General features: G+C 43.2%; 52 protein-coding genes and 1 other annotated feature. Of the genes, 8 read left to right on the top strand and 44 right to left on the bottom strand.

Annotated elements, in window-relative coordinates; genetic code table 11:
- Window positions 1-529 precede the first annotated feature (529 nt).
- The 6 genes from AC2YHV_RS00260 to AC2YHV_RS00235 form a co-directional block, all read right to left on the bottom strand.
- A complete protein-coding gene (locus AC2YHV_RS00260; RefSeq protein WP_487372371.1) occupies window positions 530-1,330 on the bottom strand; it encodes a general stress protein in 801 nt (266 codons plus the stop codon).
- A gap of 163 nt (window positions 1,331-1,493) precedes the next feature.
- The gene (locus tag AC2YHV_RS00255; RefSeq protein ID WP_063575521.1) at window positions 1,494-2,423 is read right to left on the bottom strand and encodes a YsnF/AvaK domain-containing protein; all 930 of its coding nucleotides are present in this window, start codon (window positions 2,421-2,423) and stop codon (window positions 1,494-1,496) included.
- A gap of 254 nt (window positions 2,424-2,677) precedes the next feature.
- Window positions 2,678-4,003, bottom strand: a complete 1,326-nt coding sequence (locus AC2YHV_RS00250) for a (Fe-S)-binding protein (protein ID WP_063575520.1) — start codon at window positions 4,001-4,003, stop codon at window positions 2,678-2,680.
- Window positions 4,000-5,412 carry a glycolate oxidase subunit GlcD gene (gene glcD, locus AC2YHV_RS00245; protein WP_487372370.1) on the bottom strand — a complete coding sequence of 471 codons (1,413 nt, stop codon included), beginning with the start codon at window positions 5,410-5,412 and terminating at the stop codon, window positions 4,000-4,002. Before glcD ends, AC2YHV_RS00250 begins: the two co-directional genes overlap by 4 nt.
- A 118-nt stretch (window positions 5,413-5,530) precedes the next feature.
- Window positions 5,531-6,643 (bottom strand): PucR family transcriptional regulator, encoded by a 1,113-nt coding sequence (locus AC2YHV_RS00240; protein WP_487372369.1) that lies wholly within the window; start codon window positions 6,641-6,643, stop codon window positions 5,531-5,533.
- Between the two features lie 73 nt (window positions 6,644-6,716).
- Entirely contained in the window at window positions 6,717-8,405 is a 1,689-nt protein-coding gene (locus AC2YHV_RS00235) for an L-lactate permease (RefSeq protein ID WP_487372368.1), read from the bottom strand.
- A gap of 255 nt (window positions 8,406-8,660) precedes the next feature.
- On the opposite strand from AC2YHV_RS00235, the gene AC2YHV_RS00230 reads away from it, so the two are divergent.
- From AC2YHV_RS00230 to AC2YHV_RS00215, 4 genes are all read left to right on the top strand, one after another.
- Entirely contained in the window at window positions 8,661-9,392 is a 732-nt protein-coding gene (locus AC2YHV_RS00230) for a FadR/GntR family transcriptional regulator (protein WP_057276686.1), read from the top strand.
- Between the two features lie 181 nt (window positions 9,393-9,573).
- Window positions 9,574-10,290 (top strand): (Fe-S)-binding protein, encoded by a 717-nt coding sequence (locus AC2YHV_RS00225; RefSeq protein WP_057276687.1) that lies wholly within the window; start codon window positions 9,574-9,576, stop codon window positions 10,288-10,290.
- 23 nt (window positions 10,291-10,313) lie between these two features.
- Window positions 10,314-11,744, top strand: a complete 1,431-nt coding sequence (locus tag AC2YHV_RS00220) for a LutB/LldF family L-lactate oxidation iron-sulfur protein (RefSeq protein WP_095390756.1) — start codon at window positions 10,314-10,316, stop codon at window positions 11,742-11,744.
- Window positions 11,738-12,442 carry a LutC/YkgG family protein gene (locus AC2YHV_RS00215; protein ID WP_487372500.1) on the top strand — a complete coding sequence of 235 codons (705 nt, stop codon included), beginning with the start codon at window positions 11,738-11,740 and terminating at the stop codon, window positions 12,440-12,442. The genes AC2YHV_RS00220 and AC2YHV_RS00215 overlap by 7 nt, the downstream gene beginning before the upstream one ends.
- 61 nt (window positions 12,443-12,503) lie before the next feature.
- Here AC2YHV_RS00215 and AC2YHV_RS00210 read toward each other — a convergent pair whose 3' ends face one another.
- Complete coding sequence (locus AC2YHV_RS00210) at window positions 12,504-13,589, bottom strand: M42 family metallopeptidase (protein WP_134783682.1); 1,086 nt, start codon at window positions 13,587-13,589, stop codon at window positions 12,504-12,506.
- Window positions 13,590-13,653: 64 nt separating this feature from the next.
- Window positions 13,654-14,142 (bottom strand): dUTP diphosphatase, encoded by a 489-nt coding sequence (locus tag AC2YHV_RS00205; protein WP_098184823.1) that lies wholly within the window; start codon window positions 14,140-14,142, stop codon window positions 13,654-13,656.
- A 110-nt stretch (window positions 14,143-14,252) separates the two neighbouring features.
- On the opposite strand from AC2YHV_RS00205, the gene AC2YHV_RS00200 reads away from it, so the two are divergent.
- Window positions 14,253-14,633, top strand: a complete 381-nt coding sequence (locus AC2YHV_RS00200) for a hypothetical protein (RefSeq protein ID WP_048681192.1) — start codon at window positions 14,253-14,255, stop codon at window positions 14,631-14,633.
- A 52-nt stretch (window positions 14,634-14,685) separates the two neighbouring features.
- Here the strand turns inward: AC2YHV_RS00200 and AC2YHV_RS00195 are convergent, their stop codons facing one another.
- The 26 genes from AC2YHV_RS00195 to AC2YHV_RS00070 form a co-directional block, all read right to left on the bottom strand.
- Entirely contained in the window at window positions 14,686-15,255 is a 570-nt protein-coding gene (locus AC2YHV_RS00195) for a TVP38/TMEM64 family protein (protein ID WP_057276691.1), read from the bottom strand.
- Window positions 15,256-15,315: 60 nt separating this feature from the next.
- Entirely contained in the window at window positions 15,316-15,591 is a 276-nt protein-coding gene (locus AC2YHV_RS00190; RefSeq protein WP_057276692.1) for a DUF1294 domain-containing protein, read from the bottom strand.
- A gap of 68 nt (window positions 15,592-15,659) precedes the next feature.
- Window positions 15,660-16,019, bottom strand: a complete 360-nt coding sequence (rplT, locus tag AC2YHV_RS00185; protein WP_034309067.1) for a 50S ribosomal protein L20 — start codon at window positions 16,017-16,019, stop codon at window positions 15,660-15,662.
- 35 nt (window positions 16,020-16,054) lie between these two features.
- Window positions 16,055-16,255 (bottom strand): 50S ribosomal protein L35, encoded by a 201-nt coding sequence (gene rpmI, locus AC2YHV_RS00180; RefSeq protein WP_034309070.1) that lies wholly within the window; start codon window positions 16,253-16,255, stop codon window positions 16,055-16,057.
- A 34-nt stretch (window positions 16,256-16,289) separates the two neighbouring features.
- Window positions 16,290-16,790, bottom strand: a complete 501-nt coding sequence (gene infC, locus AC2YHV_RS00175) for a translation initiation factor IF-3 (RefSeq protein WP_034309072.1) — start codon at window positions 16,788-16,790, stop codon at window positions 16,290-16,292.
- 98 nt (window positions 16,791-16,888) lie between these two features.
- Window positions 16,889-17,026 (bottom strand) — a sequence feature (ribosomal protein L20 leader region).
- Window positions 17,027-17,153: 127 nt separating this feature from the next.
- Complete coding sequence (locus AC2YHV_RS00170) at window positions 17,154-17,648, bottom strand: N-acetyltransferase family protein (protein ID WP_487372367.1); 495 nt, start codon at window positions 17,646-17,648, stop codon at window positions 17,154-17,156.
- Window positions 17,649-17,701: 53 nt separating this feature from the next.
- The gene (locus tag AC2YHV_RS00165; protein WP_156404335.1) at window positions 17,702-17,872 is read right to left on the bottom strand and encodes a hypothetical protein; all 171 of its coding nucleotides are present in this window, start codon (window positions 17,870-17,872) and stop codon (window positions 17,702-17,704) included.
- 106 nt (window positions 17,873-17,978) lie between these two features.
- Window positions 17,979-19,910 carry a threonine--tRNA ligase gene (gene thrS, locus AC2YHV_RS00160; protein ID WP_048681177.1) on the bottom strand — a complete coding sequence of 644 codons (1,932 nt, stop codon included), beginning with the start codon at window positions 19,908-19,910 and terminating at the stop codon, window positions 17,979-17,981.
- Between the two features lie 390 nt (window positions 19,911-20,300).
- On the bottom strand, window positions 20,301-21,161 hold the full coding sequence (gene ytxC / locus AC2YHV_RS00155) for a sporulation protein YtxC (protein ID WP_063575509.1): 861 nt from the start codon (window positions 21,159-21,161) through the stop codon (window positions 20,301-20,303).
- 121 nt (window positions 21,162-21,282) lie between these two features.
- A complete protein-coding gene (gene dnaI / locus AC2YHV_RS00150; RefSeq protein WP_063575508.1) occupies window positions 21,283-22,221 on the bottom strand; it encodes a primosomal protein DnaI in 939 nt (312 codons plus the stop codon).
- Window positions 22,208-23,620 (bottom strand): replication initiation and membrane attachment family protein, encoded by a 1,413-nt coding sequence (locus AC2YHV_RS00145; RefSeq protein WP_487372366.1) that lies wholly within the window; start codon window positions 23,618-23,620, stop codon window positions 22,208-22,210. The genes dnaI and AC2YHV_RS00145 overlap by 14 nt, the downstream gene beginning before the upstream one ends.
- A gap of 64 nt (window positions 23,621-23,684) precedes the next feature.
- The gene (gene nrdR / locus AC2YHV_RS00140) at window positions 23,685-24,146 is read right to left on the bottom strand and encodes a transcriptional regulator NrdR (RefSeq protein WP_034309080.1); all 462 of its coding nucleotides are present in this window, start codon (window positions 24,144-24,146) and stop codon (window positions 23,685-23,687) included.
- A gap of 269 nt (window positions 24,147-24,415) precedes the next feature.
- A complete protein-coding gene (gene speD / locus AC2YHV_RS00135; RefSeq protein WP_034311443.1) occupies window positions 24,416-24,796 on the bottom strand; it encodes an adenosylmethionine decarboxylase in 381 nt (126 codons plus the stop codon).
- Between the two features lie 354 nt (window positions 24,797-25,150).
- Window positions 25,151-26,188, bottom strand: coding sequence for a glyceraldehyde-3-phosphate dehydrogenase (locus AC2YHV_RS00130; RefSeq protein ID WP_057276696.1), 1,038 nt, complete (start codon window positions 26,186-26,188; stop codon window positions 25,151-25,153).
- 157 nt (window positions 26,189-26,345) lie between these two features.
- The gene (gene coaE / locus AC2YHV_RS00125) at window positions 26,346-26,945 is read right to left on the bottom strand and encodes a dephospho-CoA kinase (protein WP_063575506.1); all 600 of its coding nucleotides are present in this window, start codon (window positions 26,943-26,945) and stop codon (window positions 26,346-26,348) included.
- 22 nt (window positions 26,946-26,967) lie between these two features.
- Window positions 26,968-27,600: a sporulation membrane protein YtaF gene (ytaF, locus tag AC2YHV_RS00120; RefSeq protein WP_034309090.1), complete on the bottom strand. Its 633-nt coding sequence runs from the start codon at window positions 27,598-27,600 to the stop codon at window positions 26,968-26,970.
- A gap of 79 nt (window positions 27,601-27,679) precedes the next feature.
- Entirely contained in the window at window positions 27,680-28,510 is an 831-nt protein-coding gene (gene mutM / locus AC2YHV_RS00115; protein ID WP_063575505.1) for a DNA-formamidopyrimidine glycosylase, read from the bottom strand.
- Between the two features lie 19 nt (window positions 28,511-28,529).
- Entirely contained in the window at window positions 28,530-31,154 is a 2,625-nt protein-coding gene (gene polA / locus AC2YHV_RS00110) for a DNA polymerase I (protein WP_487372365.1), read from the bottom strand.
- A gap of 127 nt (window positions 31,155-31,281) precedes the next feature.
- The gene (gene hflC / locus AC2YHV_RS00105) at window positions 31,282-32,214 is read right to left on the bottom strand and encodes a protease modulator HflC (protein WP_187049854.1); all 933 of its coding nucleotides are present in this window, start codon (window positions 32,212-32,214) and stop codon (window positions 31,282-31,284) included.
- Complete coding sequence (gene hflK, locus AC2YHV_RS00100; RefSeq protein WP_057277068.1) at window positions 32,211-33,245, bottom strand: FtsH protease activity modulator HflK; 1,035 nt, start codon at window positions 33,243-33,245, stop codon at window positions 32,211-32,213. The genes hflC and hflK overlap by 4 nt, the downstream gene beginning before the upstream one ends.
- A 394-nt stretch (window positions 33,246-33,639) precedes the next feature.
- Window positions 33,640-35,418, bottom strand: a complete 1,779-nt coding sequence (pnpS, locus tag AC2YHV_RS00095; protein WP_057276701.1) for a two-component system histidine kinase PnpS — start codon at window positions 35,416-35,418, stop codon at window positions 33,640-33,642.
- Entirely contained in the window at window positions 35,415-36,134 is a 720-nt protein-coding gene (locus AC2YHV_RS00090) for a response regulator transcription factor (RefSeq protein WP_057276702.1), read from the bottom strand. Before AC2YHV_RS00090 ends, pnpS begins: the two co-directional genes overlap by 4 nt.
- A gap of 241 nt (window positions 36,135-36,375) precedes the next feature.
- Complete coding sequence (mdh, locus tag AC2YHV_RS00085) at window positions 36,376-37,311, bottom strand: malate dehydrogenase (RefSeq protein ID WP_278090124.1); 936 nt, start codon at window positions 37,309-37,311, stop codon at window positions 36,376-36,378.
- A gap of 121 nt (window positions 37,312-37,432) precedes the next feature.
- The gene (icd, locus tag AC2YHV_RS00080) at window positions 37,433-38,749 is read right to left on the bottom strand and encodes an NADP-dependent isocitrate dehydrogenase (protein WP_255256669.1); all 1,317 of its coding nucleotides are present in this window, start codon (window positions 38,747-38,749) and stop codon (window positions 37,433-37,435) included.
- 94 nt (window positions 38,750-38,843) lie between these two features.
- Entirely contained in the window at window positions 38,844-39,959 is a 1,116-nt protein-coding gene (citZ, locus tag AC2YHV_RS00075; RefSeq protein WP_063575501.1) for a citrate synthase, read from the bottom strand.
- Between the two features lie 539 nt (window positions 39,960-40,498).
- Entirely contained in the window at window positions 40,499-40,960 is a 462-nt protein-coding gene (locus tag AC2YHV_RS00070) for a DUF441 domain-containing protein (protein WP_034309113.1), read from the bottom strand.
- 193 nt (window positions 40,961-41,153) lie between these two features.
- On the opposite strand from AC2YHV_RS00070, the gene ytvI reads away from it, so the two are divergent.
- Window positions 41,154-42,278, top strand: coding sequence for a sporulation integral membrane protein YtvI (ytvI, locus tag AC2YHV_RS00065; RefSeq protein ID WP_057276705.1), 1,125 nt, complete (start codon window positions 41,154-41,156; stop codon window positions 42,276-42,278).
- An 87-nt stretch (window positions 42,279-42,365) separates the two neighbouring features.
- Here the strand turns inward: ytvI and aceA are convergent, their stop codons facing one another.
- The 10 genes from aceA to dnaE form a co-directional block, all read right to left on the bottom strand.
- The gene (aceA, locus tag AC2YHV_RS00060) at window positions 42,366-43,649 is read right to left on the bottom strand and encodes an isocitrate lyase (protein ID WP_034309118.1); all 1,284 of its coding nucleotides are present in this window, start codon (window positions 43,647-43,649) and stop codon (window positions 42,366-42,368) included.
- Between the two features lie 39 nt (window positions 43,650-43,688).
- Window positions 43,689-45,281: a malate synthase A gene (aceB, locus tag AC2YHV_RS00055; protein ID WP_098184802.1), complete on the bottom strand. Its 1,593-nt coding sequence runs from the start codon at window positions 45,279-45,281 to the stop codon at window positions 43,689-43,691.
- A 352-nt stretch (window positions 45,282-45,633) separates the two neighbouring features.
- On the bottom strand, window positions 45,634-46,026 hold the full coding sequence (locus AC2YHV_RS00050) for an FxsA family protein (RefSeq protein ID WP_034309123.1): 393 nt from the start codon (window positions 46,024-46,026) through the stop codon (window positions 45,634-45,636).
- Between the two features lie 81 nt (window positions 46,027-46,107).
- Complete coding sequence (pyk, locus tag AC2YHV_RS00045) at window positions 46,108-47,868, bottom strand: pyruvate kinase (protein WP_095390774.1); 1,761 nt, start codon at window positions 47,866-47,868, stop codon at window positions 46,108-46,110.
- Window positions 47,869-47,997: 129 nt separating this feature from the next.
- The gene (gene pfkA / locus AC2YHV_RS00040) at window positions 47,998-48,957 is read right to left on the bottom strand and encodes a 6-phosphofructokinase (RefSeq protein WP_034309127.1); all 960 of its coding nucleotides are present in this window, start codon (window positions 48,955-48,957) and stop codon (window positions 47,998-48,000) included.
- Between the two features lie 278 nt (window positions 48,958-49,235).
- Window positions 49,236-50,237: an acetyl-CoA carboxylase carboxyl transferase subunit alpha gene (gene accA, locus AC2YHV_RS00035; RefSeq protein ID WP_034309128.1), complete on the bottom strand. Its 1,002-nt coding sequence runs from the start codon at window positions 50,235-50,237 to the stop codon at window positions 49,236-49,238.
- Window positions 50,234-51,097 carry an acetyl-CoA carboxylase, carboxyltransferase subunit beta gene (gene accD / locus AC2YHV_RS00030; RefSeq protein ID WP_214810024.1) on the bottom strand — a complete coding sequence of 288 codons (864 nt, stop codon included), beginning with the start codon at window positions 51,095-51,097 and terminating at the stop codon, window positions 50,234-50,236. Before accD ends, accA begins: the two co-directional genes overlap by 4 nt.
- 90 nt (window positions 51,098-51,187) lie before the next feature.
- The gene (locus AC2YHV_RS00025; RefSeq protein ID WP_095679822.1) at window positions 51,188-51,817 is read right to left on the bottom strand and encodes a FadR/GntR family transcriptional regulator; all 630 of its coding nucleotides are present in this window, start codon (window positions 51,815-51,817) and stop codon (window positions 51,188-51,190) included.
- Between the two features lie 5 nt (window positions 51,818-51,822).
- Window positions 51,823-53,064, bottom strand: a complete 1,242-nt coding sequence (gene ystJ / locus AC2YHV_RS00020) for an NADP-dependent malic enzyme (protein ID WP_057276709.1) — start codon at window positions 53,062-53,064, stop codon at window positions 51,823-51,825.
- Between the two features lie 124 nt (window positions 53,065-53,188).
- Window positions 53,189-56,548 carry a DNA polymerase III subunit alpha gene (dnaE, locus tag AC2YHV_RS00015; RefSeq protein WP_487372364.1) on the bottom strand — a complete coding sequence of 1,120 codons (3,360 nt, stop codon included), beginning with the start codon at window positions 56,546-56,548 and terminating at the stop codon, window positions 53,189-53,191.
- A gap of 183 nt (window positions 56,549-56,731) precedes the next feature.
- Here dnaE and ytrH point away from each other — a divergent pair, with 183 nt between their 5' ends.
- Together ytrH and ytrI are read left to right on the top strand one after the other, a co-directional pair.
- Window positions 56,732-57,067 carry a sporulation membrane protein YtrH gene (gene ytrH / locus AC2YHV_RS00010; RefSeq protein WP_034309135.1) on the top strand — a complete coding sequence of 112 codons (336 nt, stop codon included), beginning with the start codon at window positions 56,732-56,734 and terminating at the stop codon, window positions 57,065-57,067.
- Window positions 57,064-57,567 (top strand): sporulation membrane protein YtrI, encoded by a 504-nt coding sequence (gene ytrI / locus AC2YHV_RS00005; RefSeq protein ID WP_053535915.1) that lies wholly within the window; start codon window positions 57,064-57,066, stop codon window positions 57,565-57,567. Before ytrH ends, ytrI begins: the two co-directional genes overlap by 4 nt.
- Window positions 57,568-57,671 lie beyond the last annotated feature (104 nt).

Raw genomic sequence — 57,671 nt, 5'->3', positions numbered from 1 at the left:
TTTGTCATTATACCTTGCAGCATTATCAATAAACAAGCAAATAGTCTATGGAGACGAACAAGGGAACCCTCTGCCTAAAGGTTTTTTTAAAAATAACAGCCTGTAGCAAACTCTAAGAAAATCGAGGTTGCTTGCGGTCCTATTAAAAAGGCTGTTTTCACATACTTTGTTGCTATTTACCAGGTAGTGAGTTGTGGTTGATTTCCCCTCCAGATGCTCGCTTTCCTTGGTGCGGGCGGTGAGCCTCCTCGGCGTAAACGCCTGTGGGGTCTCACCTCTCCCGCTGCTTCCGCAGGAGTCTCGCACTTCCGCTCCAATCAACCTTAAATAGTTTCGTATTAAAAACAACAATCTTTACGAAAAGAGCCATTAAAAAAAGTTCCACTCCCTTTCCGTCGACTGTCTCACAAGCCAAAGCAAACGGCTGGGTGTCTCAGCTAGACAGTGATTTCGGCAGGAGTCTCGCAAATTTCTTCAATCTAAGTAAACAAACAAAAACAGCCTTATGCAGGCTGCTCTTGTTGCGGTATTACAAATTGTCGGTATTGATTCGATTTTTGATGTATTCATCTTGTAAGCCTTCCTCTTGCTGTCCGCTGGCTGTCGGTCCCGCGGTCCGATCCAGTGATCCTTGAGCGTCCAGGTTTTTGTCAGCATCGTCTGCAAACGGGTTGCTTGCCAGTGTTCCTTCATGAATCCCTGGTTTTTGCTTCTTGAATTTTTCTGTGGAATTCCCCCAGATTTCCCTTTCTTGAGCTCGCTTCATATCCAGCTCTTCATTTTCATAGATATTGGCGGAATTTCCGTGAAGCTCTTGGCTTCTTCCTGGCTGTGCTTCCATTTCGCTTGTTTGATAGGCATTCGCGGTTGTTTCCGGAAAAAGGTTCGGGTCCGGATTGTTCACCACCCCTGTTTTAAGCGGATTCTCTGCAGGTGCGTCCGTATCCTCGATGCGATTGGAAGTTATGTTCTCACGTGCTGTTACGGTTTCCGATTCATCTAAAAGAATGAGGAATTTTCCAGCCTCCACTTCATTTATATAAGCAGTTGCTTCACTATCGGCAAGCCCTAGCTCACCTAGACGGTTCCTTATATCTTCGGAACCCTCGTTCAGGAAAAAGTGTTTCATTTTATCAATGAAGGATTCCTCGTTAGAGTTAGTAACGACTTCGACATCCGGATCATGCTTTTCATTAACGAAATCCAAATCTTCTTTCTTATCAGCCATTACCGTTATTTCCCCTTCATGAACCCCCTTTTCCTTGAGGGATTGTATAGCCTGGATCATTTCTCTTTCCGTATTAAAAACACCATATAACGTTTTTCCCATGCATATTCCTCCTCCTTTCCGATATTTCTTCTTATGTGTATTTATACCCTGATGGGTGCCAATTAAACAAAAAGGTTTGCCTTCCCTAAGCTCGGACCTTTAATCGGTCTAAAAACCAAAAGGAAACCTGCAGTTTTAAAACTGCAGGCCATTTCCTTCACTCTTAGAAGCGGTCGGTTCTACGTTCAGTTGCCTTTTTCTCATTCACGATCGATTCATCTGTACTATCAAGCTGGATATCTTCCTTTTTAAGAGTATCCTGAACTTGTTCCGTTTCTTGTACAGCATGTTTCTTGATGACAATTTCATCGGTGACAACCGGTTTTTTCGAAACTTCCAGTTTTTCTTCAACAACCGGGATTCGTAATGTTTCCCCATCTTCAATGGTTCCGGTTTCCCGATCCGCTTCACGTCCTGAAACCGATCTATGCTCAACTGTCACTTCTTCGTGTTCAACAGGGACATTGATCGTTTTATGCTGTTCATTGACTTCTTTATTAATGACGACTTCTCCTGTCTGAACTCTTTCTTTGTCAATGTTCAGCTGTTCTTCCCGAAGTGTAAGTGTCCTTTCATCTTCTGGCAATTCACGGCCTTGTCCGTTGACTCCATAAACATCTTCTTTATTTAATGCATCAGTTTTTTCCGTGCCATTATATAATGGGTTGGTGGAGTTAGTATCAAGCCTTGTACCGGCAGTGTCCATTGTTCCGGTCGTGAATTTATCTCTTGCCGTTCCAAGATGGCCTTCACCTTCTTCAACCAGAACCAGGACTTTTCCATTTTCTACATCAAAGACATGTTCAGCCGCATCGCTATTCGAAAGTCCTGCATTAGCCAATCTTGTTGAAAGGTCTGCCGTATCTTCCGGCATAAAGAAACGTGCCACCTTGTCCATAAACGATTCGTCGTTAGGAACATTCGTCATTGTGTGAACATCCGTTTCCCGTTGATGGTTCGTGAAATCCAATGTTTCTTCCTTATCTGCGACGACCGTAATATCGTCCCCTTCAAAACCCTTTGCCTTAAGTGCATTAATTGCTTGGATCACTTCTGCATTTGATTCATATACTCCATATACTGTTTTATTCATTTTACATTCCTCCTTAGGTTTTGTTGTTTCGTTTAGTGGATGCTATATATAAACAATACCCGCCATGTTCCTAAGTAAACGAGGAATCCATATTTCATTTTTGTTATATCATTTACAATTCGTTCTCAGCACAGAACGCATTTTTAATTGAAATCCAAGCTTTACAAGGGTTTCCCCCTTTATAAAAATGTAATGTTTAACCAAATCATGCCATTTCGTTTTTTCAAATAATGCTTGTGATCTTTTTTCTTCTATTATAACGCCACAGCCTTTATTAGCAGGTCCGCAATATGCACCGCTTTTGTGCATTCCCCCAAGTTTTCCCGCTCGATCCCCAATTGCATTTGCAACAGGCAGCCAGGGTTTGCCGTGACAACAATATCGGCCTGTGTCGATTTCGTGTGCTCCATTTTAGAGTCGAGAATGTTCATGGACATCTCTGATTCAACAATATTATATATCCCAGCTGAGCCGCAGCAGCGATCGGCATCCTTCATTTCCCTGAAATCGATTCCTTCTATTGATTGAAGGAGAATTCGCGGAGCCGAGGAGGTGTTCATCACATTCCGTAAGTGACAGGAATCCTGGAAAGTTACGGATTGAGCTGGAAGTTTCAGGCGAACTTTTTCCTGAAAACGCAAATCAACAAGGATCTGGCTGATATCTTTCAACTTATTTTTAAATGAGATTGCACGGTCATGCCATTCCGGTTCATCTTGGAGCAGATGATCATAATCTATGAGAAAAGCGCCGCAGCCACCGGCATTCGTAATGATATAATCAACTTCCTCCGTTTCAAAGGCTTCAATATTACGCTTGGCCAGTTGCTTTGCACCTGCTTTTTCACCACTGTGACCATGCAGCGCACCGCAACAGGCCTGGGATTTCGGTATCACGATTTCACATCCGGCCAGCTGAAGAAGCTTTAGTGTGGCCTTGTTCGTTTCCAAAAACATCGTATCCATCAAGCAGCCGGAAAAGAAAGCCACCTTTTTGAGCGGCGTTCCGATTGCAGGCAGCTCGGTTGGCCTATTTTTCATTTCTGCTTTTTTCGGGACTTTCGGCAGCACTTTTTCCATGGCTGCCAAATTATCCGGTAGCATGTTGAGGACTCCCGTTTTACGGGCCATGTATTGCAGACCTGATTTCTGATAGAAGCCAAGCAAGCTTGTCATGGTCTGCATTCGCTCCTGGTGCGGGAATAGTCCACTAAAAACGGCCTTGCGAATCGTTTTAACAGGGAAGCTGTGTTTTTTATTCTGATGGATGATATCCCTTGCTTCTTCAAGAAGGTGTCCGTATTTCACACCTGAAGGGCACACAGGTTCACAAGCCCTGCAGCCGAGGCAAAGACTCAACGACCGTTCTACATCCCTATCTGGCTCAATCACGCCATCCGCCACCGCTTTCATAAGTGCAATCCGGCCCCTTGGTGAGTGGGATTCCTTCAGCCCCGATTCTATGTATGTCGGGCAATGGGGTAAGCAAAAACCGCAGCGCATACAATTCAACAATTCATCTTCATTCATTTTTTCCGCGAATTGAATGGCAATGGTTTCCCTTTCCTGAACTGTCGTCATGAAGAAACCACCACCCTTTTCCTGGTTTCCTTGGCAAATACTTTGCCGGGATTCATGATGTTATTGGGATCGAAAGCCTGTTTAATCGCCCTCATGGCATCAATCCCTTCTTTCTTCAGTTTCCATTCAAGATACGGGGCCTTCATCGCTCCTACACCATGTTCACCGGTAATCGTCCCGCCAAGGTCGATAGCCGCGGCAAAAATGTCGGCGAAAGCGAGCTCCACCCTCTCCATTTCCTCATGATTACGAGCGTCGGTAATGCATGTCGGATGGAGGTTCCCATCCCCAGCATGACCGAACGTGCAAATGTCCACGTTATGCTTGTCAGCGATCTCATTAATCGCTCTAACCATTTTGGCAATTTCCGAGCGAGGAACGGTGGCATCTTCCAAAATGGTCGTCGGCTTGAGGCGTGCCAATGCGGAAAGTGCTGTCCGTCTTGCCGTTTTCAAGGCGACAGCGTCAGATTCCGTTTCGGCAATTTCCACGGAAACCGCCTTTTCCTCTAGACAGATATCGGCCATCCTTTTCATATCACGTTCCACCACTTCAGGCGGACCATCCTGTTCAATCAGCAGGACGGCTTCCACATTGGTAGGCAAACCGATTTTCGCGAAGTCCTCGACCACGATCAACGTCGGCCGATCCAGAAATTCCAATGTCACAGGAATGATCTTATTTGAAATGATCTTGGCCACTGACTGTGCTGCAGCATCCAGATCTTGATATAAGGCAAGCATCGTCTTAGTCGTTTCCGGCATTGGAATCAGCTTTAAGGTCGCTTCCGTAACGATGCCCAAGGTCCCTTCCGATCCGACAAAAAGTTTCGTTAAATCATATCCGGCTACATCTTTGGCAAGCTTGCCCCCTGTTCGAATGATGTCCCCATTCGGAAGGACCACTTCAAGCCCGATGACATAATCACGGGTGACTCCATACTTTAAGCCTCGCAGTCCACCAGAATTCTCATTAATGTTGCCGCCAATCGTGGAGATTTTCATCGAACTTGGATCCGGCGGATAAAACAACCCCTTCTCTTCAACTGCTGAAATCAATTCCAAAGTGATGAGCCCAGGCTGTACGGTCGCCGTTAAGTTCTCCTCATCTATTTCAAGTAATGAATTCATTCGATTGAATAAAAGGACAAGCCCCCCCTCTGTCGGGCATGTGCCTCCGCTTAAATTCGTCCCAGACCCGCGCGGAACGATCGGAACATTGTATTCGTTGCAAACTTTGACGATGGCTGCGACTTCAGCTGTGCTGCCCGGTTTGATGACAGCATCCGGCAACGCTTGAAATCCAGGCGTTGCATCATATGAATAGACTAGACATTCCACTTTCGAGTCATCGTAATTCTCCTGACCGACGATGGCAAGAAGTAGCTGCTTAACCTGCTTTGTTAACATGTACATCCTCCTCATATAAACATAGGAAATTCTAGATTTTTTATATGATGTAAGTATAAGAAAAAAAACACTCGGCCTTCTATGTATGAACATATAAAGTTTTGAGCTTTTCATAGAATTAATTTGTATGTTTATCCAATACACTTAATGCTAGATACATCATGACTAAATCGGCTGGCTTCCTAGGGTTCAGCCGGGTCAAATCCTCAATGCGCTTGAGCCTGTAATGGAGGGTATTGATCTGGATATGCAGGGCTCTAGCCGTCTCTTTTAAAGATAGATCACATGCAAAATACATGGTAAGGGTTTTAAGCAGCTCCTCATTAGGTAGCAACTCCTGAATCGTCCGGGATAAATATTCCTGTCTTGTTTCAGCGGTAACTTCATCAAGCAGGACCTCAAGTTTCAAGTCCTCGTCAAATATGATACCTGATGAAGAAGACGCGATTTTCAAGGAACGTTCCGCTTTAAAAAACGCTGACCTGAAAGCGGATCCTGATGCACGCGAACTAACTCCTGCACACACTTTATAACCCGAACTCTCTTCCAGCTTTTTTTGCAGTTTACTTAGTTTCATATATTGCTGGTTTTTTGAACCGATGAAATCGGCCATTGAAAGAATGACGAATCGGTTCCTCCCCCAACGTACTGCGATGTCATTGGGATGCTGCTGTCTTATGAATATCTGAAGCGTTCTCCATACATGAGGTTCAATGATTTCCTCAGTCTTGAATTCACCAAGGGTGATGATCCGGTCCGCATGAACATCGACCCCAAGTAACTTGGCCTTCTGAAGGAAGTGCTCATTGAACGTCTGCAGCTGATGCCATTCAAATACAAAGAATTCCATCAGACGTGATTGGGATTCTGCTTGTTCAATATGATAGCTTTCCTGAATGAACATCTCCGTCATCTTTTTTAATAGTTCCGCATAAGGGGAAACATGTTTGGGGTCACCTGTAATTCCAATGACACAAACGGCTTCCTGATTAAAGAAAATAGGCAGGTTTATCCCTGCCTTCACTCCTTTCCAACTTCGTTCATCCTGTTTATTGATGATCAATTTCTCACGATTGTTGAAAGCGTGGATGGCTCCTTCATGAAAAGATCCAATACGGCTGCCATCGGTGCTGGCGATAATCATGCCGGCATGGTCAATAATGATGATCTCCTCATCAATCAGTTTTCGAACCTCATGCACCAATTTCCCTGCAACAGCTGCCAATTGCATGATATGTCCTCCTTTTTTGAATGGACTTGAAAATATTTCGAGGCTCCCCGATGAAAAGGGAGCCTCATTCTACTTATGGAATCATCCAGGAAAGGACGCCATTTTGCAAGAAGGTAATCACACAAACAAGCAGCAATAAAAATAAGCTATGTTTAAGCGTGAATCTCAATAATTCCGATTCCCTGCCCGCCAATCCTACGGCAGCACAAGCTATCGCTATCGATTGGGGGGAAATCATCTTTCCGGTGACCCCTCCAGAAGAGTTCGCCGCCAGTGCCAGAACCGGTTCCATCCCCACTTTAAGCGCAGTCACTTTCTGCAGACTGCCAAATAAGAGGTTGGCTGATGTATCCGATCCGGTAATGAACACACCTAGCCAGCCGAGAACAGGTGCGAAGAACGGAAATAAATCACCCGATTTTGCCAGGGTCATCCCTAATGTTGTCGACATGCCTGAAGCATTCGTCACATAAGCAAAAGCAACCACGGTAGAAATCATCAAGATTGGTTTGGCCAACTCTTTCATCGCTTCAACAAAGGTGCCATAAAAGTCTTTTGAAGACATGTGTGCGATGAACTTCGTTACGATGGCAGCCAGTAAAATGGCCGTCCCGGCTGCTCCGAGCAGTTCTATTTTATAAAAAGCAGCAATCGGCAATCCATTACTTCCGATTATCTCATTATGCAGACCTGGAACTTCGATTTGGAAGGTTAATAGTTTCCCGATTTCATTGATTCCGCCAAGCAGCACATTGTTGCCTTCATAATGTCCGGATAGTGCCGGCTTTATTGGGTTCATCCCCCATATTGTGATGAAAAGCGTTAACAGAAGGAATGGTGACCAAGCATAGAATATCTGCCATTTCGTGTATTTTGTTTCCGCTTCGGCTGTATATAATGGCTCGACAGCAGCTGCCGTTTCCTCTGATGCAAAGCGAAAGATCGTCTTAGGTTTCCAGAATTTAAGGAAAATCGCCAAAGCAAACAGTGACACTAACGCGGATAGGATGTCGGGTAATTCGGGCCCAAGAAAATTCGAACTTAAGTATTGTGTGATGGCAAAGGAAATTCCGGAAACCAAAATTGCCGGCAAAACCTCAAGCGACCTTTTCCACCCAGTCATGATTAAAATGAGATAAAGCGGAATGAAAGCAGAAAGGAATGGCAATTGGCGGCCGACCATTTTGGAAATCTCCATGGCCGCTATGCCAGTAGGGCCTTCCATGGCGATGATCGGTATTCCGACCGCCCCGAACGCTACGGGAGCGGTATTCGCGATCAAACAAATCCCGGCTGCATATAGCGGATTAAAGCCGAGACCGACTAAAAGCGCGGCTGAAATGGCGACCGGCGCTCCAAATCCCGCAGCACCTTCTAAAAAGGCCCCGAAAGAAAATGCCACCAATAATGCCTGGAGGCGCCGGTCTTCCGTAAGCGAAAGCACAGAAGAACGAATGATATTGAATTGCCCGCTTTTAACAGTCATCTTGTACAAAAATACGGAAGTGATGATTATCCATCCAATTGGGAGCAGCCCATATACGCCTCCTTGTGAAGCGGACATCACTGCTTTTCCTGCAGGCATTCCATATATCAATACAGCCACTGCAAGAGCTACAAGCAACGTCGTTATACCTGCCATGTAACCTTTCATGCGTTTGATGGTAAGCGCCCAGAAGAAGTAAAGAATTGGAATGAGTGCGGCAAGAGATGATAAAACTAAATTATCGGTGATAGGTGTAAAGTTTTGTGTCCATGTCATTCATTTCGACTCCTTTTACTATTGACTTTTTTAAAAATTCAGAAATCAAACGCTAATTGAAACCCCTTACATATCCAAATATTCAAAGTCATCAGATGACTTGATGAGTACTCATTTAAATTAAATGATTGAAAATATAAAAGCAAGATTTTTTTTATTTTTTGTTGATTTTTTAACTCTTCTGGAAGTGTCAAAGATCATTTGTGTTATATAATATTAACTAGAGAAACTCATAGAAAATAGAGGTGCTACTACTTGGTATATAAAAAAATAAAGCCGAAAAAAATTTATGAAGAAGTCAGCGATGAACTTTATGAAATGATTCGGTCAGGCAGCCTGAAACCAGGTGAACAATTGGATTCCATTCAGCAGCTTGCGGAAAATTTCCAAGTCGGGCGCCCGGCCATCCGCGAAGCATTAAGTGCATTGAGTTCAATGGGCCTTATTGAAATAAAACAAGGTGAAGGAACATTCGTCAAAACCTTCGACCCCGCCATCATGAACCACCCCTTGTCTGCCGCCCTTTTGATGGATCAAGACAATATCAAGCATTTACTGGAAGTCCGGAAAATCCTTGAGTCCGGTACGGCGGAAGTGGCAGCGAAGAAGAGAACGGAAGAAAACCTTATCGAACTTAAGGACATGCTTTTTAATATGGAAAAGGTCTCGGATGATGAAGAACTTAGTGATAAAGCGGATATCTCCTTCCATGTTGCCGTGGCAAATGCATCACAAAATGAGTTGCTGATTACATTGATGAATCATGTTTCAGAATTAATGACGGAAAAGATGCGTGATATCCGTCGGGCTGCGCTTTATTCCGAAGAGATGACACTCAAGCAGCTTTACCAGCAGCATGTCAGGATATATGATGCAATCGTGGCACAGGATGAGGACGGAGCCCGCAGTGCCATGCTGTTTCATCTTCAAAGCGTCGAGGAATCGCTGGACCGGGTCATCCAAAAAAATCAGCAAAAGAATCATTGACATTCCTTTAAATTTCAAAAATACCCTATACAAAAAAGGATTAAATTGATATATTATTTTGAAAACGATTACTTCATTTAAAAAATCTTGGAAATTGGTATCTTCTCTTAGCCATTTCCTTTTTCCATTTTCTGGTCATCAGATGACCTGTTAACCTATTTTGAAAAAGGAGGAGTTCAGATTGAAAGTTACTCTCTTTGCAACATGTTTAGTGGATTTGTTTCAATCCAATGTCGGCAAAGCGACAGTGGAGCTACTCGAGAGATTAGGCTGTGAGATCGATTTCCCGGAGTCCCAGATATGCTGCGGACAGCCGGCATATAATAGCGGGTATACGAAGGAATCGAAGGAAGCAATGAAAAAGATGATTAAAACGTTCGCGGATGCTGAATACGTCGTAACCCCTTCCGGTTCCTGTGCAGCGATGTTCAAAGAATATCCGGTACTTTTCAAAGGTGATGCCGTATGGGAAAAGAAAGCGGCATCATTAGCGGCTAAAACATATGAATTGTCCCAATTCATCGTGGATGTCTTAAAAGTGACCGACGTCGGGGCTACCCTCAAGGGAAAGGCCACTTATCATACTTCATGCCATATGACACGGCTGCTTAAGGTGAAGGAAGCACCTGCCATTTTATTAAGCCATGTCAGGGGGCTGGAAATGACACCACTTCCGGATGCCCAAAACTGCTGCGGGTTCGGGGGGACCTTTTCGGTTAAGATGGGTGACATTTCCGGACAAATGGTCGAGGAGAAGGTATGCAATATTGAAGAAACCGGTGCCGACTTTTTAATCGGCGGGGATGCAGGATGTTTGATGAATATCGGCGGACGGATCCAAAGGAAGGGGCAACCGGTGAAGGTCCTTCACATTGCGGAAGTCCTGAATAGCATTTAAAGAAAGCGAGGAGGGAAAAACTTATGGCTATGAAAACCAGCTCTGCCAAATTTAAAGACCGGGTGGATGAAGGAATACATAATGACTTTATGCGATTGGCCGTATCCAGTGCCCAAGAACGATTACACGGACGGCGGCTGACTGCCGTTGATGAATTGGGAAGCTGGGAGGATTGGCGTTCCCTTGGGGAAGAAATTCGGCAGCATGTGCTCAGTAACCTTGATTTCTATTTGCACCAGCTTGCCGAAAACGTTTCGAAAAGGGGCGGTCATGTCTTCTTCGCTGAAACCGCTGAACAAGCAAGCGGCTACATTAAGGATGTCATTGTAAAAAAGAATGCCAAAAAGGTCGTTAAATCCAAATCGATGGTTACGGAAGAGATCAATTTGAATGCAACTCTTGAGGCAGTTGGCCTCGATGTCGTTGAAACGGACCTTGGAGAATACATTTTACAAGTGGATGATCATGATCCCCCTTCCCATATCGTAGCACCTGCGCTCCATAAAAATAAAGAACAGATCAGGGATGTTTTTAAAGAAAAGCTTGCCTATACGCAAACCGAAAAACCGGAAGAGCTTACCGCCCATGTGCGGGGCATTCTGCGGAAAGATTTCTTAAGCGCCGATGTGGGCATTACCGGCTGTAATTTTGCGATTGCGGAAACGGGCTCGATCGGATTGGTGACGAATGAAGGAAATGCCGATTTGGTCACTGCCCTCCCAAAAACGCAAATCACCGTGATGGGAATGGAACGGCTTGTACCTACATTCGATGAATTCGAAGTCCTTGTCAGCTTATTGACAAGAAGCGCTGTCGGCCAAAGATTGACCAGTTACATCACCGCACTTACCGGTCCGCGTGATGAAGGTGATGTAGACGGACCCGAGGAGTTTCACCTTGTGATCGTGGATAATGGACGCTCCTCCATCTTAGGAACTGAGTTTCAATCCGTTCTTCAATGCATTCGCTGTGCTGCCTGTATAAATGTCTGCCCGGTCTATCGCCAGGTTGGCGGTCATTCATATGGTTCAATTTACCCCGGACCAATCGGCGCTGTGCTTTCACCCTTACTCGGAGGATATGATGATTTCAAGGAACTGCCGTATGCCTCCACTCTTTGTGCAGCCTGTACAGATGCCTGTCCGGTAAAGATTCCTCTCCACGATTTACTGAGGAAACATCGTGAAGTCATCGTTGAAAAGGAAAAAATGGCGCCGTTTTCAGAAAAGATGGCCATGAAGGCCTTTGGGATTGGTGCGGCATCGCCTATGCTTTATAAATTCGGCTCCAAAATGGCCCCATCAGCGATGTCACCTTTTAAAACGGGGGATATCATCTCGAAAGGCCCGGGACCGCTCAAAACTTGGACAGAAAGCCGCGAGTTCCCTGCTCCAGGGAAAGAGAGCTTTCGGGACTGGTTCAAAAATCGGGAAAAAGGAGGGAAACCATCATGAATGGAACCATCCATAATGAAGGGGAATTTTTAAACAATATAGCCAAAAACCTGGGAAGGGCTCCTATTACGGAAGGCATCTCCGTTCCGGAATGGAAGCATGCCCCCCAAAAAGAAGTTTTGAAACATGCGACACAAAATGATCTTGTCGCGGAATTGAAGGAGCAATGTAAACGGGTGCATACTCAATTTCACCTTACCGACTCCAAGCAAGTGGTGTATTGCTTAACAAAGGTGATCGAGGAACTTGGAAACGGACCCGTGATCATCCCTAAGGACGGTCGATTTTCCGAGTATGGGTTAGAGGGCATCTTAAAGGAAAATGATGTCCATATATGGGATCACCAAGCCGGGAATGAAAATATCGAAAAAGCAGAATGTGCTAACATCGGAATCACATTCAGTGAGATGACACTAGCAGAATCAGCGACCGTCGTCTTGTTCAGCGACAAGGATCACGGCCGTTCCATCAGCTTCCTTCCTTCCTGCCATGTTTCCATCATTCCGAAAAGCACCATCGTTCCGCGAATGACCCAGGCTGCTGCGGCCATCCGTTCAAAAGTTACCCGGGGCGAAGTCGTTCCTTCCTGCATCAATTTCATAACAGGGCCGAGCAATTCGGCTGATATTGAAATGGACCTTGTCGTCGGCGTCCATGGACCCATCAAAGCCGTCTATATAATTGTCGAAGACAAGTAGAAATAAGAAAAAGAAAATGGAGAGGACCTATATTAGGCCTCTCCATTTTTAAATTACTATATTACTCGTAAATGATCCGATCAACCGCTTCGCGATCGAGGCGTTTAATCACTTCGACAATGAGCTTGACTGCATTCTCATAATCATCCCTGTGAAGCATTGCTGCGTGTGAATGAATGTAGCGTGTGGCAATTGTGATCGCCAGGGCGGGAACACCATTTGCCGTTAAATGGATGGAGCCTGCATCCGTCCCGCCGCCAGGAATCGATTCATATTGATAAGGAATATTCATTTCATCAGCCGTGTCGGTGACGAAATCGCGTAATCCCTTATGTGCCACCATCGATGAATCATAGATGACGATTTGCGGGCCTTCCCCCATCTTGCTCATCGCTTCTTTTTCGGAAACCCCCGGTGTATCACCAGCAATGCCGACATCGACGGCAAAACCGATATCCGGCTGAATTTTGAATGTGGATGTTTTGGAGCCACGCAGGCCGACCTCTTCTTGCACTGCGCCAATTCCATAAACTACGTTAGGATGGTCGCTGTCTTTCAGCTGTTTAAGCACATCAATGGCGATTGCACAGCCAATTCGATTGTCCCAGGCTTTGGCGAGCAGCATCTTTTCATTATTCATAACCGTGAATTCAAAATATGGCACAACCATATCCCCCGGCTTGACGCCCCATTCCTTAACCTCTTCTTTGCTGGATGCACCAATATCAATGAACATATCCTTAATATCAATCGGCTTCTTCCGCGCTTCCGCTGACAGGATATGTGGCGGCTTGGAACCGATAATGCCCGTTATATCACCTTTACCCGTAACGATCGTCACGCGCTGGGCCAGCATTACCTGTGACCACCAGCCCCCTACCGGCTGAAAACGCAAAAATCCCTTATCATCAATTTGGGTGATCATGAAACCGACTTCGTCCATATGCCCGGTAACGATGATTTTCGGTCCGTTTTCATCTCCCGTTTTCTTGGCGATCAAACTTCCCAGCCCATCTGTCGATATTTCATCCGCAAATGGTGTTATGTATTCGGTCATCACTTTTCTTACTTCACTTTCATTTCCTGCAATGCCTTTAGCATCCGTTAAGTCAGCAAGCATCTTTAACGTTTCATCCAATTGAGCCATTCCCTTACCTCCTTATAACTTACATTACAAGAATAATTATACAGACAAACGATTTCATAAACAATCAGTAGCCTTGCTTTTGCCTTTCGTAATTGACTTCATTTTTGCTTACATATGCTTTTTCCACATCCGCTGCCGAAAATCCGAGCAACTCCCCTAAATGTAAATACGCAGTAAAAACCTTTTGGTAAGATGAACCTGTCAACTGTGTGCGAAATTCACTGATGTAGCCGTAAATGGCAGTAAATTGAACTGTCAAATCCTCCTGATGCATCTTTAGGGCAGATGGAACTTCCGGTACAAAACCCCGTTCGATGCCGAGTGACAAAATGAAATGAATGCCATCCACATATTCAGCCAAAATCGTTTCTTTATCAGAGGGTCCTTTAAGGCTCCAGAATTTAAAACATCTTGTTTCATTGGCAAGCTCTCCAAGCTCCACTAAAAGAGCAAGTATCTTCCGTTCCACCAAGTCTTCCGCACCCAAATCATGCTTGGATTGTATATGCTCATCCAAAGCCGCCTGCATTTCCATTAATTTACTTATGTTCATTTTCATCACTTCTTTCCTTCGTCTTCCCCTAAATTATATCAAATAAATGAAACTTATTAAAAACCCATACGTAAATGAAAGGGAATCACTCTGTTTAAGGAGGTATCTCCATGGTATTGATCATGCGGTTCATTCTTTTGGCTCTCATCATTTTCTTAATCTATACAGTCATTAAATACCTATTTAATCCGAAAAGAAAATTAGAGCTGGCACATGAACAGAAAAAATTCTTTCTGCTCGACGATACAGCCAATATACGAAAGAATTTTTTATTGACGTACAACGGGGTGATGTTTGAAGGGGAAAAGTATTTAGGGACGACGGAACGCTCCTTCGAGGTCATCTCCATCTTCATTTGGCCTAAAAAAGTGGCAGGACTGAAAGGCTTGAAGCGAAATGATTTCTTGAAAATCGAGGCAGCCATAAAAAAACAATACCCGGATGCCGTTATTGATTGGAAGAGCCCGGTCAAGGAGTTCTTACAAAATTGAAAAAATCACGCATAATGAAGAGCCTTGAGGAAAATGGACTCAAGGCTCTATATTAATCATCTGAACGAAAAAATTCCTTCCAGGGGACGACCGTCTGCTTCTCTCTCAATAAATAGATCAATAAGGTTAAGGATAATAAAATGATGACGATCAGCGTGGGACTGAAATCTGCAATATAGTGGCCAAAAACAGTGTATACGAATGCTACAGGAAGATTGGTCATGAAGGATAGGTAAAAATAATTTTTCAGCCCTTTATTGGATTCCAATAAACAAAGCGACAATAAATAAAAGTGTATGAATGGTATTAGCCTGAGTACTGCAATTTGCCGGCTGTTCAGTTTTCGGTTACCAAACAGCTTATTCTTAAGCCGCAGCAGCCTTTCCTTTGTTTTCGGAAATTTGCCTATCACGAAATAAAAGGCCATGCTGGAAAGCGTCAAACCGATTACCGAATAGATGGTTCCAAAAGCAGCCCCGAATAATACTCCTCCAGACATGCAAACCACAATGACGGGAATGAATAAAAATTGCCTTAATAAATGAAAAGTGATAAAAATCAACGGTGCAAACACGCTTCCAGATTGAACGTAGCTCATCACAAGTGTCAGTTTATCATTCATGCTCTCCCTCCAGCTACTCTTTGCTGCTTCTACAAGCATATACACTATACGGGCTACTTATTACAATTGAATGAATACCTTAATCAATAAGCCTATCTGCAGAATCATCAATATAGGCAGACCCCACTTAAAAGCGGCATGCTTCGTCTTATGGCGGAATTGCTTCATCCCCAAAAAGGACCCAGTCCCTCCTCCTATGACAGCCCAAAACCATAGTGTCTTTTCGCTGATCCGGTACTCCCCATTACGCGCTTTCCTTTTGTCGATTCCCATTAAGGCAAAACCGATGATGTTCGTGATGATCATATAAGCAGCAATGAACCATACTCCTTGCATTCCCATTCCCTCCTTTAAATATGTAAAAAGCCACCCTCTTGAAAAGAGAGTGGCGGTATCAGTCAGACTTATTTGTCTAATTGTTGTTTAGCAGCAGTTGCTAATTGAGCAAAAGCTTGTTCGTCAGCAACAGCAAGATCAGCAAGCATTTTGCGGTTCACTTCGATACCAGCAAGCTTTAGGCCATGCATTAAACGGCTGTAAGAAAGACCGTTGATGCGTGCTGCAGCGTTGATACGAGTGATCCAAAGTTTGCGGAAATCACGTTTCTTTTGACGACGGTCACGGAAAGCATAGTTTCCTGACTTCATTACTTGTTGGTTAGCTACTTTGAAAAGAATATGTTTCGCGCCATAGTAACCTTTAGCTAATTTTATTACCTTTTTACGACGTTTGCGAGTAACAGTACCGCCTTTTACACGTGGCATGTTATTTCCCTCCTATTTAACTCGATAAATCGAACTTATTTAATGTTGTCTAGCATATGACGAATACGTTTGAAGTCACCTTTGCTTACAAGGCTAGCTTTGCGAAGCTTACGCTTTTGCTTAGTAGATTTGTTAGCAAATAAATGGCTTGTGTAAGCGTTAGAACGCTTAAGTTTGCCGGATCCAGTCTTTTTGAAACGTTTAGCAGATCCGCGGTGAGTTTTCATTTTAGGCATAAGGTATTCCTCCTCATTACAAATTACTTTACAATTACTTTTCGTTTTTCGGTGCTAAGATAATGAACATGCTGCGCCCGTCCATTTTTGGGTGTTGCTCGATTGTAGCCACTTCTTTACATGCTTCAGAAAAACGAACGAGTACACGTTGACCAATTTCCTTATGCGTAATGGCACGTCCTTTGAATCGGATAGAAGCTTTTACTTTATCGCCTTTTTCAAGGAATTTAATACCGTTGCGAAGCTTCGTATTGAAATCATGCTCTTCAATCGTCGGGCTCAAACGAACCTCTTTCAGACTGATGACTTTTTGATTTTTACGTGCTTCCTTGTCTTTCTTTTGCTGCTCGAAGCGGTGTTTTCCGTAGTCCATGATCCGGGCTACCGGAGGCTTTGCATTTGCAGCAACTAAAACTAGATCAAGATTTACACGAGCGGCAATTTCCAATGCTTCGAATTTCGTTTTAATTCCAAGTTGTTCTCCGTTTTGGTCAATAAGACGAACTTCACGGGCTCGGATGCCCTCGTTTACCATCGCGTCTTTACTAATAGTTAGCCACCTCCAAAGATATTGGCGAATACGAATATTTGAATAAATTCGGTCACGCTCACAACTCGCTTACAGGATATAATCATAATAAAAAAGTGTGGATGCATGTTGCACCCACACTTGATAGACTCATTCAGAAAGATCCAAATAATCAAATCATGACCTGTTAACTGCATTGTTTGCGTCAACCAGGTGAGAAGCGGGTGCTTCTTCTTTTCATCAAACACGTATTCAATTCACTTTAGAAATATATCATAAACACTGATGACTTGTCAAATGCTAAATTTTATTCGTTTTTCACAACAAAATTAATATTATCAGACATTCAGTTATTTGACAATACGTTTTTTAAAGTAATTTGGACAGAAAATATTCATCATGATACTTTCCATCAAAAAACAGTGATTCCCGCTTTATTCCTTCCTTTTCGAACCCCATCTTATGATACAAGGAAAGCGCAGGGGCGTTGTTTGCAATAACGGACAATTCCAGGCGCCGTATTTCGTTAGTCCGTGCATGCTCCTCCATTTTCTGAAATAGCTTCGTACCGATACCTTTTCCTCTACCCTTTTCATGGATGCCGATGACGATTTTGGCGGAATGCCTCGTTCGGCCCATCTGATTGCCCAATAAGATTAGGTAACCAGTCAACTCATTGCCGCTAGCGGAAACGAGGACAATGGAAAGGGGATTTTTTTCGATTTGCTCCAATTGCTTTTCCATTTGTTTCGCCGTAGCTTTTCTTTCCCCAGGGTTAAACAGCATATACCCGGAATCTTCTACATGATTGAACAGAGCAGCCAATTTACCCGCGTCTTTCCTTAAAGCCCTTCTAATCTCCATTTATCCCCATTCCCCCTTTAGTTACAGTCCATACTGGCCGAAGCCATCACATGTTAAGAGTCTTCTTTCGCCTTTTTCTTTTTCTCAATGGTGTCCCAAGAAAATAGGACTATCCAAAAAAGCAGGACCGGGACGATGGCATATTGTCGATAATCATCCAATAACAATAAGATGATGATGACAAGGAATGTCGGTCCGAATAGATAAGTAAATTTCTTTTTCATGCTGCCTCTCCTTTTCATTGCTGTACATATTTTCACATGATGGTTTCATTTTATCATGCCATGATTAAAAAGAGGGACACAACTATATGTGCCCCTCTTTTTGCTATTAACGGCTCACTTCCGCCTTAATCGCTGAAACGAAATCTTCAAATGCGATCGTTTCGGATTTTTGTTCACCGTATTTACGTACATTCACGCTGCCTTCTTTGGCTTCATTGTCTCCAACGACCAGCATATACGGGATTTTTTGCATTTGCGCTTCACGGATTTTGTAACCGATTTTCTCGTCACGTGTATCCAGGTCGACACGAATGCCTTGCGCTTTAAGTTTTTCCTGTACTTCTTTCGCATAATCCAAGTGCACTTCAGGTGAAACCGGGATCACCTGTGCTTGGATAGGTGCAAGCCAAGTAGGGAATGCCCCCTTGTATTCTTCAATCAAGTAAGCGACAAAACGTTCCATTGTGGAAACGACGCCGCGGTGGATAACAACCGGACGGTGCTGCTTGCCGTCCTCACCGACGTAATTAAGGTCAAAACGTTCAGGAAGCAAGAAATCAAGCTGAACAGTGGAAAGCGTTTCATCTTTCCCTAAGGCAGTACGCACCTGAACATCAAGCTTAGGACCGTAGAATGCCGCTTCACCTTCCGCTTCAAAGTAATCAAGACCAAGCTCATCCATGGCGCCTTTTAACATGCTTTGCGCTTTTTCCCACATGTCATCATCATCGAAGTATTTTTCTGTATCCTGAGGATCGCGATAAGACAGACGGAATGAATAATCCTTGATATCGAAATCTTTATAAACTTCCAGAACAAGGTTCACAACACGCTTGAACTCTTCTTTGATTTGGTCGGGGCGAACGAAAATGTGCGCATCATTCAATGTCATCCCACGTACACGCTGAAGGCCTGAAAGGGCACCTGACATTTCATAGCGGTGCATCAAGCCTAGCTCGGCAATCCGGATTGGCAGTTCGCGGTAGCTGTGGATGCTGTTTTTATAGACCATCATGTGATGCGGACAGTTCATCGGACGCAGGACAAGCTGTTCGTTTTCCATCTCCATGACCGGGAACATGCCGTCCTGGTAATGATCCCAGTGTCCGGATGTTTTATAAAGGTCCACGCTTCCCATTACAGGTGTGTAGACATGGTCATAGCCTAAACGTTCTTCCTTATCCACGATATATCTTTCGATTGTACGGCGAATTGTCGCGCCTTTTGGCAACCACATCGGCAGCCCTTGCCCCACTTTCTGTGAGCTCATGAACAAGTTTAGTTCTTTGCCGATTTTACGATGGTCACGTTCCTTGGCTTCTTCAAGGAGACGCAGGTGTTCGGCCAAATCTTCTTTTTTATAGAAAGCCGTACCGTAAATGCGTTGAAGCATTTTGTTTTTGCTATCGCCTCTCCAGTATGCTCCAGCGATGCTCAATAGCTTGAACTCTTTGATTTTCCCAGTTGATGGAACATGAATTCCACGACAAAGGTCAAAGAATTCACCCTGCTCATACAGTGTTACCTGCTGATCGGCAGGAATCGCATCGATCAATTCCAATTTATATTCGTCGCCGATTTCTTTAAAACGGGAAATCGCTTCATCACGACTCACTTCGATGCGGGAGATTGCCAAGTTTTCGTTGACGATTTTCTTCATTTCTTTTTCAATCAATGGAAGGTCTTCAGGAGTCAATGATTCCTCTAGATCCATATCATAGTAAAAGCCGCCTTCAATGACTGGCCCTACGCCGAATTTAGCGTTTTTGTACAAACGTTTGATCGCTTGTGCCATCAAGTGCGCTGTACTGTGACGCAATACTTCAAGAGCATCCGCTGCGTCCTGAGTGACGATTTCGATTGTACCATCTTGTTCAATCGGACGTTTTAAATCATATAATTCACCATTGAATTTTCCGGCAATGGATTTTTTCCTTAAACCAGGACTGATGGATGCAGCGATGTCTTCAGTTGTTGTGCCTTTAGCAAACTCCTTGACCGCTCCGTCAGGAAAAGATATTTTCAGTAGTTCTGACATTCAGTTTCACTCCTTCTTATTTGTTCGAACAAATTACAGGTTTTTGATTCCATTACAACACAAAAAAGCCCGCCCCTGTATAAAACAGGGACGAGCTTAGTAATAAATATCATTAACCCGCGGTTCCACCCTCGTTCCAGCTTGCTTTTCACGGCAAAATGGCACTTGTAACTTGGTAACGGCAGCTTCCCGTCAGCTCATATTCGCAGAATGCCTGCTTTCCGAGCCGAAGTTTAAAGGTGGTAAGTGTTCCATGCGAATAGGAAGCTTACAGCCTGTTGGCTTCCCTCTCTGATAATCGGCGACTAGAATACCCTTGTCCTCATCATAACTTTTAGTTTTTTAATAGTATGTAGGAAATTATAATTTGTTATACGTTGAAAATCAAGGTTAATTTTCTTTTTTCCACGAAAGTTCATTCAACTGCATAGAAAATGATGAAAGTGGCAAGATAGTCGCCCGTTCTTCGAAAATCCTTGAAATGGTCTGGATGAGCCCCTCTTCCTTGTCATCGGTATATATGCACAAGTTTTCAGGAGCAATCGATAAAAGCGGGGCAAGTATCACCGTATCGAGAAAAAGTGAGCTTTTGGCAAGAAGCCTCCTGTCAATCATACTATTGATTTTTGGACGGTCGAGTTTGCTGAATTTCTGATCATAGAAGTGAAAACCGTCCCGGTTGACAAGGTGAAGCTTTCTTAATTTCGTCTCCTGCCCTTGAAGGCAATCACGGAGCGTAGCAATGAAATTTTGATAGTCCTGTTCCAGCTTATATTCATCAATCGCCTTGACGACATACTTTTCCAAAGTGTGCTGAAACGATTTTAAACGGAAGGTCGTAAAAGAATCGAATGAAAAAGATACCTTTCCAGCCAAGATGCTTTGAAGTCCTTCCTCAATCAATCGTTTCTCCGTACTGAATGCTCCATCTTGATTCCTGGCTCTTTCCGCCTCGATGATGGATGATGCAATTTCAATGATGGCTTCAATTTCTTCCCGTTCCCTATAAAAAAATTTACCGACTATAATTTGCTCCAGAACAGGAAGCGTCTTTTCTTCCAATAAAAAAGAATGGAATGCATCACGAAGCAGAATTAGCCATTCATCACCTGAAGATTCCGTTATATCCACGTGCATGCCTTGTTGCGGAATAAATCGAATATATGCTTGAAATTCTGCCCCCAGTGGATGGACAGAAACGAAATTCAGTAATTTCATTGCCTCTGAATCATTTTGAAACAAAATTTGCACTACGACATCCCCCCTTCCCCCTTGCTTCTTTTTTCATGTATATGGGGATGGGGACGTGTTTAGAAGTAGGATGGGCCTTGTAAGAAGAAAAAAGTGACCTCCATTAAGAGACCACTTTTCTTCATCTTCTCCGATTCACGCCATCAAGCTTGACCGGCTCAGCTAAATATTGAATTCTTTCCAGTACCCGGGCCGCCTTCACTTCTTCTTTCTCACCGCGCTGTGAAAAGGTCAGGTGGTTCTCCAGGCCATTCATATCAAAATTCGAAGTGAAAAATGTCGGCAGGTTTTCCAGCATCCTAAATTGCAAAATCGGACCAAAAACCTCATCGCGTCCCCAGCTCGTCATGGATTCCGCTCCAATATCATCAAGCATGAGGATAGGTGCCGTTTTCACCATTTCAATTTTTTCATTGACCGTATTATCACCTATCGATCCCTTAAGTTCCCTCAAATAGTCAGGTACATAGACAATAAGGGAGGAAATTTGCCTTTTTGCAAGTTCATTGGCGATCGCACCTAATAAGTACGTTTTCCCAACACCGAATTTCCCATATATATACAAGCCTTTTTGCCTTTTACCCGGCTCATATTCCATAATGAACGACATCGCTTTACTTAGGACAGACAAGCGTTTGTTTTCATTATCCGTTTGGGTAAAATCTTCAATGCTGGCCTTTAAAATATCCTTCGGTACATACAGGCTGCGGATCAGCTTTTCCCGTTTCCGCTTTTCATCCTCTGCCAATTTCCTCGGGCAGACTTCATAATGCAGGTTCAGGGCTTTTCCTTGCACCACCAATTTAGGATAATACCCTTGCATCATATTGATGCAGCCATCCAAGCTCGGACATTTATCACACTTATTGCTCTGTGAAGTGAACTCATAAAGCTTCCCCAAGTTTTTATCAATCATTTCCTTCGTGACCGTCGAGCTGTTGGCATTCATGAATAACCGCACTTGTTCGTTTTCAAAAATCTCCTGTTTCAGCTTTTCATAACGCTGTTGAAATTGATTTGTATTGGCCAATTTATTAAGGGACCTATTAATCTTTTCCATCGTTCATTTCACCTCCCGCTTTCCACAGCTTCCATTTCTCCAGAAGTTCGCGTTTTTGGGCATCCAATTCAGGCTGTTCCGCATTCTGCTCCTGCTGTGCTTCTTCTTTTTTCTCAAGCCACTCAGGAACCACTTCTTCCCGTATCGCCTTTTTCCGGCTGCCCTTCGCAGAATTCCTGCTTCCTTGAGCCCAGTCCTGATATTTCCTATGTTCATTTTTGGCCAGTTCCATCGCCTCGACGACTGTTGAGACCTTTAGCCGTGCCCAATGGCCTGCCAGCTTTTCCACATAACCTTTCGTGAACTTCATATCCGTTTTGAGCATGACATATTCAATCAAGACATTGACGACACCCGGATTCAGCTTTTGGTTGATCATCACGCCCTCAACCACTTTCAAATCACCGCTTGACGGCTCTGCACCGCCAGACAATTGCATCAGCCGCTCCCTCGGGGAAATCGTCTCCAAATGACGGATTAACTCTTGTTCCTTTGTTTTCGGTTCTTCTTTTTGTGTCCGTTCACGAATTGGCTGCACCCGATTGACAAGGGAAGGCATATCGGCCTGCCGTTCGATCTGGTACCAGTCCCTTGCCGCCTTTCTAAGCAATTCCTCATCAATCTCATCATCCAATGAAACGGCATCCATTACTAGTTTTTGCATTTCCAGCGGATCAATGCCATATAAAAAAGCGAGTTTGGCAATCGTACTTTTTATTTTAGGAGTAAAAGCCTTTTTCGGCACAATCGAGGATTTCATCCCGGCAAATAAAAGGTCAAAATCGAATAAGTCATCAAACCCCGATGGCTCAACGCCTTCCGCCCGATCGATGTATTGCTGTTCAGGCACCGGTTTCCATTCGTTTTTCGCTTCATCCGTTACATATAAAGAGTCCAAATGGTCTGATGAGAATACTTCCGCAAAAGATTTAGTCACACCTTCATATTGATCGGTTAAGATATGGTCATCACAAAAGAACCTCTTTAACCGATTGAATTGAGCTTTACCGATTTTTTTGTATAAGTAAATATTCAGCATTCCATCCGTGAAAAACTGCTGGGGTGAAAGCGGCGGGTTTAACTCATAAATAAATTCCTTCGTTTCATTTTTCGATTTCTTATATACATTCAACAGGCCGATTCCTTCAAGTAAAAGGCGTGCTTCGTAAATATCACCTAACTTAAGGCCGATGGTATTCATTAATTGATAATGCGAGGAGGTTTCCGACCATAGCCTGTTTTCCTCCAACTCACTCCATAACGTCATATATAGGCTAATGCAGATAGGTCCAATAAGAGGTTGATATAGTCGGGTAAGTATTTTCCGATCATAATCATGAAGCAGCCCCGCAGATGAGACCAAATATGAATCAGCTGGGAGCAATTCTTGCCAATGCATTGACATCTCCATTCAAACCTTTCAAAAGATGTAGTGAAAAAAGAGCCAAAGTGAATCTTCAGCTCTACTTTCTTTCTTTATTTATTAAATCTTTCAGTTCATCAATAAAGACATTGATATCTTTAAATTGTCGATAGACGGATGCGAACCTTACATAGGCAACCTCATCGACTTCTGCCAGCTTGTCCATTACCATTTCGCCGACACTGTCGCTTTTCACTTCCGATATGCCCTGGTTGCGTAGTTCTTTTTCTACATAACTGGTAATTTGCTCTAGTTCTTTCAAGGGAACCGGACGTTTTTCGCAAGCCCTGATTAAGCCACGCAGGATTTTATCACGACTGAACTCTTCACGTGTCCCGCCCTTTTTCACTACAATAAGTGGTGTTTCCTCCACCTTTTCAAATGTCGTGAATCGAAAACCACATGCCTCACATTCACGGCGTCGTCGAATCGATTTACTTTCATCGACTGGCCTGGAATCGAGCACTCTTGTTCCGTTATATTGACATGATGGGCATTTCATCATTATCAGCTCCGTATTTTATGTAGGACTCCCCTATCTAAATGTTCCCCAAGGAATTACTTCTCTATCTTAATCTTATATTAAAAGGAACGGACAGTACAAGTAAAAAGTGTAACTTCCGGCAGCAGGCACTTTTTGTTCTGCCGTTGAAGCACCGTTGCCAATAGCATTGTGCTTCAAGGCAATCCTCTCCAATAAAGTGAATCAGACTGCCGATTCATTGCATTAAAAAAGAGATGCACCCATGGCATCTCTGTGTATACATTTTTTTATAGGGCACTTATATTGGCTTTTTTCATTTGTACAGGACCTAATCCACGTGGTAATTCTATGTTTTCACGTGTTTGCGCATTCAAAGCTTCTGCAATATAATCTGCCGCAATATTCGGATCCAAGTTACCGCATGTATAGACATCAATGCTCGCATAGCCGTGTTCTGGAAAACTGTGAATCGTTAAGTGTGATTCAGAAATGATGACAACCCCGCTGACTCCTTGTGGAGCAAATTTGTGAAAGGCAACTTCTCGTACCTCTGCACCTGATTTCAAAGCAGCGTCAACAAAAATCTTTTCAATTAAATCGATATTGTTCAGTTTTTCAAAGTCACAACCCCAAAGTTCAGAAATGACATGTCTACCCATTGTTTCCATAGTGTAAGCTGTTTCCATATTAAGCTTCCCCCTTACCATGATTTAAAAATAAGTTCTGATAACTACCACGGGGGAAAGTTAGTCCAAAGAGGTCCTAACCCTTTAAGTAGCCATCATGCAAACTGTTTTGAAGAAGTTCACGATTCATAGTATATATGGTTTGAATTTTTTTTGCAACTCCAAATTGAATTTTTGGAAAGATAAACTTTATATGTAATGGGGATATAGCGAAGGTTCCAATGTGGAGCAAATTCCGTCTTTTTTTATTCAGTGCCATAAAGCAGCCGGGAATTCATGGATCACTGCATGAAAAATAGCCCGCTAAAAAATTTTAGCAGGCTCGGATTTTTCATTTTATTTTACTGATAATTCGACTTCGGACATTTTTTTCAACTCGGAGCCAACCAATTTTACAAGGTCCACTACACGGTTGGAGTAACCCCACTCATTATCATACCAAGCAAGGACCTTCACTTTCCTGTCCCCGATCATCATCGTTGTCAATCCATCGATGATTGCAGAGTGTGGATTCGTTTTGAAATCACTGGAAACTAAAGGTTCCATCGTGAATTCCATGATTCCTTTGAGTTCATTTTCTGAAGCGTCGATGAAGGCTTGGTTCACTTCTTCAATCGTGACATCACGGTTCAAATCCACAACAAGATCGACTAAAGATACGTTTGGTGTCGGTACGCGTATCGCCATTCCATGAAGTTTGCCTTTTAATTGCGGCAACACTAGTGAGATGGCTTTTGCAGCTCCTGTAGTCGTAGGAATCATGCTTTCCGCAGCGGCACGGGCACGTCTCAAGTCTTTGTGCGGGTTATCGATATTATTTTGATCATTTGTATAAGAATGTATCGTTGTCATTAAACCGTTGTTTATGCCGAATTTTTCATCAAGCACTTTTGCAACAGGTCCAAGGCAGTTCGTTGTACAAGATGCATTGGATATGACGAAATGCTTGTCAATTTCCAGCACCTCCTGATTCACTCCCATTACAATGGTAACGTCTTCATTTTTACCCGGGGCTGATAATATTACTCTTTTTGCTCCTGCGTCTAAATGAAGAGCCGCTTTAGAACGATCATTGAATTTGCCAGTGGCTTCAATTACAATATCTATGTTCATCTCTTTCCAAGGCAATAGCTTTGGATCGCGGTTATTTATTAGTTTTACTTGGCGGCCATTCACTACTAGTGAATCATCTTCAGCTATAATGATACCGTCGAATTTACCATGTATCGTATCATATTTTAGTAAGTGTGCTAAAGTTTCAGCTGGATAGCTTGCATTTATGGCAACAATGTCCAAACTCTCGTCTAATATGGCTTTTCGGAAAACCATTCTTCCAATTCTCCCAAATCCGTTAATCGCTATTCTTGAATTCATTGTTCGGACCCTCCAGAAATATTAGTGTTATACTTATTACCTTTCACATGTAATTAGTATAACATAATTCAGAGGAATTGTGCTAATAAAAATGCGGATTGTTTTATTTTTTCAACATAAAAAGAAGAAACCGGACGGTTTCTTCTTTTTATCATGATTATATGACATACCATTCGCTAAGTATGGCCTTCACTTGCCGCTTCGTTTCATTAATGTCACCATTATTATCGATGACAGCATCCGCTAAGGCCTTTTTATCGGCCAAGGGCATTTGCGAATTGATCCTGGCAAGTGCCTCCGCCTCCGAAAGACCATTCCTATTCATTAATCGCTTCAATTGTACTTGCTCATCCACATAGATCAAAAGCGTCTTATCCACCATGAATGTCAGCTTGCTTTCGAATAGGAGCGGAATATCCATGAACACCGTTTCTTCTCCTGATGATAGTGCCGCTTCCGTTTTCAGCCGCATCCAATTCCTGACGGCAGGATGCACGATGCCATTCAACAGCAATCTCTTTTCTTGATCATTAAATATGATCGACCCAAGCTTTACGCGATCTATATTCCCATCCGTCAATAAGATATCTTCTCCAAATGCTTTCACAACTTGGTGATAGGCTTCTTCACCTGGCTCAACGACAGCACGGGAAGCCAGATCTGCATCGACAATCGTGAATCCGAGTTCCTGTAAATAGAGGCTGACGGTGCTTTTCCCACTGGCAATGCCTCCGGTGATTCCGATGATTTGTCCCATAAGCTCCCCCCTTTTAACCTTATCATAACTTGAATAAACCGATGATGATCAATAATACACCTGGGAGAAAGGTCAAATGCTGAACAACTTTATTATTTGAAAGCAATTTTCCGCTTTGAATTCCGCTCCAAATGAAAATCGAACTCATAACAGCGATGCACCCTGCGAGGATGATCGGTGAAATCCCGATCATAGCCGCTCCAACTCCGGCCCCGAACGCATCCAGCGAAAGTGCAAACCCCAGAACAAGCGCTTCAACGCCTGTTATCGTACCTGATTTATCAAAATCGGCATTCAATGGTTTTTGTAAAATATTAATGACTACCCCAAGTGATTTAATTTCAAAATTAAAGATGATCTTTTCATGATATCTATCATCTTTCAAATCCTTTTCAGGCTTAAAATACTGGTATACCATCCAGGCACCAAGAAAAATGAGGATGATGCCGCCTGTTTTTTCAGCCGCCCCGATAGATATGAGCTGACTGATGAATTGTCCGATGACCATCGCTATACCTAAACTCAATGCAGAACAAAATGAGATGACCGCTATTGACCTTAAGGGGATTTTCATCTTCCGCATACCGAATGTCAAACCGACGCCAAATCCGTCAATACTAACTGCAAAAGCGAGAAAAATAATTTGTAGCCACATCGGAATATTACTCCTTCCCTACTCGTTGCTACCCTAGTATATGGAAGGAGCCCATCCGATGTGTTTGAATAAACATGACCTATTTTAGCGGCTGGCATGACGGGCAAATATGTGTGCCGCGTCCTGCAACAACCAGTTTTTCAAGTGGCGTGCCGCATGTTTTGCAGTTCTCGCCTTTTCTTCCATAAACATTCAGTTCCAACTGAAACATGCCGATTTGCCCTTGGGAATTAATGTATGAACGAATCGTGCTTCCGCCTTTTTCCACAGCTTCACCTAACGTCGCAATGATTTCAGCATGCAACGTTTCGATTTCCTGCAGCGAGAGTGAAGATGCCATTCTCTCCGGATGGATACCGGAACGGAATAACGACTCGTCCACATATATATTCCCAATCCCGACGACAACGGTTTGATCAAGGAGAACGGGCTTGATTTTCCTGTTGGTTCTTGCCAACTTCGCACGAAGACCTTCGACAGTAAAATCTTCGGATAACGGTTCAGGCCCTAAGTGTAACAGGGGCAACTGTTCAAATTCTTCCCCTTTGGCAAATAGATGCATTGTTCCGAATTTCCGGACATCCCTGTACCGAAGTTCACTGCCATCAGTGAAAGTGAAGATCACATGGGTATGCTTATCATACGGCTCTTCTTTTGGATGAACGCCGTATTTCCCTTCCATTCTTAAATGCGAAACCAGCGAATAATCATCCAAGGTGAAAATGAGGAACTTGCCCCGACGGCCTATTGCAGAAATCGTCTGCCCCCTTAAGGCATCCTGAAACTGTTCGACAGGCTCAGGCGCTTTAATGATCTTTGGCCAGAAAACGGACACTTCCTTAATCTCTTTTCCGAGTACGAGCTGCTCTAACGTTCTTCTGACTGTTTCCACTTCTGGAAGTTCTGGCATTGCAATCACCTATCTTTTATTATTTGGCATCAAACCATGTTGGCCCGAAAGCATAATCCACTTTAAGGGGCACGTTCAATTCAATGGCATTTTCCATTTCCTCCGGAACGATCACTTTAAGGATTTCGAGTTCCTCAGGAGGGGTTTCAAAAATCAATTCATCATGAACCTGTAGAAGCATTCTCGTTTTGAGCCCCTCCTTTTTCAGGCGTTTATTCATGTTGATCATGGCAAGCTTGATGATATCAGCGGCACTGCCTTGAATCGGCGTGTTCATCGCTGTCCGTTCGGCAAAACTCCTGATGTTGAAATTCCTGCTTGTTATCTCAGGTATATATCGCCTTCTTTGCATCAGAGTCGTGCTATATCCTTTTTGACGGGCCTCATGTATGCTTTCTTCCATATATTCCTGAACACCTGGAAAGCTTCGTAAATACTTCTCGATGAACTCTCCAGCTTCTTTTCTCGTGATTCCAAGACTTTGCGATAGTCCGTAATCACTTATACCATAAACGATTCCGAAGTTGACCGCTTTGGCATGGCGCCTCATGTTCGAGGTGACTTGATCTGCCGATACATGGAATACGTCCATGGCTGTCCTTGTATGGATGTCCATCCCGGCCTGGAATGCTTCCACCAATCCGCTGTCATTGGCGATATGCGCCAGGACACGTAATTCGATCTGGGAGTAGTCGGCAGCAAAAATGATCCAATCCTTTTCGGAAGGAATGAAGGCCTGCCTGATTTTCCTTCCTTCTTCCAGTCTGATCGGGATATTCTGGAGATTGGGATCTGTAGAACTTAACCGGCCGGTCTGGGTCAATGCTTGGTTGAACCGGGTGTGCACCTTGTCCGTTTTGCCATTGACCACTTTAAGCAATCCTTCAATGTAAGTGGATTGCAGCTTACCAAGCTGGCGATACAGCAGTATTTCCTTAACGATATCATGCTTGCTCTCCAGTTTTTCCAGCACATCGGCTGAAGTCGAATAACCTGTTTTGGTTTTCTTCATGACCGGAAGCTCCAACTTTTCAAACAGGATGGCCCCAAGCTGTTTAGGTGAATTGATATTGAACGCCTCTCCAGCCAATTCGAAAATTCGCGCTTCGATATTTCTTAAGCGAATGGCTAATTCCTGTCCCATGTTTTTCAGTCGGCCTATGTCCACCTTGATTCCCTGCCATTCCATATTTGCCAGGATGATCGACAAGGGCAGCTCCAGTTCCGTAAATAGGTGATACTGCTCGAACTCTTGCAGCTTATCTATCATCGGTTCTTTCAGAGAAAAGATCGCCTTCGATTTTCTGGCGATATGCTCCCTCAATTCCGCTTCCTCAGGTATTTTGCGTTTTGCACCTTTTCCATAAAAAACATCATCTGTTTCAAGCCGGATAGTACCTTGGGTTTTCGTGATTTCTGCGACTTCGTCCACTGACTCTGCCGGATCAAGGATATAGGATGCCAAAAACACATCAAAATCGATGCCTTTTATTTCGACTCCCCGATGACGCAGTGCCACGACCGTACGCTTCGCATCGAAAACCGTTTTCTTTTTTGTTTCATCCTCTGCCCAGGATTTAAATGCATCGGAACTCAGAGCATCCTCTCCATTGAAGTAAAAATGACCTTGTTCATTACTGATGGCAATCCCTATTATATCGGCTCGATGATAATTATCTTCTAAAATTTCAACATACAAGGCACTTTCATCTGCAAACATTCCTTCTGTCATTTCAGCAGTGTGCACCTCTATCTTCTCCTGTTCAAGCGGTGCGCTTTCCGTTACATCCAATTTATCGAGTAAAGTCGAAAAACCAAGCTCCTTATAGAATGAGATGACCCGATCCTGATCCATGCCAGTGTACTCGGTCTCGTTAACGGAAACTTCAAGCGGCGCTTCCCTCGTTATCGTAGCCAGCTCTTTGCTTAATAAGGCCAGGTCTTTATGTTCTTCAATTTTCTCTTTCAATTTTTGTCCGCTTACCTCATCAATCGACTGCAGAAGGTTTTCAACCGTTTCAAATTGATGCAATAATTTAAGGGCAGTCTTTTCACCAACACCCGGAATACCGGGGATATTGTCGGAGGAATCTCCCATCAGCCCTTTTAAATCAATGATTTGCAAAGGGGTTAGACCGTATTTTTCATGTATATGCTTTGGAGTGTATTCCTCAATTTCAGTAATCCCCTTTTTCGTGATGGAAACTGTCGTACTAGGGGAGGATAATTGCGTTAAATCCTTATCACCGGAAATGACCTTCACTTCAAAACCATCTTTTTCCGCTTGTAAAGACAGCGTACCGATAATATCATCGGCTTCGTAGTTCTCCAGTTCATACCTTTTTATTTGAAAACAATCAAGCAGCTCCCGAATGAAAGGGAATTGCTCGGATAATTCTGGCGGCGTTTTTTGGCGCCCCCCCTTATATTCTTTAAATGATGCATGCCTGAATGTCGTTTTACCCGCATCGAATGCCACAAGTATGTGCGTTGGCTTTTCTTCTTCAAGAATGCGGTTGAGCATCATGGTGAATCCGTACACGGAATTCGTATGGACCCCCTTATCATTATTCAAGAGCGGAAGCGCAAAAAACGCACGGTATGCAATGCTGTTTCCATCTATGAGCACTAGCTTTTTATCCAAATCCGTCTTCCTCCAGTCATACAGGTTTATGTAGTTATAGCTTCTATATAAAAACGCAAAAAGCCGTTCATTTTCCTTCTCTATTCTACCATGAGTAGAAGCGGAAAGAAAAATGACGGCATCAAGGTTATTTAGTATTTCCCATCAACAAGCTGGCATAAGGGGAATCAGAAGGCAGAACGATGACCGTTTGATCTCCAATCGTTTTCTTGTAGGATTCAAGAGTCCGGTATAGTTTATAAAATTCGGGGTCTTTGGAAAACGATTTATTATAGATTTTCGCTGCTTCCCCTTCCCCTTCTGCCCTGATCACTTCTGCATCAGCCTCCGCAGTAGAAAGCAGTTCCTTCACTTTCCGATCGGTATCCGCAATGATACGGTTTTTCTTCGCATCACCTTTGGACAGGTATTCTTGCGCTTTCGATTCCCGCTCGGAAATCATCCTCTTGAAGACGGATGCTTCGTTTTCGGAAGGCAGGTCAGTCCGCTTGATCCGGACATCCGTCAAGCTGATTCCATAACTGTCCTTTTGCAGCAAATCGTTGACTTTTTCGGTTATGCGGTCGTTTAAACTTCCCCTGGATGACTTCTCATCATTGATGATCTCATCATAATTCAGCTGGCCCAGCTCTGAACGAACTGCCGAATAGATGAACTCTTCCATTTTCGTTTCGGCATTCTCAAGTGTCCTTGCATTTGTAATCAATTTCTTCGGATCTTCTATTCTCCAAACTGCATAGTTATCGATCAGCATCCGTTTTTTATCTTTCGTATTGATTTCCGCTTCGGAAACATCGGAAGTCATCTGATACTTCGGTAAGGTCATGATACTCTGAATGAATGGCACCTTCGCCTTCAATCCCGGAGTCTTATCGATCCTTACCACCTCACCGAATTGGCGGACGACCTTGTATTCGCCCTCTTTGACGATATAGACATTGGTGAAGATGATTAGCAGCAGCACGATGAAAATAATCAGGAAAATGCCGATTCTCACATAGCCCCTCCAATGAAAATCCCCTTTTTTCAACTCAGAGAAATCTATTATTTTTCCACTCATTGTTTAGTGCCCCCTTCCCCTGTCGCTTTTTCTTCCGATGCATTCCCTTTTTTTGTTTCTTCTTCAGGTATGGCGGCTTCATCAGTGGCAGGAGTTTTTTTCGTTTCCTCCTTTTCAAGCGAGCGAAGCGGCAAGTACTTCATTGTGTTTCCATCATCATTCATAATATAAATCTCAGCATTCGGCAATACTTCCTCAAGGGTCTCAATAATTAGACGGTCCTTCGTAATTCCCTTATTGCCTTTATACTCACTGAGTAATTTTTCAAAGACCGCTACATCCCCGCGGGCAGCTTCCGTACGGGCAGCTTTATCCCCATTGGCCTGTGAAATGATGGCATCTTTTTCCCCTTCAGCTTCATTCATACGCTTATTTTCATATTTATCCGCTTCGTTAATTTTCGTATTCGCCGTTTCACGGGCATCCGTTACATTGGTAAATGCTTTCCGCACTTCTTCATTCGGTAACTCCACGTCCTGGAGTTTAACCGCAGATATGGAAATCCCAACATCATACTTCTCCATTAGCTGTGACAATAAATCGCGTACATCCGCTTCGATTTGCGCTTTACCAGATGTAAGGGCATCATCGATTTTCGTGCTGCCGATTATGCTCCGTAATGCAGCTGAAGTCGTATCGTATAATATTTTTTCTGGATCTTCTGCATTGTATAGATATTTTGGAGGGTCGGTGATTTTCCACTGAACGACTAGGTCGGCCAGCACAATATTTTCATCACCCGTAATCATTTTGGTCTCACTCGGGTAATCCTTCACCTCTCCATCCTCTTCCTTATATCCAAATTTAAGACTGAATGTTTCTTTGGATAATTTCTCGACCGATTGAATCGGCCAAGGCAGTTTAAAGTGAAGTCCTGGTTCCGTTATCGTCTCCTCCACTTTACCAAACGTCATTATGACAGCTTGATCGGATTCATCAACCGTGTACCAGGTCGATATCGCCACTACACCCAAAATTAAAATAAGAAAGACAAGTCCTGTAATTGTATATATCCTTTTTAAGCTAACGATATGTATCACCCCTTCTTTGCAGTTATATCTTATTTACGCAAGAAAGGGCCTAAAGTTTCATAAAAATCAAATATTTTCCCAGAAAAATAGGATAGATGAATGGTATCCGGGGAATATAGCAAAATTAAAAGACAGAGACCATGTCTCTGCCTAAGTTTTAAGGTTTGTACGATTTGAACGTTGATTGCAACTTAGACGCTATTCCTACAGGAGTTTTGTCTACCTGTTCCAATCATCTTGTTTTAAAATTTTGGTTGAACTACAAAATAATCAAACAGAGACTATGTCTCTGTCAATGTTTAACTCCTTGGATGAGGGGTTGTACAACCATTGTACCCCTGCATTATGAAGTCCGTTTTAAGGAATTGTAAAGGACATGTAAATAAAATGCCCGCTACATTTTCCCTTTTAAGCTTTTATTTAAAGTGACTGTAAAAGTCGTCCCTGTTCCAGGTGTGCTTTCCACGTTGATTTTACCTTTATGGACTTCTATTATATGCTTGACGATTGCCAGTCCAATGCCTGTTCCTCCTGAATCGCGGCTCCTCGCCTTATCGATCCGGTAGAACCGTTCAAAGATCCTTGGCAGTTCTTTTTCTTCGATGCCGATCCCGTTGTCTTGAACTGTAATATCGACGGTCTGTTCATTTTCAATGATGTCAACGGTGACCCTGCCGCCATTTGGTGTATAGGTCAATGCGTTCGTAATCAAATTGATGAAAACCTGTTTGATCCTGTCAGATTCCCCTTCAATGAAAACTGGTTCCGGGGATGTTTTAATTTCAAGGGATACTTCTTTTTCCCTCAGCTTGCCTATAAGCATCTCTTGTATTTCGCCAAGCACTTTCGTAATATCCACGACCCCTGCGTTTAAAACGAATTCCTGCTGCTCCATTTTGGATAAATTCAGCAGCTCCTGAATGAGTTCTTGCAGCCGGTCACTTTCTTTCAAGATAATCGATAAAAAGTGCTTTAAGGTCTTTTCATCTTTTAAGGCTCCATCTAACAATGTTTCAGAGAAGCCTTTAATGGAAGTGATCGGAGTCCTCAATTCATGGGACACATTGGCCACGAAATCCTTCCGCATCTGCTCGAGCCTTTTCAATTCGGTGATATCATGGAAAATGAGGAGGATCCCCTTCCATTCGTCATGATTCCCGATTATTGGAGCGCCGTAAATCTCAAAATGCTTTCGTTCTATGGCAAGCGGTATCTTCACCTGCCGTTTTATCGTTTTTTCCGTTCGAAAGATTTCTTCGATGATGGCTATCACTTCCTGGTCTTTAATGACCGAATAATATTCCTGAAACAAAAACGTGGCGGCGTTCACACGGAAGCTTTTCTTGAATTCCCGGTTGATCAAGGTCGTATACCCTTTACTGTCTATCAGCAAGACCCCGCTACCGATATTCTCAACAAGAGTTTCCAAACGATCCTGATTCATTTCCCTCGCTATCTCTGTTTCCTGAAGATTCCTCGCCAATATGTTCAAGGAAGTTGTCAGCATTCCCGTTTCATCGGAATGCCTCCCGAATGTCCGGGTTCCGTAATTCCCTTTTGCCAGTTCAATGGCTGCCATCGTCGCCTCTTCGATCGGACGGGTATAATATGAAGTGATTTTACTCGCAAGCATCAGGATGATGATCAAGGCAACCCCTAAACAAATGATTAATATTTGCCACATTTGTTTATTCACTTGATGGATGGCCTCTATTTCATTGCTATGGACGACAAAGCCTTCGATCTCGCCGTCCTTTTCAACCGTCTTCCAATAATAATGGAGGTCCGATTCGCCTTCGACCACTTCATACCCTTCCCCATTCTTAAGCCCTTTTTCCAAAGTTATTTTGCGAAGGACATTGGCATGGCTTTTAAGTATTTCATTGGATGATGTCGAATCGTATAATATTTCCCCACTCGTGGAAAGAATGGTTAAATTAGAATCTAAAAGGGGTGTCAGTTTTGCCGTCTTCCCTTTTTCCAAAAAGGACTCGATCCCGCCATGCTCCTTAATATATGTAGAAATGAAAAATGTTTCGTTCTGTATACGCTCATTGAACGTTTTAATATAATAACTTTTGAACAAGTGCCCTAATAAAAAGCCCACGGCCATCAGGACGACCATCACCAATGTGATGAGGGTATATAAGAGCTTTTTACGATAGGTCGTCATTCTTTTTTAGGCTCCTCAAGCTTATACCCCAAGCCCCTTATCGTTTTAATATAGAGTGGTTTTTTTGTATCTTTCTCTATTTTTTCACGAAGATGGCTTATATGGACATCGACGATCCGTGAATCTCCCGCGAAATCATAATTCCATACCGCACTGAGAAGTTGATCCCTGGTCAGCACTCTTCCTTTATTCTTCGCCAAATATAAAAGTAATTCAAATTCCTTTGGAGTCAATTCTAATTGCTGTTCATCAAAGAATGCTTCGTATCGTTCCGGGAACACTTTCAATTCCCCTAATTTCAAGAGACCCTCTTCTTGATCCTGACTTGACTCACTTCCGTTCGATTGCAACTGGGATCTTCTTAAAATGGCTTTAATCCGGGCCACTACCTCCCTGGGACTAAATGGCTTGGTCAAGTAATCATCCGCCCCCAGTTCCAGTCCCAGCACCTTGTCAAATTCATCGTCCTTAGCTGTCAGCATCAAGATCGGTATATTGATTTTTTGCTGGCGAAGCTGCTTACATACTTCAAGCCCGTCCATTTTAGGCAGCATCAAATCCAATACCACTAAATCAGGTCGTATATCCACGGCAGCCTCCAGCCCTTGTTCTCCATCCAAAGCTGTGATCACCGTATAACCTGATTGTTCTAAATTGTACTGAAGTAAGGTAACTATTGATTGCTCATCATCCACTACGAGAATTTTCTTTGACATTAGATCCTCCTGAATTATGTATTACCCAAAAGACCAATTTATTGGTCTACTCATCCAATTCCATTATAAAGAATATTATATGAAATTTACACATAAAAAAACGGAAATAAAGTTATTCCTATCTTCAGCAGGCAGATTATACGTTCCAGGGTTCTTTTGAACGGATTAAAAAACTGCCCGGAGTCGGAATAAGGCGCCTTGGCCTTTTCTTCCAATATCCGGGCAGTCCGATTATGATCTTTTATTGAAGGACTTGCATGACTGCTTTAACTGATTCAACAGATTTTGAAAGTGCCGCTTTTTCGCTTTCAGTCAAATCAAGTTCGATGATTTGTTCAATGCCGTTTGCACCAAGCACAGTCGGCACTCCAAGGTAGATGCCTTCAAATCCGTATTCACCTTCGAGATAAGCGATTGACGGAAGAACGCGACGTTGATCTTTAAGGATCGCTTCAGCCATTTCCACCAGGGATGCAGCCGGTGCATAATAGGCGCTTCCGTTTCCTAGAAGGTTTACGATTTCCCCGCCGCCAGTGCGGGTACGAGCCACTATTGCTTCTAAACGATCTTGAGGGATCAATTTTTCCAAAGGAATTCCGCCTGCATAAGAGTAACGCACTAGAGGAACCATATCGTCTCCGTGTCCGCCAAGTACGAATCCAGTTACATCTTTAACGGATAAGTTTAATTCTTGAGCCACGAAAGTGCGGAAACGAGCTGTATCAAGAACACCTGATTGTCCGATAACGCGTTCTTTAGGGAAACCGGATTCTTTGTATACAGTATAAGTCATTGCATCTACAGGGTTAGTCAAAACGATGATTGTTGTATTAGGGGAATATTTAACGACTTCTTTAGTTACTGATTTCATAACTTTTTGGTTAGTTTGAACTAAGTCGTCACGGCTCATGCCGGGCTTACGGGCAATTCCGGCAGTGATGATCACCACGTCGGAATCAGCTGTTTCTGCATAGTCGGATGTACCGATGATGTTAGCATCGAAACCTAGAACAGGTCCTGCTTCCGCCATATCAAGGGCTTTACCTTTTGTAGGGTTTTCAGCTTGCGGAATATCAACTAAAACGATATCACCAAGCTCTTTTTGAGCTGCCAGGAATGCTGCTGTAGCGCCAGTGAATCCAGCACCTACAACTGTGATTTTTTTACGTTTAGACATGTTATTTCCTCCTTAAAATATATAAATACTTTTGGAATACTTTTAACATCCTCTGAAAATATATATAAGCCTCCTGGAAAAGCAGCCCGTTCAGGCACTTTTCCAGAAAGCATATAATAAATTATTTAAGGTTTTTGATAAGCTCGTCAGCGAACTCAGAACATTTAACTTCCGTTGCACCATCCATTAGGCGGGCAAAGTCGTATGTAACAACTTTAGAAGCGATTGTTTGTTCCACTGATTTAGTGATGCTGTTTGCAGCTTCGTTCCAACCAAGGTGCTCAAGTAAAAGAACGCCTGAAAGAAGAACTGAAGATGGGTTAACTTTATCAAGACCAGCATATTTAGGAGCCGTTCCGTGAGTTGCTTCGAAGATGGCATGTCCAGTTTCGTAGTTGATGTTTGCTCCTGGAGCGATACCGATTCCGCCAACTTGTGCAGCTAATGCATCAGAAATGTAATCTCCGTTCAAGTTCATTGTTGCAACAACATCAAACTCTTTAGGACGAGTCAGGATTTGTTGTAAGAAGATATCGGCAATGGAATCTTTAACGATGATTTTGCCTTCAGCTTCAGCAGCAGATTGTGCTTTGTTAGCAGCTTCAGTGCCTTCAGCATCTTTAATTTTGTCATATTGGTTCCATGTGAACACTTTATCGGCGAATTCTTGTTCAGCAACTTCATAACCCCAAGTTTTGAATGCACCTTCAGTGAATTTCATGATGTTACCTTTATGAACAAGCGTTAATGATTTACGGCCTTCTTTGATCGCATAGTTAAGTGCAGCGCGAACAAGACGTTTTGTACCTTCTTCGGAAATCGGTTTAATTCCGATACCTGAAGTTTCAGGGAAACGAATTTTTTGAACACCGAATTCATTTTGAAGGAATTCGATTAATTTCTTAGCTTCGTCAGAACCTTTTGCATATTCGATACCAGCATAGATGTCTTCAGTGTTTTCACGGAAGATGACCATGTCAGTGTCTTCTGGACGTTTAACTGGTGAAGGTACACCATCAAAGTAACGTACTGGACGAAGACATACGAATAAGTCCAATACTTGACGCAATGCAACGTTCAATGAGCGGATACCGCCACCGATTGGAGTTGTAAGAGGTCCTTTAATAGCGATTAGATATTCGTTAATGACATCAAGAGTTTCTTGTGGAAGCCATTCGCCCGTTTGGTCAAATGCTTTTTGTCCAGCTAAAACTTCTTTCCATTCGATTTTCTTTTCGCCATTGTAAGCTTTTTCAACTGCTGCGTCTAAAACGCGGGATGCTGCAGCCCAGATATCAGGACCGATTCCGTCTCCCTCAATATAAGGAACGATTGGGTTGTTTGGTACGTTAAGAACACCGTTAGTAACTGTGATTTTTTGGCTTTGTGTCATGTCTCTTACCTCCGATTCAAATTCAAAGGTTAGATGGCCTGCCATTAAATAAAGCAGAACCACTAACCTTTTTTACTCACATCTATTAATTTACTACAAATTCGATGAAATAAAAAATGATTTTCGAAAAAACTTTTAATTAGCGGTTTTCAATCGGTACATATTTTTGCATACCTGGTCCAACATACTCTGCACGCGGACGGATAAGGCGGTTGTTTGAATATTGCTCAAGGATATGAGCGATCCAGCCTGAAGCACGGCTTACAGCAAAGATTGGTGTAAATAGGTCATGCTCGATGCCTAAACTGTGGTATACGGAAGCAGAATAGAAATCCACGTTCGGCGGAAGATTCTTTTGACCGGTTACGATTTCATTAATTTTGATGGACATATCATAATATTGCGGTTGTCCAGTAAGTTCAGTCAGTTTTTGTGACATTTCTTTAAGGTGTTTAGCACGAGGATCACCTTTACGGTAGACACGGTGGCCAAAGCCCATGATTTTTTCTTTATTGGCTAATTTTTCGTTGATATATGGCTCAACGTTATCAACTGAACCAATTTCCGTAAGCATTTTCATGACTTGTTCGTTAGCCCCGCCGTGAAGTGGGCCTTTTAAAGCGCCGATGGCAGCAGTTACACCAGAATAGATATCAGCTAATGTAGCCACACAAACGCGTGCAGTGAATGTAGAAGCGTTTAATTCATGGTCAGCATGAAGAACCAATGCTTTGTTGAATGCTTCTTCTTCGATTGCCGTTGGTTCATTACCGCTTAACATATATAAGAAGTTAGCAGCAAAGCTTAAATCTGTACGTGGAGCAACAGCTTCTTTCCCTTGACGGACGCGAGCGAAAGTTGTTACCAATGTAGGGATTTTTGCTTGGATGCGGATTGCTTTACGATAGTTAGCTTCGTCACTCATTACATCTGCTTCTTCATCATAAAGACCAAGAAGGGATACTGCGGTGCGAAGAGCTCCCATTGGATGTACTTTATCAATTGGGTATGTTTTGAAGTGATTAACCACTTCAGCTGGAATTTCAGCATTTTCAGCAAGTTGTTTAGTTAATTCTTCTAGTTGGCTTTTGTTCGGAAGAGCTCCGTGCCATAAAAGATAGATTACTTCCTCGAATGTTGCGTTCGAAGCCAAATCATCGATGTCATAACCTACATACGTTAATGTGTCATCGATAATGGAGCTTACTGATGAAGTTGTTGCTACCACACCTTCAAGACCTTTTGTTGCTGTCATACTAAATCTCTCCTTTTCCTAGATATTCCCCTATGCCCTTGCTATTAGCGTATAAATGTAGCGCTTCCAAGAAATTAGCTATTGTAAACAACCATCTATTTTTTAGCAGAAGACATACATCTTGTATTGGAAGCGTTCACAGAATATGACCCCAACAATAGTAAAATGTACGATAATCTTTAATAAGAAATTCTAAAAATAATGCTTGTAGCTATTCCTAGTGAGCGCTTGCTCAATAACTACATCTTTTTTTAAGATTCCTCAAAAATATCAATGATATTCTGAATCCCAATTTTAATAAATCAGAGCAGTTACATGATTATTATAAACAATAAACACTTTTTTGGGAATGAAAAGCACTTAAAATGTGAAAAAATTATTATTTTATTAGAAAAATTAGCTCCATATTCTCTTGCTTTATTCATGCGTTCAAAATCGTTTTTTTCAAAAAAAATGTCCCAAAGCAGAATAAACGAAACATTAAATAGAAAATTTACATTTCCAGTACTGACGGGCTTTTCTCCCCTTAGCCTCTCGCTTCATTTAAAAAAATTGAAGATCTGCATGCATAAATAAGCAATTCCTGCCCCGATTAACGGTCCGACAGCCACACCTTTGAATAAGGCGACCGCAAGAATCGTCCCAAATACAAGAGCGGTGGTAATGTGCGGATCATGCGACAGCAGTGTAATCCCATTTTTTGCTATGAGTGCAACGGCTATTCCGGATGCAAGTGCAATCCAGGCATAAGGGGATTTTATCGCGTCTCCTAGTTCCTTGAAACCAATCGCCCCGTTTGCTATGGGAATGAGAACGGAGATCGTGATGATCGTGACACCCAGGTTGATTCCTTTCGCTTCCAGGTATGGAAACACTTTAGCGTCAAGGCCAATCAGTTTCATGCTTAAAAGAAAACCCGCAGCCATGATCAGTGAGGTATTTTTCCCAAACCAACCGATTGCAGCAAGCAGAATTAAAAATACGACAGGACCGTTGATCATTATCCCTTCACCTTCTTCCTACTGTTTTTTGTTATTTTAACATAACAAACTCCCTTGTTCATGGGAGAAAAATGATTTAAGGAACGATGCATCTGCAGAAAAAATTCAAAACGAAAGATGAAAGAATCTTTCCTTTCTTTTCCATCATCGTTACAATTATAATACAAACTTAATGGTTGAAGGAGGATATGACTTGAATCCGGTATATATGTATCGTTTCATTCGTTCTTTACTGGTCGTCGGAGGGATAATATTAGGTGGAATTGCCTTGTTTTATTTATCTAAATATACATATCCATTCATCATTGCCATGATCATCGCTTTCTTGATGAATCCCCTGGTCATTTTTTTCGAAAGGAAAGGGCGGCTGCCACGGGGGTTGGCTGTATTCGTTTCCCTTTTACTCATTTTCCTTTTATTTGCGGGTCTTATCACCTTACTGGTCACCGAGATCATTTCAGGGACCAATTACCTTGCCGGAGTCATCCCGAAACACATTGAAACCATCGTGGATTATATAGAAACATACATAGCTACCACCGTCATTCCTTTATATAATCAAATAGCTGCCATGTTCAATAATTTGGATACCGAACAGCAAGACACAATCCTCAAGAATATCCAAAATATCGGTGAATCCATCACGACGGGAGTAAGCGGCTTCATTCAAGCCTTCTTGAAGAACATCCCCACAATCATCGGATGGTTTCCAACTACAGCAACGGCACTCCTTTTTACTTTGCTTGGCACATTCTTCATCAGCAAAGATTGGGATACCTTCGGCCGCATGACCGGAAAAGTGTTGCCTGATAAGATTTTTGCGGGAGCAAAGCGTTTATTCAGGGATTTAAAACGGGCTTTATTCGGGTTCATCCGGGCACAATTCACTCTTGTTTCATTGACGACTGTCACGATTTTAATCGGATTTCTCATTTTAGGGGTGAATTATTCAATTACCATTGCCCTGATATGCGGACTGGTCGATATCATTCCCTATTTGGGGACAGGTACGATTTTCATTCCTTGGATCATCTTTGAATTCATTGCCGGGAATACAAGTCTCGCAATCGGTTTGTCCGTCCTTTACATAATCGTCGTTGTCCAGCGTCAGCTAATAGAGCCAAAAGTACTTTCATCCAGTATTGGTTTGGATCCGCTTGCCACTCTCATCGCCTTGTTCATCGGATTCAAATTGATCGGTTTCCTAGGTTTGATTGCAGGACCTGTCGTACTTGTCATATTCAATACACTTCAGCGTGCCAATGTCTTCAAGGCCATATGGACTTTCATCATCGGGGATACAAAGAAAACCACTTAAGGGAATCCAGACATCCATTAGCATTCACTCTTTTCCACTTAAAAATCCGCCTCGGGTACAAGGCGGATTTTTGGTTTTAAACTAGAATTATTTCGACGTCTCGAATTGTTCTGTTTCAGTAGAACCTGCAAGTGCTGTTGTGGATGATGTTCCACCAGAAACGACTTGTGCCACTTCATCAAAGTAACCCGTTCCCACTTCACGCTGATGGCGTGTTGCTGTATAGCCATCCGGCTCACTAGCGAATTCCGCTTGTTGAAGCTCAGAGTATGCAGCCATGCCGCGTTCTTTATAACCAAGAGCAAGGTTGAACATGCTATGATTCAATGAATGGAAGCCTGCAAGTGTAACGAATTGGAATTTATAACCCAATTTACCCAATTCCACTTGATAATTGGCAATCTCTTCATCACTTAATTTCGCTTTCCAGTTAAATGATGGGGAACAATTGTAAGCAAGCAATTTACCTGGGAACTCTGCATGGATGGCCTCGGCAAAGCGGCGAGCATCCGCTAGATTAGGTTCAGAAGTCTCACACCAGATAAGGTCGGCATATGGCGCATAAGCAAGGCCTCTTGCAATTGCTTGGTCAAGACCTGCATTCGTGCGGTAGAATCCTTCTGGAGTCCTTTCACCAGTGATGAATGGTGCATCGACCGGATCAATATCATCCGTGATCAAATCTGCAGCATCAGCATCCGTACGGGCAATCAAGATGGTCGGTGTACCCATTACATCTGCTGCCAATCGGGCGGAAACTAAATTACGTACTGCCGTTTGAGTAGGAAGAAGAACTTTACCGCCTAGGTGACCGCATTTTTTCTCGGAAGAAAGCTGGTCTTCGAAGTGAACGCCAGCCGCTCCAGCTTCGATCATGCCTTTCATTAATTCAAAGACGTTAAGGGAACCGCCAAAACCTGCTTCAGCATCCGCCACGATTGGAGCGAACCAATCGATATCATTTTTCCCTTCAGCAAAGCTGATTTGGTCTGCACGCTGAAGTGTCTGATTAATGCGTTTAACGACTTGCGGCACGGAGTTGGCTGGATATAAACTTTGGTCAGGGTACATTTGCCCTGCGATGTTAGCATCTGCCGCCACTTGCCAGCCGCTTAAGTAGATTGCTTTTAAACCAGCTTTCACCTGCTGCATGGCTTGGTTACCGGTCAATGCTCCTAATGCATTGATGAAATCCTCTGTTTTTAATAGATTCCATAGTTTTTCGGAACCGCGCCGTGCCAATGTTTGTTCAATATCGATGGAACCTCTCAGTTTAATGACTTCCTCGGCCGTATAAGGACGTTTAATACCAGTCCACCGTGAGTCATTTTCCCAGCTTTGTTGTAATTTTTGCGCTCTCTCATTCATCATCATTATTTCCTCCTAAATTCATATCGTATTTTTTGAATATTAAGATAATTTTTCATATGCCGCGTTAGTTAAGAAATCTGCAAAGTCATCCGCTTCAATCAATTGTTCAAATAGTTTAGTAGACTCTTCAAACTTTCCTGATTTGAAAGTTTCTTCCCCTACTTCCGATTTAATGACCGCCAATTCTTCTTCTTTGATTTGATGGAATAATTCCTCGGTTATTTTCCTGCCATCTTCGAGAATGCCTTTTGGATGACGAATCCATTGCCAGACTTGAGCCCTTGAAATTTCAGCGGTTGCAGCATCTTCCATTAAGTTATTGATAGGTGCCGCACCTCTGCCGCTTAACCATGAGGCGATATATTGGATGCCTACATTAATATTCGTCCTTAAGCCTGCCTCTGTGATCGTTCCTTCCGGTACAGCCAGCAACTCCTGTGCCGTTACATGGACATCTTCCCGTTTCCGGAAAATTTGATTCGGTTTTGGGACGAGCAGGTCAAAAACCTCTTTTGCCGTGCTTACCATACCTGGGTGGGCAACCCATGTTCCATCATGACCGTCTCTTGCTTCGCGTTCTTTATCTGCCTTAACTTTCGCAAAAGCCTCATCGTTCTTAACCGGGTCATTTTTAACGGGAATTTGTGCGGCCATCCCGCCAATTGCAGGAGCATTACGGCTGTGACATGTTTTGATCGCCAGTAAGGAATACGCCCTCATGTTCGGGACGGTCATCGTGACCTGCTGCCGATCTGGGAAAATGACATCATCCGAGTTACGGAATTTTTTCAGGAAACTAAAGATATAATCCCAGCGGCCACAGTTCAGGCCTGCCGAATGTTCTTTCAGCTCGTACAGAATTTCGTCCATTTCGAATGCAGCAAGAATTGTTTCTATCAAGACCGTTGCCTTGATGGTTCCTTGCGGGATTCTCAAATCGTTCTGTGCATATACGAATATTTCATTCCATAATCTTGCTTCGAGATGGCTTTCCATTTTCGGTAAGTAAAAGTATGGACCGCTTTGTTTTTCGACCAATGCTTTTGCGTTGTGGTAAAAGTACAGTCCAAAGTCAAAAATGCTGGCTGATATAGGCTGTCCATCCAAAAGGACATGTTTTTCCTCCAAATGCCAGCCGCGTGGCCTTACCTTTAGCACAGCTGTTCTTTCATTTAATTCATACACTTTGCCATTTGGATTTTTAAATGAAATGGTTCCTCGGATTGCATCGCGCAGATTCAATTGGCCATCGATGCAATTCTCCCAAGTGGGTGAATTGGCATCTTCAAAGTCCGCCATGAATACATTGGCACCTGAGTTCATGGCATTTATGATCATTTTACGATCAACAGGTCCAGTGATTTCAACCCTGCGATCCTGCAAATCATTCGGGAGGGGCGCAATCGTCCAATCACTTTCACGAATATGCTTCGTTTCTTCAAGGAAATCAGGAAGCATGCCTTGATTCAGTTCTTCCTGAACGCTTTTCCGCCGTTCTAGAAGTTCTGCCCTTCTTCCACTGAAATGCCGTTCCATTCTTTCGATGAATTGAAGAGCTTCCGCTGTAAGTATTTGTTCATATCCTGGCTTAATGTTGCCTGTAATCTGTAAGCCTTTTGCTTCCGTAATCATGTTGCCTCTCCACACCCTTTCCAACTCTTTTTATGTTATAATACAGATGTTTTATTTCCTGTTTGTATTATATAACACGTTGTATAAATTTGTCACCAGTTTTTTCTAAAAAATCTAAAAAAAGATTTTTCAGCATGGAAAAGCCTTATTTACCAATGTTTCCAAGAGTTAATCATTTAACAATCCTGTTATGATACACATTTCATTCTCGTGGATATCATCATTCAATGGTGAAACAGGGAGCCATTTGTAAAGCAAAAAAGCACCCCATAAAAAACCGGGATGCTGTTGCGGACCTTTTTCAAAGACCAAAAAGGCTGCCTAAAAGCTTACGCCTTTAGACAGCCTTATATTATTTATGCCGAATGATGGTAACTTTCCCTTTATTCATCCTGTTCATGATAAACCGGATAACAATCGGTTTGAGGAGATTCCGGGTTGGCGGAAACACAAGGATCAATCCCATGATATCCGAGATGAGCCCAGGGGACAGCAACAGTGCAGCTCCGATAAAGATACAGATTCCATCAATGATTTCATTTCCTGGCATCATTCCGTAACGAATCTGTTCCTGTGCCTTTTTCCACGTCTCCATCCCTTGCCGTTTAGCCAAATAAGCTCCGATCAAACCTGTGGCTACAATCAGGAACAGCGTTGGCCAAAAACCAATCAGATTACCTGACAGCAAAAGGACAATAATTTCAACGACCGGCATCGCAATGATAAACATTAAAAAGTATTTCATCTTCATTCCTCCTGCACAGCCCATTTCTGGTGCGGTACATCCATCTTACCTCATTGGCAAGGAATCAGCCAAAATTTCGTTTTACAGAACGTTTGCATGTCCATCATAAATGACTCCACGACCTGCATCGACCGTTATTCTTTGACCATCCGTGAAAACCTTGGTCGCGTCCTCCGCCCCAACGATTACCGGTATGCCCAATGTGACTCCCACAACAGCTGCATGGCTTGTCAAACCGCCTTCTTCCGTAATCAATGCCGCACACTTTTCAATTGCCGGCATCATTTCGCGGTCAGAACCGATCGTAACCAATACAGAGCCTTCCGTCACTTTTTCCAAAGCTTCCTTGGCATTCTTAGCGATAACCACTTCACCTTTAGCTGATTTCCTGCCGATTCCTTGAGCCTTCAAAAGAACCTCTCCTAACACATGAATTTTCATCAAGTTAGTCGTACCTGTTTCACCTACAGGCACACCGGCTGTAATGACGACTAAATCCCCATGGGAAACTAAGCCGGAATGCAAGCTTTCATCTATTGCGGTTTGAAGCATTTCATCGGTAGTCGTTGCTTTTGGACCAATCTGCGGATAGACTCCCCAAACCAATGCAAGCCCTCTTGTAACATGATCATTGGATGTAACCGCAATGATCGGTGCTTTAGGGCGGTATTTGGAAATCATCCTTGCCGTATGACCGCTTTCTGTAGGGGTGATGATTGCCCCTGCATTAAGATTAAGCGCGGTGTGGGCAACGGATTGACCAATGGCATCCGTGACATTATGACGGTTCACTTTGCTTCTGACTGATAATATATCCCGATAATCAAGGGCAGTTTCAGCACGCGAAGCAATGTTATGCATCGTTTGCACCGCTTCGACAGGATAGGTTCCAGCAGCTGTTTCGCCAGAAAGCATGATGGCATCCGTTCCATCAAATATGGCATTGGCCACGTCACTTGCTTCTGCACGGGTCGGCCTTGGATTACGCTGCATCGAATCGAGCATTTGTGTAGCCGTTATGACTGGTTTCCCGGCATTATTACATTTTTTGATCATTTGTTTTTGGACTAATGGCACTTCTTCTGCAGGAATTTCCACTCCCAAGTCTCCACGTGCCACCATCAAGCCATCTGAAACTTCCAAGATCTCATCAAGACGGTCCACGCCCTCTTGATTTTCGATTTTAGGGATGATTTGAATATGTTCCGCACCATTTTGCTGCAATAATTCACTTACTTCAAGCACGTCGGAAGCCCTGCGTACAAATGAGGCAGCAATGAAATCGATACCCTGTTCGATCCCAAAAAGGATATCCTGTTCGTCTTTCTCCGTTATGCCAGGCAGGTTAACCGAAACTCCTGGAACATTGACGCCTTTTTTGTTCTTAAGTGTACCGCTATTCAAGATTTTCGTATGGATTTCTTTTCTGACCTCATCAATCTTCAACACTTCAAGCCCGATCAATCCATCATCCAAAAGGATTTTAGATCCTGGGTGAACATCATGCAGAAGCCCTTCATAGGTAATGGAGAATTTTTCAGGTGTTCCCAGGACTTCATTCATGGAAATAATGACTTCGTTGCCGGCTATAAGCTCCATAGAATCATTTTCCATATTATTTGTCCGTATTTCAGGTCCTTTTGTGTCCAACAGGATGGCAACCTGTTTACCCGTTTTTTCGCTCGCTTCTCTTATATTGCGGATTCTAGCTGCGTGTTCTTCATGATTTCCATGAGAAAAGTTAAGCCGTGCTACATTCATTCCCGCCTCTATTAATTGAACCAGCTTTTCTATACTTTCACTTGCGGGGCCAATCGTACAAACAATCTTGGTTTTACGCATAGTGTCATCCTCCTTTAAGGAAAACTACTCGCCGCCTGTCCACTTCTTGAAGACAGGGGGCGCAGTGTTTTATGTCTTCTTTTAAATACCCATTACTAAAAAGCGATTCCTATCGGTCAACAAAAATGATTAAATGGATAGCTCAGCGGATAATTCATACATTTTCTTGTCAATTGTATGCGGTTTAGCAAGAGCTTCGATGATATCATAATCAACAAGTTGATTTTGTTCGATCCCGACTGCCCTGCCCCCTTTTCCTTCTAGAAGCAATTCAACGGCTCTTGCCCCAAGACGGCTTGCCAATACCCGGTCATTTGCAGAGGGAGATCCCCCGCGCTGAACATGGCCCAGGACCGTTACACGAGTTTCAATTCCTGCTTTCGCCTCAATACTCCTGGAGATATCAACGGCACTTCCAACACCTTCGGCTACAATGATGATACTGTGCTTTTTCCCACGGTCATGACCGCGGTTCAGCTTCCCAATCAGGTCTTCTATATCATATTCATATTCAGGACAAAGTATCGTTTCAGCTCCGCCAGCCAATCCAGCCCAAAGTGCAATATCGCCGGCATCTCTTCCCATCACTTCAACCACATAAGTCCTCTCATGAGAAGTGGCCGTATCCCGAATTTTATCGATAGCATCGATGACTGTATTCAGGGCCGTATCGAAACCAATCGTAAAGTCGGTACCCGGTATGTCATTATCAATCGTTCCTGGAACCCCGATACAAGGGAAACCCCTTTCCGTTAAAGCTCTCGCCCCGCGGTAAGAACCATCGCCACCAATTATGACAATGCCCTCGATACCATGTTTATTCAATTGTTCAATCGCTTTCAGCTGGCCTTCCTCCGTCTTAAATTCTGGACAGCGAGCCGTATGTAACATCGTGCCGCCTCTATGAATGATATCCCCGACCGACCCAAGTTCAAGCTTTTTTATATTGCCATTTATCAGACCCTGATAGCCATGATAAATACCGAAGACCTCCATTTCATGAAAAATTGCTTTTCGGACAACTGCTCGGACTGCCGCATTCATTCCTGGAGAATCTCCTCCACTTGTCAATACACCTATTCTTTTCATAAATGTCACCTCTCTACAGCACTAATCAATTTTAAGCTTCGCTATATCATTGTACCCTTTTTCAAGCTTCAATAAGCAGTAACTGTCTCACTTATGCATACTTGATGTTATAAGCCTAACCGATTCTCTTCAGAAATTGAAGTAAAATGGTGTGAAACTTTACATTCTACACACAAACCATATTCTTTACTCGTTTCGGTAATGAATACATATGCACGAATGAAAGGATGAAAAAACGTGTTGCCCCAGGCAGCACGTTTTTCCTTTTCCAAAATGTATTATGAATGCTGTTCCACTTCCTTAGGTTCGCCCTCAGGTTGTTGTTTTGCAAATTCATATTCACCGATTTTCTTGAATTTCATATAACGCTGGTTGATTAGATCATCACTATTCAATGGCAACAGTTCATTGAATGAACGTTTCAGGATTTCCTTGATGGCTTCTGCCTGTAAATTCGAATCCCGATGGGCGCCGCCCCTCACTTCAGGAATGATCTCATCGATGACTCCTAAGCGGTTTAAGTCGGGAGCCGTGATTTTCATCGTTTCCGCAGCCCTCTTAGCCTGAGAGGCATCCTTCCACAGCAAGGCTGCAGCCCCTTCAGGGGAAATCACGGAATATGTTGAGTTTTCAAGCATGAAAATTCGGTCTCCGACGCCAAGCGCCAATGCACCGCCGCTTCCGCCTTCACCAATGACAATACTGATGACCGGCACCTTCAGCCCTGCCATTTCGAAAAGGTTTTTCGCAATGGCTTCACTTTGCCCGCGCTCTTCAGCAGCTTTACCAGGGAAAGCTCCCTTCGTATCAATGAAACAAATGATCGGCCTGTTGAATTTTTCAGCCTGTTTCATAAGGCGCAAAGCTTTTCGATAGCCTTCAGGATGGGGCATGCCGAAGTTACGACGGATGTTTTCCTTCGTATCCTTCCCGCGTTGATGACCGATGACAGTCACGGCAAGTCCATTGAATTCTGCGATTCCAGAAACAATCGCTTCATCATCCCCATAATAACGATCTCCATGAAACTCGATGAAGTCATTGAATAACAGCGGAATGTAATCAAGCGTCGTCGGACGGGCTGGATGCCGGGCAATCTGAACACGATCCCACGGTTTAAGATGGTTGTAGATATCCACTTCCAGCTTCTCTAAACGCTTTTCCAATGTCTCGATTTCTGCTGTAAGGTCTACATCAGCATCCTTCGAGATTGCCTTTAGCTCTTTAATTTTATTTCTCAGGTCCGTAATGGGACGCTCAAACTCTAATTCGTAAATCATAACCACTCACCGCCCGGGGCATGGATTTTAAGGATCGTCGTCAAGGTTTCCTTCATTTCCGTACGTTTGACGACCGCATCCAATTGACCGTGCTTCAACAAGAATTCAGCCGTTTGGAAATCTTCAGGAAGCTCTTCACGAATCGTCTGCTCAATGATTCTTCGTCCCGCAAAACCAATAAGTGCTCCAGGTTCGGCTAGATTAATATCGCCAAGTGACGCGAAACTTGCCGAAACCCCGCCTGTGGTAGGATGGGTCATCATTGATATGATCAGTCCGCCTTCATTGCTGAATATCTTGAGTGCTGCACTTGTCTTTGCCATCTGCATCAAGCTCAAAACACCCTCCTGCATCCGGGCGCCGCCTGATGCCGTAAATATGATGAACGGAATCTTCAATTCACCAGCACGTTCAATGGCACGGGTAATTTTTTCGCCAACAACGGATCCCATGCTTCCCATCCGGAAATTCGAATCCATGATGGCAGTTGAAACTTGGTAGCCATTGATGCTTCCGACTCCTGTGACAACCGCCTCATTAATCTTGGCTTTCTTTCTATCTTTTTCCAGTTTTTCTAAGTAATCCGGAAAATCAAGCGGGTTAACAGAAATCATTTCTTTATCAAATTCATTAAAAGTGCCTGCGTCGAATAAAAATTCGATGCGCTCATGGGAAGACATCGGATGATGGTACCCGCAATGCAGACAGACTTTCTTGTTTTTCACCAATTCTTTTGTATACATGATTTTTTTACAGCCGGTGCACTTTGTCATGATTCCTTCTGGTACATCTTGTTTCTCCCGATCTATAGGAACCGTTGCATATTTCTTCTTAGACTTCGCAAATAGCTCTTTAAGCAAGCTTAATCCTCCCTTTACCACCAATTATCTATTTTATGATACTTGGTACAAACTATATCAGAAATAAAATTAGTATCGTGTAAAAAGGTGTCATTCGCCCTTCGACATATTTCTAATTCTAATAAGATACGTTTCGATGGCTTTTTCTTCATCACGTTCGAGCAAATATGTAAGAAGTGCCAGATAGTCTTCTTTTTTCACATTACCCTGTACCATCTCTGATGTTCTAGCATAGCTGTTGACAATGCGCCAAATTCTTTCCAGCAATCGATTGCGATTCAAAATGGCAATTCTTAAAAAGAAATCATCATCATGAAACATATCCGCTTTGACCCAGGCCATTAATCTTTTGATGTCCTCAGCCGTAGCGAAAAAGGCGACGATCCGCAAACAGTCTATTTCAATCAGCCTTTTCGTCTCAGACAAATCTTCTTGTACTTTTTTATCTTGCAAAAAAAAGGTTCCCAGAAGCTCGACTAGCTTATGCTCCTGGAAATCCCTGATAAACGTCCCTTCACCACGCCTTGTTTCTATTAAGCCTAATAGCTCTAAGGCACGCAATGCTTCACGGACAGAGGAACGCCCAACATTAAAACGATCCGATAACTCCCGTTCTGATGGGATTTTATCTCCCGGCAGGAGGCTGTCCGCTTCAATCATGCTACGTAGGCTCTCAACGACATCGAGATAAATTTTGGATGAAGAAGTACGACCTGCCAAATTAATTATTCCTCACTTTTTCCAATGATCGCTAATTTCTTTGTTTTTTCTTTAATTTCCTCTGGATCTACATTGATTCTAGCTACTCCGGTTTCCATCGCTGCCTTGGCAACAGCAGCCGCAACGGCAGGTGCCACCCTCGCATCAAATGGAGCAGGGATCACGTAGTCTTCGTTCAACTCATGCTCCTGTATTAATCCAGCAATGGCTTTGACTGCAGCAACCTTCATTTTTTCATTAATATGAGTCGCACGTACATCCAAGGCCCCACGGAAAATCCCTGGGAAAGCAAGGACGTTATTGACCTGATTCGGGAAATCCGAACGGCCAGTTCCAACAACCTTGGCACCCGCTGCTTTTGCATCTTCCGGCATGATTTCCGGATCTGGATTAGCCATCGCGAAAATGATTGCATCCCGATTCATCGAAGAAACCATTTCTTTTGTCAATGCACCTGCGGCAGAAACTCCTATAAATACATCAGCGTTTTCAATGACAGATTCCAAAGGCCCTGAAACCTTATTTCGATTGGTCACTTTCGCCACTTGTTCTTTTGTATCATTCATACCTGTCGAACGGCCCTCATAAATGGCACCCTTCGTATCACACATGATGATGTCGCGAACTCCATAGCTATAAAGCAATTTAATGATGGCAATGCCCGCAGCCCCTGCGCCATTCGCTACCACTTTAATTTCTGACATTGATTTATTCACCAGTCGTAACGCGTTCACAAGACCGGCAACAGTAACAATGGCTGTACCGTGCTGATCATCATGGAAAACAGGAATATTCATTTCTTTTTTGAGTCGTTCTTCAATTTCAAAACAATTTGGTGCGGCTATGTCTTCTAAGTTCACTCCACCGAAAGTCGGTTCGAGTAATTTAACGGTCTCTACAATTTTGTCCACATCCGTCGTTTTTAAACAAATCGGGAAAGCGTCCACTCCGGCGAAACTTTTAAATAAAACGGCTTTTCCTTCCATGACCGGCATAGCAGCTTCCGGACCGATGTTTCCAAGTCCCAAAACAGCCGTTCCATCAGAAATGACGGCAACCGTATTTCCCTTCATTGTATAGTCATAAACGGTTTCCGGCTTATCGTAAATATCTTTACACGGTTCTGCGACACCAGGAGAATAAGCCAGGCTTAAATCTACTGCGTTCCTAACCGGCACTTTCGAAACTGTTTCTAATTTCCCTTGATTCAAGCGGTGCATATGTAATGCTTCTTCTCTTAATGTCATAGTTTCACTCCTAAAACAAATTGGGTAACCCATTATCTTATATGCTGAAATTATGCTGAAATCTAGTGGTCAGACCACAGCGGCCTGTTTTCAATATAACATAACTATTAAAGTTGTAAAACAGTTATTCTTTCTTGTAAACCACATTCCCTTTTCCCACCAAGTCAAATAATGCCTGCATCAGTCTATCTGTAGGATTGACCCAATCCCAATAAGATAGCTGTACATAGCGGTTTTCCCTCTCGTAAAAAAGCATGACCTTGGTTTCACCGCTATGCTGCATTAAAATTTTTTTTATTTTTTGCAGTGTATCCTTCGTTTGCTTGCCAGCCTCAATTTTCAGGAATATCGTTCCGTTTTTTTCCTCTTTCATCTGCTTCACTTTTTCAAGCGGGTATACGTTCCGGATCAGCAGCTGTGTTTTTCCATCCCGCTCTTCCAATGTCCCTTGCAGCATAACGAGTTGTCCATGATTCAAGTCGGCAGAGTGGTTTTTATAAACATTTGGAAAAACGACCGCTTCAATATCCCCCTCTTCATCACTGACGCTCAAGAAAGCCATCACATCGCCCTTTTTTGTCCTTATGGTTTTAACCGACGTAATGTAAGCGCCAAGTAAGACTTTCGATTCCTTTTTATTAATAGCTTCATCTATAGTCAAACAGCCGAAGTGCTGAAAAAGTTCTCTGTAGCTTGTCACAGGATGATTCGATAGATAAAGCCCCAATGCGCTTTTTTCCAACGAGAGTTTGTCCTCGATTGGGATAGGATCGACCCGGTGGTATTTCGGTTTGAGTGAAAACTCGCCATCCGAAAACATATCGAATAGGTCATCATCCGGATTAACCAATTCCGTATGATTGATCGCTACGTCCAAGCTCGCCAACAATGTTGCCCGGTCTTCACCGAATTCATCAAATGCACCTGAATGGACAAGCGCCTCCAACACTTTTCTATTTACGATTTTCCCCGAAACGCGCAAACAGAAATCGAATAAATCTGCGAACTTCTTCTGACGCCTTGCAGCGAAGATATCTTTTAGGACCGTCCCGCCTATCCCTTTTATGGCTCCAAGGCTATAACGGATCCCTTCCTTTTCCGGTAAAAACGGGTAACCGCTCCGGTTAATCGAGGGAGGCAGAACCGCTATCCCTTTCTTTTTTGCTTCTCGGATATATTGCGAAATCTTTTCATCATTCCCGACAACCGATGTCAAAAGTGCTGCCATGAAATATTCCGGATAGTGGGTTTTCAAGTAACCCAGCTGATAAGCGATGAAGCTATACGCCACCGCATGACTTCGGTTGAATCCATAGTTAGCGAAGCGGACAATCAAGGAATAAATCTCATCTGCCGTTTTTTCGGAGTATCCCTGTTTCAATGCGCCGCTCACGAAATGCTGCCGCTCTTGATCCAGAACATCCTTCTTCTTCTTCGAAACGGCACGTCGGAGCAGGTCAGCCTCCCCTAATGAAAACCCGGCTAAACGGGAGGCGATTTGCATGATTTGTTCTTGATATACGATGACCCCATATGTAGGCTCGAGGATATCCTTCAAATCCTCGTGAAGGTAATCAATCGAAGCAAGTCCATGTTTTCGCTCGATGAACAGCGGTATATTTTCCATCGGACCTGGACGATATAGGGCATTGACCGCAACGATATCCTCGAATCGGTTCGGTTTCAGCTTGATCAAAACCTTTCGGATGCCATCCGATTCAAATTGGAACACCCCGGTTGTTTCGCCTCTGCCTAAAGTGGCCAGCGTCTCGGGATCATCCATCGGAATATGGGACAAGTCGAGCTTTTTCCCCGTTCCTTTTTTAATGTTATTTAAAATATTATCGATGAGCGTTAAATTGCGGAGTCCAAGAAAATCCATTTTAAGAAGTCCCAGTTCTTCGAGAAGGTCCATTGGATATTGAGTCAAGTGGATGCCGTCATGCCCTCCCTGAATCGGGATATGCCCGGTCAGTGCCTGGTCACTGATGACGACGCCGGCGGCATGTGTCGAAGCATGGCGAGGCAGCCCTTCAAGCAATAACGCGGTTTGAAATAGTTTTTGATTCAGGTCACTCTCATTAACGAAATCCCTAAGCCTTTTCGATTCCTTGAAAGCCTCGGGAAGCGTGATGCCCAGACGGCCTGGAATCATTTTCGATACCGCTTCCTGTTCCTTTGAATTCAGGCCGAAAACACGTCCTGTATCCCTTAACGCAGCCTTGGCAGCCAATGTCCCGAATGTAATGATCTGTGCTACATGAAGTTCCCCGTATTTCTTCGCGACATAGGCAATCACTTCTTCACGGCGGTTATCCGGAAAGTCAATGTCGATATCCGGCATCGAGACACGTTCCGGATTCAGGAAACGCTCGAACAGCAAGGAATGTTCGATTGGATCGACATCCGTGATCGACAGCACATAAGCGACCATCGATCCTGCGGCCGACCCCCTTCCTGGACCAGTCAGGATTTGGTGGTCCTTAGCGAATTTCATGAAGTCCCAAACGATTAAAAAGTAATCGCTGAATTTCATCTTGGTGATGATATCCAATTCATATCTTAGTCGCTCTTCATATTGAATGGATGGCTCCGGCACTCTTTTCTTCAGCCCTTGGAAGCAGATGGCTTCGAGCATTTCTTCGGCTGGGGCTCCATCTTCAGTAGGGTACTTAGGAAGAAGTGAACGATGAAATGGAATTTCCAGATTGCATTGCGCGGCAATATGCAGTGTATTTTCGAGTGCATCCGGTCTGTCATGGAATAGTTCTGCCATCTGAGACCGGCTTTTCAAATAAAATTGATCGGATTCAAGAACCGTATGCGTCTCATCCGCCAGCTTGTCGCCATTTCCGATTGCCAATAAGACTTCATGAGCGAGTGCATCGCTTTCGTTCAAATAATAAACTGGATTTGTCGCGACAATCTTTATCTCTAAATCTCTCGCCAACTGACTTATGGCTTCGTTACTTTTTTCCTCATCCGCAATCGACAGTCTCTGTATGGATACATAAAAGTTATCATGACCAAAAATTTGCAGAAATCGCCCTGCTGCCTGTTTGGCTTCTTCAGGGTTTTCTTCTCTCAATAGCGTTTCTATCTGCCCCTCTGCACCTGGTGTGACTGCAATCAAACCCCCGGAATAGGCTTTAAGCCAATTCATTGGAATGCCTGACGGGGATTTCGTTTTTATGGCACTGCTTATTTTAAGCAGGTTTTGATATCCTTGCAAACTCTTTGCCAATAAAAGCAGTCCATGTGGCGATTCCCGTTCATCAAGGACATCCGCAAGTATGCCGATGATCGGCTTTATGCCCTGCTTTTTGCATTCTTTATAAAAATAGACCGAACCGTACATAACATTTCGGTCGGTTAAGGCAAGACTTGTACAGCCATCCGCTTTCGCTTTGGCCACAAGTTCAGTGATCTTCACCGTACTTGTCAGCAGGCTGTATCCGCTCTGAATATGGAGATGAGTATACACGTTTTTTTCTCCCACCTTTGTAAGGCATGTTTCTTTTCATTATAGTGTTTATTTCAAAAAAAGAAAATATGTTCTCATTACCAATGCAATTTAACTTCCTGATTTCCGGCGACTATCATAATACCTCTGAACATCCCATATAAATGGAATAGAAGAATATCAAGCAAAAAAGGATGATGATATATGAATGAAGCCTTTGTTCCAGCCTTCCTCAACAGCTTTTTCATATCGCTTGGCGTATTGCTTGGCGGCTCGATAATCGGGGGCCTCGCCGCGTTTTTTACCGGACAAGCCCCGATGACGACTGTATTCCGCCTATCGGACAGCCTTCGTATTTGGGCGATTGTCGCTGCGATCGGGGGAACTTTTGATATGGTCTATAATTTTGAACGCGGTATTTTCCACGGGGAAACGAAGGATATAGTCAAGCAGGTCCTATTGATACTCTCTGCACTTGGAGGGGCACAGACAGGAGCACTGATCATCAACTGGTTCACGCAGGAGCATATTTCACCATGAGGATACCTCCCTATCACCGGACCCCCACCTGGCAGCGTTTTTTTGCCGGAGCCGCACTTGGCGGATTGATCAGCTGGGGGATTTTCTTTTATATGCATGGCGTCCAGCAGGAGAAGCAAATCCTGACCCTTCACGAACAAAAAGAAAAGATCAAGGATTTAAACGGGAAAATCGCAATTTGGGAGCAGGATTATAAAAAATTGAACGAGAAAAACGAGGAAATCCTGACGATTCAGGAAGTGGAAGTAACGATCACGAATGAAAAATACAGTCTGGATCAGTTGAGTATTGCAGAAGCGGAGGATGTGATTGAGGACGACCTATCCTCTCTTCTCGCCAAAGATGTCGCCAGTGTCTATGACGGTAAGGTGCTGTTGAAAAAGTCGATAGAAAATAAGATCATGACCATCAATAAAAAGCGCTATCGGCTTGAAGTCGTTGAAATCATGTTTTATACGAAAATGAATATAGAAATCAAACTAAAAAGGACTACTTCTTAAGGATGGGTGAATAACCACCGAATTAAAAGACCAAATCATTTGCGATTTGGTCTTTTAATTTGGCTGTTTTCACATACTTTGTTGCTATTTACCAGGTAGTGAGT

It is taken from the genome of Peribacillus sp. SRI_006 (assembly GCF_057586375.1).
This window is presented reverse-complemented; position numbering and strand designations above follow the sequence as displayed.

Excerpts from the sequence above, each read along its gene's own strand:
- AC2YHV_RS00260 (WP_487372371.1), bottom strand. The coding sequence starts at position 1,330 with ATGGGAAAAACGTTATATGGTGTTTTTAATACGGAAAGAGAAATGATC.
- AC2YHV_RS00255 (WP_063575521.1), bottom strand. The coding sequence starts at position 2,423 with ATGAATAAAACAGTATATGGAGTATATGAATCAAATGCAGAAGTGATC.
- AC2YHV_RS00250 (WP_063575520.1), bottom strand. The coding sequence starts at position 4,003 with ATGACGACAGTTCAGGAAAGGGAAACCATTGCCATTCAATTCGCGGAA.
- glcD (WP_487372370.1), bottom strand. The coding sequence starts at position 5,412 with ATGTTAACAAAGCAGGTTAAGCAGCTACTTCTTGCCATCGTCGGTCAG.
- AC2YHV_RS00240 (WP_487372369.1), bottom strand. The coding sequence starts at position 6,643 with ATGCAATTGGCAGCTGTTGCAGGGAAATTGGTGCATGAGGTTCGAAAA.
- AC2YHV_RS00235 (WP_487372368.1), bottom strand. The coding sequence starts at position 8,405 with ATGACATGGACACAAAACTTTACACCTATCACCGATAATTTAGTTTTA.
- AC2YHV_RS00220 (WP_095390756.1), top strand. The coding sequence starts at position 10,314 with ATGGCTATGAAAACCAGCTCTGCCAAATTTAAAGACCGGGTGGATGAA.
- AC2YHV_RS00210 (WP_134783682.1), bottom strand. The coding sequence starts at position 13,589 with ATGGCTCAATTGGATGAAACGTTAAAGATGCTTGCTGACTTAACGGAT.
- AC2YHV_RS00205 (WP_098184823.1), bottom strand. The coding sequence starts at position 14,142 with ATGAACATAAGTAAATTAATGGAAATGCAGGCGGCTTTGGATGAGCAT.
- AC2YHV_RS00200 (WP_048681192.1), top strand. The coding sequence starts at position 14,253 with ATGGTATTGATCATGCGGTTCATTCTTTTGGCTCTCATCATTTTCTTA.
- AC2YHV_RS00195 (WP_057276691.1), bottom strand. The coding sequence starts at position 15,255 with ATGAATGATAAACTGACACTTGTGATGAGCTACGTTCAATCTGGAAGC.
- AC2YHV_RS00190 (WP_057276692.1), bottom strand. The coding sequence starts at position 15,591 with ATGCAAGGAGTATGGTTCATTGCTGCTTATATGATCATCACGAACATC.
- rplT (WP_034309067.1), bottom strand. The coding sequence starts at position 16,019 with ATGCCACGTGTAAAAGGCGGTACTGTTACTCGCAAACGTCGTAAAAAG.
- rpmI (WP_034309070.1), bottom strand. The coding sequence starts at position 16,255 with ATGCCTAAAATGAAAACTCACCGCGGATCTGCTAAACGTTTCAAAAAG.
- infC (WP_034309072.1), bottom strand. The coding sequence starts at position 16,790 with ATGGTAAACGAGGGCATCCGAGCCCGTGAAGTTCGTCTTATTGACCAA.
- AC2YHV_RS00170 (WP_487372367.1), bottom strand. The coding sequence starts at position 17,648 with ATGGAGATTAGAAGGGCTTTAAGGAAAGACGCGGGTAAATTGGCTGCT.
- AC2YHV_RS00165 (WP_156404335.1), bottom strand. The coding sequence starts at position 17,872 with ATGAAAAAGAAATTTACTTATCTATTCGGACCGACATTCCTTGTCATC.
- thrS (WP_048681177.1), bottom strand. The coding sequence starts at position 19,910 with ATGTCAGAACTACTGAAAATATCTTTTCCTGACGGAGCGGTCAAGGAG.
- dnaI (WP_063575508.1), bottom strand. The coding sequence starts at position 22,221 with ATGGAAAAGATTAATAGGTCCCTTAATAAATTGGCCAATACAAATCAA.
- AC2YHV_RS00145 (WP_487372366.1), bottom strand. The coding sequence starts at position 23,620 with ATGCATTGGCAAGAATTGCTCCCAGCTGATTCATATTTGGTCTCATCT.
- nrdR (WP_034309080.1), bottom strand. The coding sequence starts at position 24,146 with ATGAAATGCCCATCATGTCAATATAACGGAACAAGAGTGCTCGATTCC.
- speD (WP_034311443.1), bottom strand. The coding sequence starts at position 24,796 with ATGGAAACAATGGGTAGACATGTCATTTCTGAACTTTGGGGTTGTGAC.
- AC2YHV_RS00130 (WP_057276696.1), bottom strand. The coding sequence starts at position 26,188 with ATGAATTCAAGAATAGCGATTAACGGATTTGGGAGAATTGGAAGAATG.
- coaE (WP_063575506.1), bottom strand. The coding sequence starts at position 26,945 with ATGGGACAAATCATCGGAATCACCGGAGGCATTGCCAGTGGGAAAAGC.
- ytaF (WP_034309090.1), bottom strand. The coding sequence starts at position 27,600 with ATGTGGCTACAAATTATTTTTCTCGCTTTTGCAGTTAGTATTGACGGA.
- mutM (WP_063575505.1), bottom strand. The coding sequence starts at position 28,510 with ATGCCAGAACTTCCAGAAGTGGAAACAGTCAGAAGAACGTTAGAGCAG.
- hflC (WP_187049854.1), bottom strand. The coding sequence starts at position 32,214 with ATGAGTGGAAAAATAATAGATTTCTCTGAGTTGAAAAAAGGGGATTTT.
- pnpS (WP_057276701.1), bottom strand. The coding sequence starts at position 35,418 with ATGACGACCTATCGTAAAAAGCTCTTATATACCCTCATCACATTGGTG.
- AC2YHV_RS00090 (WP_057276702.1), bottom strand. The coding sequence starts at position 36,134 with ATGTCAAAGAAAATTCTCGTAGTGGATGATGAGCAATCAATAGTTACC.
- mdh (WP_278090124.1), bottom strand. The coding sequence starts at position 37,311 with ATGTCTAAACGTAAAAAAATCACAGTTGTAGGTGCTGGATTCACTGGC.
- icd (WP_255256669.1), bottom strand. The coding sequence starts at position 38,749 with ATGGCAGGCCATCTAACCTTTGAATTTGAATCGGAGGTAAGAGACATG.
- citZ (WP_063575501.1), bottom strand. The coding sequence starts at position 39,959 with ATGACAGCAACAAAAGGTCTTGAAGGTGTGGTAGCAACAACTTCATCA.
- AC2YHV_RS00070 (WP_034309113.1), bottom strand. The coding sequence starts at position 40,960 with ATGATCAACGGTCCTGTCGTATTTTTAATTCTGCTTGCTGCAATCGGT.
- aceA (WP_034309118.1), bottom strand. The coding sequence starts at position 43,649 with ATGATGAATGAGAGAGCGCAAAAATTACAACAAAGCTGGGAAAATGAC.
- aceB (WP_098184802.1), bottom strand. The coding sequence starts at position 45,281 with ATGATTACGGAAGCAAAAGGCTTACAGATTACAGGCAACATTAAGCCA.
- AC2YHV_RS00050 (WP_034309123.1), bottom strand. The coding sequence starts at position 46,026 with ATGAAATACTTTTTAATGTTTATCATTGCGATGCCGGTCGTTGAAATT.
- pyk (WP_095390774.1), bottom strand. The coding sequence starts at position 47,868 with ATGCGTAAAACCAAGATTGTTTGTACGATTGGCCCCGCAAGTGAAAGT.
- pfkA (WP_034309127.1), bottom strand. The coding sequence starts at position 48,957 with ATGAAAAGAATAGGTGTATTGACAAGTGGAGGAGATTCTCCAGGAATG.
- accA (WP_034309128.1), bottom strand. The coding sequence starts at position 50,237 with ATGATTTACGAATTAGAGTTTGAGCGTCCCATTACGGACCTGAGAAAT.
- ystJ (WP_057276709.1), bottom strand. The coding sequence starts at position 53,064 with ATGACATTAAGAGAAGAAGCATTACATATGCACCGCTTGAATCAAGGG.
- ytrH (WP_034309135.1), top strand. The coding sequence starts at position 56,732 with ATGAATGAAGCCTTTGTTCCAGCCTTCCTCAACAGCTTTTTCATATCG.
- ytrI (WP_053535915.1), top strand. The coding sequence starts at position 57,064 with ATGAGGATACCTCCCTATCACCGGACCCCCACCTGGCAGCGTTTTTTT.